The sequence below is a fragment of the Flaviflexus salsibiostraticola genome, assembly GCF_003952265.1.
Taxonomy (GTDB): domain Bacteria; phylum Actinomycetota; class Actinomycetes; order Actinomycetales; family Actinomycetaceae; genus Flaviflexus; species Flaviflexus salsibiostraticola.
In genome coordinates, this window is sequence record NZ_CP034438.1 from 2515047 (window position 1) to 2572717 (window position 57671).

General features: G+C 65.7%; 48 protein-coding genes, 1 tRNA gene and 1 riboswitch (2 of these 50 cut by a window edge). Of the genes, 32 read left to right on the forward strand and 17 right to left on the reverse strand.

Annotation, left to right across the window (positions count from 1 at the left end; all coding sequences use genetic code 11):
- Positions 1-523, reverse strand: partial view of an adenosine deaminase gene (locus EJO69_RS11760; RefSeq protein ID WP_126042055.1) — the 5' portion only. The gene continues 497 nt to the left of window position 1, outside the view; the window shows 523 of its 1020 coding nt (coding positions 1-523); its start codon is at positions 521-523; the stop codon falls past the left edge of the window.
- 69 nt (positions 524-592) lie between these two features.
- Between EJO69_RS11760 and EJO69_RS11765 the strand changes: the two genes are divergently transcribed.
- Entirely contained in the window at positions 593-1849 is a 1257-nt protein-coding gene (locus tag EJO69_RS11765; protein WP_126042058.1) for a phosphotransferase family protein, read from the forward strand.
- On the opposite strand, the gene EJO69_RS11770 is transcribed toward EJO69_RS11765, so the two are convergent.
- From EJO69_RS11770 to EJO69_RS11795, 6 genes are all read right to left on the reverse strand, one after another.
- Positions 1850-3970, reverse strand: a complete 2121-nt coding sequence (locus tag EJO69_RS11770; protein ID WP_164519962.1) for an acyltransferase family protein — start codon at positions 3968-3970, stop codon at positions 1850-1852.
- Positions 3971-4000: 30 nt separating this feature from the next.
- Positions 4001-4690 carry a response regulator transcription factor gene (locus EJO69_RS11775; RefSeq protein WP_126042062.1) on the reverse strand — a complete coding sequence of 230 codons (690 nt, stop codon included), beginning with the start codon at positions 4688-4690 and terminating at the stop codon, positions 4001-4003.
- The gene (locus EJO69_RS11780; RefSeq protein WP_126042064.1) at positions 4675-6081 is read right to left on the reverse strand and encodes a sensor histidine kinase; all 1407 of its coding nucleotides are present in this window, start codon (positions 6079-6081) and stop codon (positions 4675-4677) included. Before EJO69_RS11780 ends, EJO69_RS11775 begins: the two co-directional genes overlap by 16 nt.
- An 89-nt stretch (positions 6082-6170) precedes the next feature.
- Positions 6171-7130 (reverse strand): TIGR03885 family FMN-dependent LLM class oxidoreductase, encoded by a 960-nt coding sequence (locus EJO69_RS11785; protein WP_126042066.1) that lies wholly within the window; start codon positions 7128-7130, stop codon positions 6171-6173.
- Between the two features lie 17 nt (positions 7131-7147).
- Complete coding sequence (locus EJO69_RS11790) at positions 7148-8518, reverse strand: cytochrome P450 (protein WP_211331447.1); 1371 nt, start codon at positions 8516-8518, stop codon at positions 7148-7150.
- Between the two features lie 232 nt (positions 8519-8750).
- On the reverse strand, positions 8751-9971 hold the full coding sequence (locus EJO69_RS11795; protein WP_126042068.1) for a pyridoxal phosphate-dependent aminotransferase: 1221 nt from the start codon (positions 9969-9971) through the stop codon (positions 8751-8753).
- A gap of 214 nt (positions 9972-10185) precedes the next feature.
- Between EJO69_RS11795 and EJO69_RS11800 the strand changes: the two genes are divergently transcribed.
- From EJO69_RS11800 to EJO69_RS11825, 6 genes are all read left to right on the forward strand, one after another.
- Positions 10186-10261: transfer RNA gene (locus EJO69_RS11800), tRNA-Trp, on the forward strand.
- A 52-nt stretch (positions 10262-10313) separates the two neighbouring features.
- A complete protein-coding gene (secE, locus tag EJO69_RS11805; protein ID WP_245993668.1) occupies positions 10314-10565 on the forward strand; it encodes a preprotein translocase subunit SecE in 252 nt (83 codons plus the stop codon).
- 14 nt (positions 10566-10579) lie between these two features.
- On the forward strand, positions 10580-11407 hold the full coding sequence (nusG, locus tag EJO69_RS11810) for a transcription termination/antitermination protein NusG (protein ID WP_245993671.1): 828 nt from the start codon (positions 10580-10582) through the stop codon (positions 11405-11407).
- 63 nt (positions 11408-11470) lie between these two features.
- On the forward strand, positions 11471-11899 hold the full coding sequence (gene rplK / locus EJO69_RS11815) for a 50S ribosomal protein L11 (protein ID WP_126042070.1): 429 nt from the start codon (positions 11471-11473) through the stop codon (positions 11897-11899).
- Between the two features lie 91 nt (positions 11900-11990).
- Positions 11991-12698, forward strand: a complete 708-nt coding sequence (gene rplA / locus EJO69_RS11820) for a 50S ribosomal protein L1 (RefSeq protein WP_126042072.1) — start codon at positions 11991-11993, stop codon at positions 12696-12698.
- A gap of 53 nt (positions 12699-12751) precedes the next feature.
- Positions 12752-14068 carry a glycosyltransferase family 39 protein gene (locus EJO69_RS11825; RefSeq protein WP_126042074.1) on the forward strand — a complete coding sequence of 439 codons (1317 nt, stop codon included), beginning with the start codon at positions 12752-12754 and terminating at the stop codon, positions 14066-14068.
- A 39-nt stretch (positions 14069-14107) separates the two neighbouring features.
- On the opposite strand, the gene EJO69_RS11830 is transcribed toward EJO69_RS11825, so the two are convergent.
- From EJO69_RS11830 to EJO69_RS11850, 5 genes are read right to left on the reverse strand one after another with little or no spacing between them, the layout of a single operon-like run.
- Positions 14108-14857, reverse strand: coding sequence for an ABC transporter permease (locus EJO69_RS11830; protein ID WP_126042075.1), 750 nt, complete (start codon positions 14855-14857; stop codon positions 14108-14110).
- On the reverse strand, positions 14857-15768 hold the full coding sequence (locus EJO69_RS11835; protein WP_164519963.1) for an ABC transporter ATP-binding protein: 912 nt from the start codon (positions 15766-15768) through the stop codon (positions 14857-14859). The genes EJO69_RS11830 and EJO69_RS11835 overlap by 1 nt, the downstream gene beginning before the upstream one ends.
- Positions 15761-16054: a hypothetical protein gene (locus EJO69_RS11840; protein WP_126042079.1), complete on the reverse strand. Its 294-nt coding sequence runs from the start codon at positions 16052-16054 to the stop codon at positions 15761-15763. Before EJO69_RS11840 ends, EJO69_RS11835 begins: the two co-directional genes overlap by 8 nt.
- Positions 16047-16814, reverse strand: coding sequence for a DUF5808 domain-containing protein (locus EJO69_RS11845; protein ID WP_126042081.1), 768 nt, complete (start codon positions 16812-16814; stop codon positions 16047-16049). The genes EJO69_RS11840 and EJO69_RS11845 overlap by 8 nt, the downstream gene beginning before the upstream one ends.
- Positions 16811-17140: a PadR family transcriptional regulator gene (locus EJO69_RS11850; RefSeq protein ID WP_126042083.1), complete on the reverse strand. Its 330-nt coding sequence runs from the start codon at positions 17138-17140 to the stop codon at positions 16811-16813. Before EJO69_RS11850 ends, EJO69_RS11845 begins: the two co-directional genes overlap by 4 nt.
- A gap of 389 nt (positions 17141-17529) precedes the next feature.
- On the opposite strand from EJO69_RS11850, the gene rplJ reads away from it, so the two are divergent.
- The 4 genes from rplJ (at position 17530) to EJO69_RS11865 (ending at position 19630) form a co-directional block, all read left to right on the forward strand.
- On the forward strand, positions 17530-18051 hold the full coding sequence (gene rplJ, locus EJO69_RS11855; protein ID WP_126042085.1) for a 50S ribosomal protein L10: 522 nt from the start codon (positions 17530-17532) through the stop codon (positions 18049-18051).
- Between the two features lie 51 nt (positions 18052-18102).
- Positions 18103-18492 carry a 50S ribosomal protein L7/L12 gene (rplL, locus tag EJO69_RS11860; protein ID WP_126042087.1) on the forward strand — a complete coding sequence of 130 codons (390 nt, stop codon included), beginning with the start codon at positions 18103-18105 and terminating at the stop codon, positions 18490-18492.
- A gap of 468 nt (positions 18493-18960) precedes the next feature.
- Complete coding sequence (locus EJO69_RS12400) at positions 18961-19134, forward strand: hypothetical protein (RefSeq protein WP_164519964.1); 174 nt, start codon at positions 18961-18963, stop codon at positions 19132-19134.
- 70 nt (positions 19135-19204) lie between these two features.
- Positions 19205-19630, forward strand: coding sequence for a hypothetical protein (locus tag EJO69_RS11865; RefSeq protein ID WP_126042089.1), 426 nt, complete (start codon positions 19205-19207; stop codon positions 19628-19630).
- 244 nt (positions 19631-19874) lie between these two features.
- Here the strand turns inward: EJO69_RS11865 and EJO69_RS11870 are convergent, their stop codons facing one another.
- From EJO69_RS11870 to EJO69_RS11880, 3 genes are read right to left on the reverse strand one after another with little or no spacing between them, the layout of a single operon-like run.
- A complete protein-coding gene (locus tag EJO69_RS11870; RefSeq protein WP_126042091.1) occupies positions 19875-20363 on the reverse strand; it encodes a response regulator in 489 nt (162 codons plus the stop codon).
- Positions 20360-22237, reverse strand: coding sequence for an ATP-binding protein (locus EJO69_RS11875; protein ID WP_126042093.1), 1878 nt, complete (start codon positions 22235-22237; stop codon positions 20360-20362). Before EJO69_RS11875 ends, EJO69_RS11870 begins: the two co-directional genes overlap by 4 nt.
- A complete protein-coding gene (locus EJO69_RS11880) occupies positions 22234-23670 on the reverse strand; it encodes an SLC13 family permease (protein WP_126042095.1) in 1437 nt (478 codons plus the stop codon). Before EJO69_RS11880 ends, EJO69_RS11875 begins: the two co-directional genes overlap by 4 nt.
- Positions 23671-24235: 565 nt before the next feature.
- Between EJO69_RS11880 and rpoB the strand changes: the two genes are divergently transcribed.
- The 15 genes from rpoB (at position 24236) to EJO69_RS11955 (ending at position 46809) form a co-directional block, all read left to right on the forward strand.
- A complete protein-coding gene (rpoB, locus tag EJO69_RS11885; protein ID WP_126042096.1) occupies positions 24236-27685 on the forward strand; it encodes a DNA-directed RNA polymerase subunit beta in 3450 nt (1149 codons plus the stop codon).
- 75 nt (positions 27686-27760) lie between these two features.
- A complete protein-coding gene (locus EJO69_RS11890) occupies positions 27761-31651 on the forward strand; it encodes a DNA-directed RNA polymerase subunit beta' (protein WP_126042098.1) in 3891 nt (1296 codons plus the stop codon).
- Between the two features lie 244 nt (positions 31652-31895).
- Complete coding sequence (gene rpsL / locus EJO69_RS11895) at positions 31896-32270, forward strand: 30S ribosomal protein S12 (RefSeq protein ID WP_126042100.1); 375 nt, start codon at positions 31896-31898, stop codon at positions 32268-32270.
- A complete protein-coding gene (gene rpsG / locus EJO69_RS11900; RefSeq protein ID WP_126042102.1) occupies positions 32270-32740 on the forward strand; it encodes a 30S ribosomal protein S7 in 471 nt (156 codons plus the stop codon). The genes rpsL and rpsG overlap by 1 nt, the downstream gene beginning before the upstream one ends.
- Before the next feature lie 39 nt (positions 32741-32779).
- Complete coding sequence (gene fusA / locus EJO69_RS11905) at positions 32780-34900, forward strand: elongation factor G (RefSeq protein ID WP_126042103.1); 2121 nt, start codon at positions 32780-32782, stop codon at positions 34898-34900.
- Positions 34901-35009: 109 nt separating this feature from the next.
- Positions 35010-36203 (forward strand): elongation factor Tu, encoded by a 1194-nt coding sequence (gene tuf, locus EJO69_RS11910; RefSeq protein WP_126042105.1) that lies wholly within the window; start codon positions 35010-35012, stop codon positions 36201-36203.
- A gap of 193 nt (positions 36204-36396) precedes the next feature.
- Positions 36397-37038: an HAD family hydrolase gene (locus tag EJO69_RS11915; RefSeq protein ID WP_164519965.1), complete on the forward strand. Its 642-nt coding sequence runs from the start codon at positions 36397-36399 to the stop codon at positions 37036-37038.
- A gap of 373 nt (positions 37039-37411) precedes the next feature.
- The gene (locus tag EJO69_RS11920) at positions 37412-38662 is read left to right on the forward strand and encodes a serine hydrolase domain-containing protein (RefSeq protein WP_211331448.1); all 1251 of its coding nucleotides are present in this window, start codon (positions 37412-37414) and stop codon (positions 38660-38662) included.
- Positions 38663-39049: 387 nt separating this feature from the next.
- Positions 39050-39148, forward strand: a riboswitch (SAM riboswitch).
- A complete protein-coding gene (locus EJO69_RS11925) occupies positions 39142-40116 on the forward strand; it encodes a methionine ABC transporter ATP-binding protein (protein WP_126042109.1) in 975 nt (324 codons plus the stop codon). (Overlaps the previous riboswitch by 7 nt.)
- Positions 40113-40790, forward strand: coding sequence for a methionine ABC transporter permease (locus EJO69_RS11930; protein ID WP_126042111.1), 678 nt, complete (start codon positions 40113-40115; stop codon positions 40788-40790). Before EJO69_RS11925 ends, EJO69_RS11930 begins: the two co-directional genes overlap by 4 nt.
- Before the next feature lie 65 nt (positions 40791-40855).
- The gene (locus EJO69_RS11935; protein WP_126042113.1) at positions 40856-41686 is read left to right on the forward strand and encodes a MetQ/NlpA family ABC transporter substrate-binding protein; all 831 of its coding nucleotides are present in this window, start codon (positions 40856-40858) and stop codon (positions 41684-41686) included.
- A gap of 256 nt (positions 41687-41942) precedes the next feature.
- Positions 41943-42701, forward strand: a complete 759-nt coding sequence (locus EJO69_RS11940; RefSeq protein ID WP_126042115.1) for a DeoR/GlpR family DNA-binding transcription regulator — start codon at positions 41943-41945, stop codon at positions 42699-42701.
- A gap of 33 nt (positions 42702-42734) precedes the next feature.
- Complete coding sequence (locus EJO69_RS11945; RefSeq protein ID WP_126042117.1) at positions 42735-44150, forward strand: FGGY family carbohydrate kinase; 1416 nt, start codon at positions 42735-42737, stop codon at positions 44148-44150.
- Between the two features lie 21 nt (positions 44151-44171).
- Positions 44172-45557, forward strand: a complete 1386-nt coding sequence (locus tag EJO69_RS11950) for an NAD(P)/FAD-dependent oxidoreductase (RefSeq protein WP_126042119.1) — start codon at positions 44172-44174, stop codon at positions 45555-45557.
- A 1-nt stretch (position 45558) separates the two neighbouring features.
- On the forward strand, positions 45559-46809 hold the full coding sequence (locus EJO69_RS11955; protein WP_126042121.1) for an NAD(P)/FAD-dependent oxidoreductase: 1251 nt from the start codon (positions 45559-45561) through the stop codon (positions 46807-46809).
- A gap of 110 nt (positions 46810-46919) precedes the next feature.
- On the opposite strand, the gene EJO69_RS11960 is transcribed toward EJO69_RS11955, so the two are convergent.
- Positions 46920-48257 (reverse strand): family 4 glycosyl hydrolase, encoded by a 1338-nt coding sequence (locus EJO69_RS11960; RefSeq protein WP_126042123.1) that lies wholly within the window; start codon positions 48255-48257, stop codon positions 46920-46922.
- A complete protein-coding gene (locus tag EJO69_RS11965; protein WP_164519966.1) occupies positions 48254-48994 on the reverse strand; it encodes a DeoR/GlpR family DNA-binding transcription regulator in 741 nt (246 codons plus the stop codon). Before EJO69_RS11965 ends, EJO69_RS11960 begins: the two co-directional genes overlap by 4 nt.
- A 90-nt stretch (positions 48995-49084) precedes the next feature.
- Here EJO69_RS11965 and EJO69_RS11970 point away from each other — a divergent pair, with 90 nt between their 5' ends.
- The 6 genes from EJO69_RS11970 to EJO69_RS11995 all read left to right on the forward strand — a co-directional run.
- A complete protein-coding gene (locus EJO69_RS11970; RefSeq protein WP_126042127.1) occupies positions 49085-50077 on the forward strand; it encodes a carbohydrate kinase family protein in 993 nt (330 codons plus the stop codon).
- Positions 50078-50101: 24 nt separating this feature from the next.
- Positions 50102-51451 (forward strand): ABC transporter substrate-binding protein, encoded by a 1350-nt coding sequence (locus EJO69_RS11975; RefSeq protein ID WP_126042129.1) that lies wholly within the window; start codon positions 50102-50104, stop codon positions 51449-51451.
- Complete coding sequence (locus EJO69_RS11980; protein WP_126042130.1) at positions 51451-52389, forward strand: carbohydrate ABC transporter permease; 939 nt, start codon at positions 51451-51453, stop codon at positions 52387-52389. Before EJO69_RS11975 ends, EJO69_RS11980 begins: the two co-directional genes overlap by 1 nt.
- Positions 52386-53192, forward strand: coding sequence for a carbohydrate ABC transporter permease (locus tag EJO69_RS11985; protein WP_126042132.1), 807 nt, complete (start codon positions 52386-52388; stop codon positions 53190-53192). The genes EJO69_RS11980 and EJO69_RS11985 overlap by 4 nt, the downstream gene beginning before the upstream one ends.
- A 235-nt stretch (positions 53193-53427) precedes the next feature.
- Entirely contained in the window at positions 53428-57114 is a 3687-nt protein-coding gene (locus EJO69_RS11990; RefSeq protein ID WP_164519967.1) for a sugar-binding protein, read from the forward strand.
- A 424-nt stretch (positions 57115-57538) separates the two neighbouring features.
- A protein-coding gene (locus EJO69_RS11995; protein ID WP_126042136.1) for a sugar ABC transporter substrate-binding protein crosses the window boundary here: on the forward strand, positions 57539-57671 show its 5' portion. The gene runs 830 nt beyond the window's last position; the window shows 133 of its 963 coding nt (coding positions 1-133); its start codon is at positions 57539-57541; the stop codon falls past the right edge of the window.

The following is a 57671-nucleotide window of genomic DNA, read 5'->3' on the forward strand; positions in this document are numbered from 1 at the left end:
GTTCGTCGTTCGAGAGGCCGAAGCCGATGATGTCGCCGGGCTGGTCGCCCGCCATCGACACCGCGAGTCGGGCCAGCGTCCTCGCGTCGAGCGGGTGCTTCATGCGGGAGGCGGCGACGATGACGCCGACCTCGACACCGGTTGCCTTCGATGCCTCTCGGGCCTCGTCGACGACGATCTCGAGCGCCGGGGTCAGCCCGCCGACGTGCGGGGCATAGGAGGTGGGGTCGACCTGGATCTCGAGCCGGCGGGAGCCCTCCCGTGCGTCATCCTCCGCGGCCTCCCGGATGATCCGGCGCATCGCCGCCTCGCTGGACACGACCTTGCGGGCGGCGTCGTACGAGCGCTGGAAGCGGAACCAGCCGCGCTCGTTCGCGGGAACGGAGAGGGCGACATTGTCGACCAGATTCTGGGGTAGACGAATCCCCTGCTCCTCCGCCATCTCACGCAGAGTGGAAACTCGCATGGAGCCGGTAAAGTGGAGGTGCAGGTGCACTTTCGGCAGGTTATCCAGGTCGCGCACACTGCCAATCTGCCAAAGGTTTGCCCGCCGCGCAAACAGGGCGGCCGACAACGGAGGGATCAGAGCCGGATGAGCATGACGGACCAGGCGCTGCAGGAGACGCGCGAAGTCGAGCTGCTGACCGGACCCGACGCCGGGGATATGCTCGGTGCCGCCCTCGCGAGCAGCGGCACGGTGCGAACCTGGAAGGTCCATTCCGTCCATCACCGCCCGGGTGCCGGGGTCACTGTCGGCTACAGTGTCCGCCTCGACGGACCCGCCGGCGCCGCCGACCACTATGTCTGTGCCACGACGGGCAGAGTCTCCCAGGAGCCCTCCGACATCCTCGTCCGCGTCGACGGCCCGGACGGCATCGCCGTCCACGTGTGGCTGCACCCGAACGACCCGGAGCTGCCCGCCCTCAAGACCGCCTGCGAGTCGGGGGCGATGAGCAGATTCGTCGGCCAGCGGGTCAAGCTCGAGCTCCTCTCCTACCGGCCGACCCGGCGCGGGGTTCTCCGGGTGAGCTGCCGGGACGGGTCGCGGGCCTTCGCCAAGGTCGTGCGGCCGGCTCATGTCCGCTCCCTTGTCAGGCGGCACACGATGCTCGTCGACGCGGGTGTGCCGGCCCCGCGGGTCCTCAAGGACACCGAGGACGGCCTCGTCCTCATCAGCGCCGGTGAGGGCGAGCCGCTCGCCAACATGCTGTCGCGGGGCATGGGGGACAGGACGGACCAGGTCCTCGATAATCTCACCTCGCTGCTCGACATCCTCCCGGAGGCCGCCCTCACTCTCACCCGGCGGCCCGCCTGGTCAGAACGCGCCGATCACTACGCGAATGCGGCGACCACCGTCCTGCCCCAACACCGAGCCCGCCTCGAGCTCCTCGCCGACGGTGTCAAGCACCTCATGACGAACTCGGACCCCGGTCCCGTCGTCCCCACTCACGGGGATTTCTACGAGGCCAACATCCTCATGAACCCGGGCACGACAGAGGTCTCGGCCCTCATCGACGTCGATTCGCTCGGCCCCGGCCACCGGGTCGACGACCTCGGGTGCCTCCTCGGGCACGTCTCAGTTCTGCCCCACCTCGCCCCGCATTCGTACCCCCACGTGCCGGACGAGCTCGAGCGCTGGACGAAGCGGCTGGAGCGGGCCGTGGACCCGGTCGCGCTCATGGCGCGGTGCGCAGGCGTCACCCTGTCCCTTATCGCCGGCGCACGCCGCGAGGGGTCAGGGGAGTGGCTGAGCGACGCCGAGGGACGCCTCGCCGCGGCTGAGCTCTGGCTGGCCCGCGGCCACAGCCACCTGGCACGCAGAACGCGCGCGCAGGCAACGCGAAGCTGATCAGCGCCCCAGGCTTCCCCACGTCTCCGGTGTCAGGGAGCCGGCGGGGGCAGTGAACAGGTCCGGGGTGAGGCTGCGAAGCTCGGACTCGATGAAGGTCCGGGCCGAGGAGGCGAAGGTCGCCGTCAGGTGGTTATCGTCCCGCAGGACGCGAACGTTGCCGACCTGCGCATAGCACGACTCCTCATCGCACAGATACTTCGACGTGTCGAAGGCGCGCGCGGTCTCGGAGACTTGGGGGAGGCCCTCACGGTCAATCTCGGCGCTGTAGAAATCGCTGCGCGGCGCCTCGCAGCGCGTGTGGGCGGCCGAGTCATCTGCCAGACACGCAAGCCAGTCCTCGGTGCGGTGCGGGTTCTCGCGGAAGAGGAAGACGGGGATCCCGGCGTCGGTCACCCGGCGGACGGCGTCGACCATGCCGGGGGTGGCCGCCTCGGGCTCTCCCGCGAGCCGCGTCGTGCCCGTCGTGACGACGAGCGCGGGCCGGCGCCGCTCGATGACGTCCTGCATGTTCTCGTTCCACGCGACGCACGATTCATCGATCGGCAGCCCTGCGCTGTTCCTCACGCTGTCCGTCGTGAACAGGCACCCGGACTTCTCATACACCTCGAGATCCCAGCCGTACTCGACCGCCATCGCCGCCATCGGCTCGGCCCACTGGCCGGTGTGGGAGCCGCCGACCATGAGGACGAGTGAGCCCTCGTCGGCTTCTGGATGCTGGCAGGACGTCGTCTCGCTGCCGGAGTAGCGCTGGATGCAGGGCTCTGCCTTATTGAGCGTCGCGTACCATCCCGCGTCGGACCGGAGGATATCGCGGGACGGCACGGGGTCGAGCGCGGCGATCGTGACGGACTCAGGGGCCACCATCGCCCCCGCACCCGGGTAGTCCGTCTCGACCACCATGGCCTCAAACGCTGCCGTCTCCTGCTCGAACCGGTCTGCGGAGTGGGCGAGGGCGCCGGAGGCGGCGATGAAGGCGAGAACCGTCGTTGTCGCCCCCGTCGCGAGCGCACGCGCCGGGGTGGGGAAGGCAGGCCGCCAGTTCGCGGCACGGTCCTCGAAGAGGGACTTGCCGGCGACTCCTGCAGCGAGTGACAGGGCGAGGACGGCCGCGGCCGTCGCGGGGTCCGCCTGCTCCCGTCCGGTGATGATGAGGGCGAAGATGAGAATCGGCCAGTGCCAGAGGTAGAGGGAGTAGGAGATGTCACCGAGCCTCTGGAAGGGCCGGGCGGTGAGCAGCCGGTCCGCGCCCCATCGAACGTGTGTCTGGCCGGCGATGAGGAACAGACAGATGCCGGCGATCGGCCAGAGTGCTGCGGGCCCGGGGAAGAGGGCGGCTCCGTCGAGGACGAAGCCGCACGAGACGATGAGGGCGATGCCGATCCAGGACAGGATGCCGCGCGCGACGGGGCTGAGACGGATCCGGGCCACGACAAGGCCGAGCATGCCGGGCAGGGTGAGCTCCCACGCCCGCGTCAAGGTGGAGAAGTAGGCAGCCGCCTGATTGGTCGCCGTCTCCTCCATCGCCCACCAGAACGACGCCGCCGTCACGACCCCGAGTGCCATGAGGAGGGCCGTGCGCGGGGAGCGGTGCACTTTCGCCGCCGCCCAGGCGACCGCCATGACGAAGAACGTCATGACGACGTGGAACTGGCCCTGGATCGACGTCGACCAGATGTGCTGGAGCGGTGATGTGCCGGGCCCTGCCGCGTCGTAGGTGAGCTGGGAGGTGATGAGCTCCCAATTCTCGTAGAAGAGGATCGACGCCCTCATCTCTGCGAACAGCTGCGGCTGTTCGGAGAGGGGAACGACGATTGTGCCGGCCATCCCGACGGCCAGCAGCACCGGCAGGAGCGGGACGACGAGGCGACGGATGAGGCCCGAGAAGCGCGCCGCGAGATCGATGCGCCAGCCGCCCGTCGTGCGTCCCAGCAGGCTCGGCAGCGCGAGGAAGCCGGTGATGGCGAGGAAGACATCGATGCCGCCCGACACCCGCCCTGCGGCAAAGATGTGGAAGACGACGACGAGGAGGATCGCGAGGCCGCGGACACCGTGGAGCTCCGGACGAAAACGACGGCCGTCGCGCAGCGGGCGCAGCGGCGGAGGGGGGAGGGTGGGCACCCTCCCACTATAGCCAGACACCCGCTCTGGCTAGGCTTTTCGTCCGTCGCCGCGCGGCTCGCCGAAGCGATAGCCGAGATTGCGCAGAGTCGTGATCCAGCCGGGCCCGATCTTGCGCCGGAGGTAGCGGACATAGACGTCGACGACGTTCGAATTGGGGTCGAAATCATATCCCCAGACGCGGTCGAGCAGCTGCTCGCGGGAGAGCACCTGGTCCGCGTGGGTCATGAAGGCCTCGAGGAGCGAGAACTCCCGCGCCGACAGATCGATCTGCCTGCCTGCGAGGGTCACCTGGTGCTTGGGGAGGTCCATGATGAGGTCGCCGACCTGGAGGTGGGTGGTGACGGCTCCGGCGGGCGCCTCGGGGCGCAGGCGCAGCCGTACCCGTGCGAGGAGCTCCTCGAAGCGGAACGGCTTCGGCATGTAATCATCCGCCCCCGATTCGAGACCCTGGACCGTGTCGCCGACCGAGGAGCGGGCGGTGAGGATGATGACGGGAGTCGCCACGCCCTGGCCCCGCATCCGCTCCAGCACACCGAAGCCGTCGATATCGGGCAGGCCGATATCGAGGATGATGAGGTCATAGCCGCCCGTCAGCGCATGGGAGAGACCCTCCTCGCCCGTGGTGGCGATCGTGGGCACATGCCCGGCGGCCCGCAGGCCCTTGGCGACGAAGGAGGAGATGCCCGCCTCGTCCTCGATGATCAGTATGTTGGCCACTCGTCCTCCTCGTGGGGAATGATGATCGTGAACGTGGATCCGCGACCCGGCGCGGAGTCGACCTCGACGCGTCCGCCGTGCGCGGCGGCGATGGCGGTGACGATCGGAAGACCCAACCCGGAGCCCTCGACGGTGCTGTCGGCCCGGCCGAAGCGCTCGAAGATCTCCTCCTGCCGATCCTCCGGGATCCCCGGGCCCTCGTCGGTCACCCAGAGGCGCACGTCTCGGTCGACGGAGACCCCGAGGCGGATGAGCGAGCCGGCGGGCGAGAACTTCGCGGCGTTCGCCGCGAGCTGCAGCATCGCCTGCGTCATCCGCTGCTCGTCCATGTCGATGATCGCCTCGACGCGGGACTCGATCTGCCAGTCGTGATCGTCGATACCCCGCAGGAGCTCGAGGAGCCGGTCGATGAAGGGACCGGCGTCAACAGGATGGCGGGAGACGAAGTCGGGACGCTCGGCCTTGGCGAGGAGGACGAGATCATCGGCGAGCCTGTGCATCCGATCCAGCTCGTCGATGGCGAGCTCCCGCACGGCCGCAACATCATCCGGGTTGGTGACGTCCATGAGCTCGAGGTGGCCGCGGACGATCGTGATCGGGGTGCGGAGCTCGTGACCCGCGTCATCCAGCAGCGTGAGCTGGGAGGAGAAGGCGCCCTGAATCGTGTCGAGCATCGAGTTGAACGTATGCGCCATGTCGGCGAGATCATCCTTCGTGTCGATCTCGATGCGTGCGTCGAGGTCCGTCTCGCTGATCTGGGAGGCGGTCTGGCGCAGCCTCCTGATCGGCTTGAGCAGCTCGCCGGCGATGAGCCACGAGAAGACGACAAGGGCCGCGAGGCACACGGCCGAGGCGATGAGGTAGATCCGCATCGTATCCGCCAGTTCGGCGAGCTCCTCGTCGACGTCATAGGCGACGGCGTAGGCCCCGGAGCCGAGGTCCCCGAGGACGACGGGCATGAGCGCATATCGGTAGGTGGCCGAGGAGGTCTCGATCGTGTCGACCTCTCCCGTGTCGCCCGCGGCGATGATCTCGAGGCGTTCGCCGAGAGCGGTCATGAGCTCCTGGTCCGCCACCATGTCGAGCCCGCCCGGCTGGGTCCACGCGGGCCGTGTGCCCACGTAGCCGACCATGCCCTCAGAATCCTCGGGCACTCGATGGCTCAGTACGTCCTCGAGCAGATCGCCGAGGGTCGTGAACGTGCCCGATCGGTAGGATTCGACGGATTCCGCCGCAAACTCCTCCATGGCGATCGCCAGGCGACCGTCGATCCGGTCCTGAATATGGTTCCGCTGAACGGAGTAGAGCGCGATGCCGATAACGGTGAGGGTGAGCGCGGTGAGGAGAAGCACGGCGGCGACGATGCGCGTGCGGACTGACCATCGTGGCATGGGACCCTCCTCTTTCCTGCATTATGCAGGAGGAAGATGAAGCGCAGATGAGAAATCCGGCCGACGCAGTCGGCACCGCGGCTCGCAGCTCAGCGCCTCATCTCGGGAACCGCCGCCCCGAAGTCGGCGATGAACCTCTCCTGGTCGGGATGGACGCTGTGGAGGAAGATCCCGTCGAAGCCCAGCTCGGCATACTCCCGGATCCGAGCCACGTGGTCCTCGAGGCGGGGGGAGACATGGACGGGGCCGAGCATGTCCTGCGGCGCCACGAACTCGGCGGCCGCGTCGAAGTCCTCGGGCATGCGAAGGTCGGCGAGGACCCCGCTGGAGAAGATATTCGTCTTCCACGCGGTGTGGGCGGCGGCGAGCGCCTCCTCCTGTGTCGGCGCGTAGGAGAGCTGGACCTGGAGGTGGATCGGCTTCCCCTGACCACCGCCGGCCCGGAATGCATCAATGACGCCGCGCAGCTCGTCAATCGGGTGGGAGACGGTGATGAGGGCATCCGCCCATCCGCCCATCCACCCCGCCGTCTCGGGGGTGAGAGCAGCGCCGACGATGAGCGGAGGGGTCTGTGGGCGCGTGTAGAGCCGAGCCTGGTCGACGGTGATGGCGCCGCGATGGCTGACCGTCTCGCCACGCCACAGGGCCCGCATGACCTCGGCGGATTCCAGAAGGCGCTGGTTGCGCTCCGCCTTTGATGGCCAGCGTGCTCCCGTGATGTGCTCGTTGAGGAGCTCACCGGAGCCGAGGGCGACCCAGAAGCGGCCGGGGTACATCTCGCCGAGTGTCGCCGCCGCCTGGGCGATGATGGCGGGATGGTAGCGCTGCCCCGGCGCGCAGACCGTCCCCATCGGCAGCGACGTTGCCTGCAGGGCGGCGCCGAGCCACGACCAGGCGAAGCCCGACTGCCCCTGGGCATCGCTCCACGGGTGGAAGTGATCCGAGCACATCGCCGCATCGAACCCCGCGGCCTCTGCCTGTTGGACGAGGTCGATGAGGCGACTCGGCGCGAACTGTTCGTGGGAGGCGTGATAGCCGATCTGGGGCACGGGCGGTCCTTCGTGTCTCAATGGTCGGTCAGGGCGAAGCGGAGTGAGAACGGATCGAGGGTCCCGGGCAGGGGCTCCGAGGGGTCGAGCCGATCGTCGAGGAGGGTGGGGCGCCGCTCTGAGAAAATGCGGCTGATGACCGTGCTGGTCACGTGGAGGACAAGATTGCGCGCCGGGCACACCGCCGGCCCCGCGCTGAAGGGGACGAGAGGCCATTCCATCGCCGCCCGCTCGTCCTCCCACATCTCAGGCTCGAAACGATGCGCCGCGTCGAGATTCTCGTCGTCTCGATGAAAGAGCGGGGCGTAGATGAGGAGCGCGGTATCCTCCGGCACTGGGCCGCCCTCGAATCGCACGCGCCTCGTTGTCTCACGGAGGATGGCGGGCGTCGTCGGCCACAGCCGCAGGGACTCGAGCACGCACGCCCGCATGACGTGCAGGGGGTGCGGCTGTCTCAGGTCGAGGCCCTCGAGTGAGCGCAGGGCGTCACCTGCCTGGCGCTCGTGCGAGCCGAGCAGGGCGAGTGCTCGCCAGCTCGCCCACGACGCGGCATCGAACGCGAAGAGCCACTGCGGCACCTGATGCTCCGGGAAGGTCGTAGGGGTCTGTGGAGCCCGCGCCGCATACTCGGCGAGGGAACCGGGCTCTGGGTTCGACAGGTGGTGATCGATCCCTGCCAACATCCGCTCCCGCACCCGTCGGCGGGTGGGGTGAAGGAACGCCCAGTTCGCCGCCGAGCGAAGAGCCAGCATGTCGTCCGTCAGCTGCTCATCGTCCGCTGTCTGCTCGCCGAAGACGATCCGCCGCACCATCCTCATCCAGTGCCGCGAGTAGTCGGGCCACGTGAGGACGTCGCGGTCCGCCAGCAGACGGTCGACTTCGTCGTTGATCGCCCCGATCATCGCATCCGCCCCGCGGTGGATCGCATGGTCGGTGTCGAGCGCGGACTCGTTGAAGCGACGGCGCTCCGGCCGGTCCTCCGTCGAGGAGATGAGGACGCCGGCGGGCTCGAAATGGGCGAGCGCGGCCCTCTTCTCGCGTGTCGCGGTGTGGAACGGTTCGGGTGTCTCGTCGAGGATGCGCTGAACGTGGTCGGGCGAGAGGACGAGCACCATCCGCCTTCCCGGCATGCGCAGTCGCAGTGGCCCCGCACCATACTTCTGCCGCAGTTCTTGGAGGAGAGCGACTGCATGCCGATCAGCATCCACTCTCTCCATCAGCCGCGTCTGCGACGGACGCCGAACGATGACGCCGCGCTGGAGGAGCGGGATCCCCACCCTTCCTATGACGCGAGCCGTGTCGAGGACGGACGCCCGGGGCAGCGCGCGGACCGGGCTGGTCTGTTTCTGCTCGCGCACCATCGTCGCCTCCTCTGTGACCCTGCGCACACCACCCTAGAGACGTGGCGCGGCGAGCTTCAACTCCTGACCGCCCGCATGGAGAGGCTTCCCAGGGACGGTTCTCTGCAGATCCTGCACACCCAGCACATTCTGTGGGCTCTGCGGGCTCTGCGGGCTCTACGATCCGGGCGCCGGCAGATCGACCGCGTGCAGCTGACACGTGGGCAGACGTGAAGGAGGCGGGCAGCTCTCGCCGCCCGCCTCCAGCAGTGAACCCGAACTAGCCGTTCAGGAGCTTCTGGATCCTGCCGACACCCTCGACGATGTCCTCATCGGACATCGCGTAGGACAGGCGCAGGTAGCCGGAGGGGCCGAAGGCCTCACCGGGGACGACGGCGACCTCGGCCTCTTCGAGAATGATTGTCGCCAGCTCGGCGGACGTCGAGGCGACCCGGCCGTTGATCTCGCGGCCTAGGACGTTCTCCACCGAGGGGTAGACATAGAACGCGCCCTGCGGAGTGGGAACCTCGAAGCCGTCGATCTTGCGCAGCTCGTCGACGATGAGCCTGCGGCGGCGGTCGAACGCCTCCCGGAACTCGGCGACCGACGACTGGTCGCCGGTCAGCGCCTCGAGGGCAGCGGCCTGGCAGACGTTCGCGACGTTCGACGTCAGGTGCGACTGCATGTTGGTCGCCGCCTTGATGATGTCGGCGGGACCGTACATCCAGCCCACGCGCCAACCCGTCATGGCATACGTCTTGGCGACCCCGTTGAGGACGAGCGTCTGGTCGGCGAGGGCCGGGACCTCGGCGAGAATGTAGGCGTTCGGGACGCCATCGTAGGTGAGGTGCTCGTAGATCTCGTCGGTGATGATCCAGATCCCGTGCTCGAGGGCCCATTCGCCGATCGCCCGGGTCTGCTCCTTCGAGTAGACGGCTCCGGTCGGGTTGGACGGGGAGCAGAAGAGAAGAACCTTCGTGCGCTCCGTGCGCGCCGCCTCGAGCTGGTCGACGGTCACCTTGTATTCCTGGTCGGCACCGGCGAAAACCTCGACCGGAACGCCGCCCGAGAGCCGGATCGCCTCGGGGTAGGTCGTCCAGTACGGAGCGGGCAGGAGGACCTCGTCGCCGTCGTCGAGGAGGGCTGCGAAGGCCTGGTAGACGGCCTGCTTGCCGCCGTTGGTGACGAGGATATTGTTGGGGTCGACCTCGACGCCGGAATCCTGCTTCGTCTTCTCCGCGATCGCGGCGCGCAGCGCCGGCTGACCCTTGGCGGGGGAGTAGCGGTGGTTCTTCGGGTCGCGGGCGGCTGCGATGGCGGCCTCGACGATATGGTCGGGCGTGGGGAAGTCCGGCTCGCCGGCGCCGAAGCCGATGACGGGTCGGCCCTCCGCCTTGAGGGCCTTGGCCTTCGCGTCCACGGCGAGGGTTGCTGATTCCTGAAGTGCTCCCAGCCGCTTGGAGACGCGGCGTGCGGGTGTTGTAGTGCTCACGATGTTCATCTTTCCACGATGTTGCGGTCGGTCGGGCCGTGTTTCCTATTGTGGTCATCTGAAACGGTGGGGCGAGCGCTACGGCCAGGCGTGACTCCCGCCACGGTGGCACCCACCGGTTCGACTTACGCGATGATCGGTATTAATGTTAGTCGAGGCGTGAGAACGTTCACTGGCTATATGGTCCTCATATGGGCATAATAGACAAGGCTTTCTCAGTCGTAGGGCAGTGGCGCAATTGGTAGCGCATCGGTCTCCAAAACCGACGGTTGTGGGTTCGAGTCCCGCCTGCCCTGCCAGAGAAGGCGGTTCTTCGGAACCGCTTTCTTCATCTATCAGGAAGGACAGCGCGTGAGCGACGCACCAACCACAGCCGGAGACGGCTCGCGCACGCCCAAGGCCAAGAGCAACATGAGCCTGTGGGCGCGAATCAAGCTGTTCTTCCGCCAGATCATCGGCGAGCTCAGGAAAGTCGTTCGTCCCACCCGCAAGGAGCTGTGGAACCTGTTCGTCACGGTCCTCGTGTTCGTTGCGATCATCATGGCAATCGTCGCTCTGCTGGACATCATGTTCGGTGAGCTGGCCTTCTTGATCTTCGGCTAGGAAAGTAGGAAATCGTGTCGCAGGACGAGCCCACAGAGATGAACGAGGGTGCCGAGACCGAGCTGACGCCGGCCGAGCAGGAGACCCCGATCGTCGAGGACGCAGCGGCCGACCAGGACGCTCCGACCGACGAGACAGCGGCGGATGCCGACACTGCATCTGACGATGCAGTGGTCGACGAGGACGCCGCAGCCGATGAAGCGGTGGAGACGCCCGCCGAGGATCCGACCTCCCCCGCCGCCATCAAGAGGCGCCTCAAGGGCCTCCCCGGCCGCTGGTACGTGCTCCACACGTATGCCGGCTACGAGAAGCGCGTCAAGCAGAACCTCGAGATCCGCATGAAGTCGATGAACATGGAGGACTACATCTTCCAGGTGGAAGTTCCTATGGAAGAGGTCTTCGAGGTCAAGCGCGGCGAGCGAAAGCTCGTCAACCGCGTCCGCATGCCCGGCTACGCGCTGGTCCGCATGGAGATGGAGGACGAGGCCTGGCGAACGGTCCAGGAGACGCAGGGCGTCACCGGCTTCGTCGGCAATGGCCGCGACCCGGTTCCGCTCACGGAGCCCGACGTCATCAAGATGCTGACGCCTGTTGTTGAGCTCGAGGTCGCCAAGGAGCTCCGCGCACAGGGCAAGTCCCGTCCCGGATCCGAGCCGGCCGTCGTCACGGCCGAGTTTGAGGTCGGCGAGAACGTCATCCTCACCCTCGAGCCGTGGGTCGGCATGCCGGCCACCATCGACGCCGTCGATGCGGCGAACCAGCGCCTCACGGTGCTCATGACTCTTGTCGGCCAGGAGACCCCGGTCGACCTTTCCTTCAGCCAGGTCAAGAAGGCCGACTAGAAGGACACCAGGGCGGCATCCTCTGCCATTGGATGTCGCCAACTTCAAGAAATAAGGATCATCATGCCTCCCAAGAAGAAGGTTGCTGGCCTGATCAAGCTCCAGATTCAGGCTGGCGCTGCGACCCCGGCCCCGCCCATCGGCCCGGCCCTCGGTCAGCACGGCGTCAACATCATGGAGTTCTGCAAGGCCTACAACGCCGCGACAGAATCCCAGCGCGGGAATGTCATCCCCGTTGAGATCACCGTGTACGAGGATCGCTCGTTCACGTTCATCACGAAGACCCCGCCCGCAGCCGAGCTCATCAAGAAGGCCGCCGGTGTGTCGAAGGCTTCGGCCACCCCGCACACCGTCAAGGTCGGCAAGCTCACCCAGGATCAGGTCCGCGAGATCGCCCAGACCAAGATGCCTGACCTCAATGCCAACGACATCGAGGCCGCCGCGGCCATCATCGCCGGCACCGCCCGTTCGATGGGCATCACCGTCGAGTAACCTCGGCACCTCACCGTAAACGCCGCCCCGGCGGCATGTGGAAGGGCCTGCGCAGGTCCGTCAACCACAACTGCTAAGGAGAAAAGCAGAAATGGCAAAGCGCTCAAAGAACTACAGGAAGTCGGCGGAGAAGATCCACGCCGGCGAGATCTACTCCCCCCGCAAGGCGATGGAGCTGGCGAAGGAGACGTCGACCGTCAAGTTCGACGCCACCGTCGAGGTCATGTTCCGTCTCGGCGTCGACCCTCGCAAGGCCGACCAGATGGTCCGCGGCACGGTCAACCTGCCCCACGGCACCGGCAAGACTGCCCGCGTCATCGTCTTCGCGACGGGTGACCGCGCTCAGCAGGCGATCGACGCCGGCGCTGACGAGGTCGGCGGCGACGAGCTCATCGAGAAGGTCGCCGGCGGCTGGACCGACTTCGATGCGGCTGTCGCGACCCCGGACCTCATGGGCAAGGTCGGCCGTCTCGGCCGCGTCCTCGGCCCCCGTGGCCTCATGCCCAACCCGAAGACCGGCACGGTGACGATGGACGTCGCGAAGGCAGTGTCCGACATCAAGGGTGGCCGCATCGAGTTCCGTGTCGACAAGCACGGCAACCTCGGCTTCATCGTCGGCAAGACCTCGTTCTCGGTCGAGCAGCTCGTCGAGAACTACGCCGCGGCGCAGGAGGAGATCCTCCGCCTCAAGCCGTCCTCCTCGAAGGGCCGCTATATCTCGAAGGCCACGGTCTCGACCACGATGGGCCCGGGCATCCCGCTCGACGCCTCGAAGACTCGCGACCTGCTCGAGGACTGACCCTGTACAGCCCAACGGCCTCCGCCCCCGACCATCCGGTCGGGGGCGCCCGTTTGGACTGGGCAGTCGCGCTCATCCTCGCGCTCGCCTCGCTCGTCTGGTCGGCCATCGCCATCTCCTCCTCGCCCGGACTGAGCCGCTACGACGAGTGGACGTATATCGACTACGCGCAGCGCATCTCCCAGGGGGAGATCCCCGTCCAGGGCGATGAGCTGACGGAGTATGCCAGGCAGGCGTGGAGCTGCCGTGGCATGGAGGGGGACATTCGCGGCGTCACGCCGCCACCATGCGAGGAGGTCGGCGAACGGCCCGCGGGGGAGTGGCCCTTCGAGGGCGAGAACTACAACGCCTTCCATCCGCCCCTCTACTTCGCCTTCGCCGGACTCATCGGCCAGGCCTTCGACGGCGCGGGCGCCGACTTCACGGACGGGGCACGCACCGCCTCCGCCATCCTCGCCGCCGCGGGCGCCGCAGCCGTCTACCTCGCTGTGCGCCAGTGGGGAGTGGGGCGGAGGAATTCGGCCGGGGCCACGTTCGTGGCGACGAGCGCTCCAGCGCTCGCCCAATCGGCCGCGATCGTCCACAATGATGCCGCGAGCATGCTGGCGGGCGCTGCCGCCGTGTGGATCGGGGCGAGGATCTTCAGGCACGGCAATCACGGCTGGCTGCTGCCCCTCATCATCACGGCCCTCATCTCGTCGACGAGGACGATGTCGGTCGTCACGCTCCTTGCAGTCGGAGCCCTCTCTTTTGTCGTTGCCCTGCGCGGGGACGATCGCTGGAGGCGTGTAAAGCCCTCCCTCGCCATCGCCGCAGGCACCATGGTGCCGTACGTGCTGTGGACGGCGTTTCAGAACTCCCGGCGGCCGGACGACTATGTCCCCGCGATCACCGGGCTGTCGACGGAGCCGTTCGATGCGGGATCACTGCCGACCGTGGTCAACTCGATCGTCGGGGGCGGCGCGCCCTGGGGGCTGACCTCGCCGGCGGGCGACTGGTATCTCCACCCCGATCTCGACTCGGGCCTGCTGACAGGGTGGAGCTGGGTCCTCTACGCCGTGTTCCTCGTTCTGTTGCCTGTCGCCCTCTATGTCGCCATCAAGGGCAGGGCCGACATCCGACACCTCGCCATCCTTGTTCTCCTCCTGCCCGCCTTCACCGCCCTCATCGTCCAGGCGCGCGAGATTCTTTCGAATGACGCTCACTTCCGGGCGATCTCCGGCAGGTACTCCATCACCGCAGTGCCGATGTACGCGGCCTTCCTTGGCGTCCTGTCCGAGCGCCACGCCGGTGAATTGCTCCGGAATTGGCTGCTGCTCGGATTCGGCACTGCAGGGTTCACTGCACTTCTGCTGTCCCCCTTCGTCTAGTGTGCCTGCCGCGCACTCACGCGACAGGCACGCGAGACGTCAGCTGTGGGGGCTGCTCGCGAGCGGGAGCCGCTCGAAGGCGCGGACAGCCGCCAGGCCTATGAGAGCGATGAGAGGCGTCGCGGTCAGACCCGCCCAGACCCAGGTCTCGCCGCCCTCGAGCGAGAAGAGACCGGCTGGCGAGTAGTCCCGAACCCCGGGGACTGCGGAGAGCAGTGCGAGGGTGAAATAGACGCCGAGCCCAACGCCCGCGGCCCCAGCCATCGATCCCCGCAGCGCCGCACCCAGGGCGGCAGCGGCGATGAGAACCGCCATGAGGACGAGCCAGCGCAGTGCCATGGCGATCGGCTGGACAGTCTGTCCCTCTCCGAACAGGATCATTGTCATGACGGTGTTCCCGAGGACGCCGATCATGACCGCCGCCCCGGTGACGATCGCGTTCGCGACCGCCGGGGCGAGAAGCAGGGCGCTTCTCGGCACCGGGCGGGCGAGGAGCAGAGCGGCGCTGCCGCTCGACAGCGGCTGGGCGATCGAGTGGGCTGCCACCATGACGGTGAGCAGGGGGATGACCTGGGAGAGGTCGCTCGCCCACTGGGCGTTGGCATCCACCCACGTCGGATCGCCTCCGAGGATCTCGAGGCCGCCGCCCGCGAGAGAGATGATCTGGGGCATGAGCTTCGTCGTGACGGGGCCGATGAGGGCGAGGAAGAGGACGACACCTGCGATGACCGGGGCGCGCCAGGTGCGGAGCATGCCGCGCAGTTCGTGGCGGATGAGAATCCAGAGCATTATCGAGCGCCCCCTGTCAGGTCGAGGAAGATGTCGGCGAGGCCGCGGGGGTTGAGCGAGTGGAGGGCTGCCCCGGTTGCCGCGATGATCCCCGGGAGCTCACGCTGGGCGGTCTCGAGGTCGGTCACTCTCATGGTGAGAGTCTCGCGGGGTCCATTCCCCGCGCGGTCGATGCTGCGAATCCAGGCGGCGGCTCGCAGGTCGTCGACGAGCCGGTCGACGGGACCCGAGACGTCGAGCGAGAGCCCCTGGCCCTCTCGGATGAGGTCATCCATCGATGACTGGCGGACGAGGCGGCCCTCGTTGATGATGATCGCGGAATCGCAGACCCGCTCAGCCTCGTCCAGCGAATGGGTCGAGTAGAGCACGGTTGCTCGGCCGCGCAGAGAGCGGACAAGGTCATGGAAGAGCCGCTGCCCCGCCGGATCGAGGGCCGAGGTCGGCTCGTCGAGGATGAGGAGTCGGGGCGAGCCGACAAGGGCCTGCGCGAGTCCGAGTCGCTGCTTCATGCCCCGGGAGAACATGCGGACCGGCCGCCTATTGCCCTCGAGTCCCACGGCCCGGAGGAGAGGGCCAACGACGGATGTGCTGTCGATCCGTGAGAGCCGCAGCGCGAGCTCGAGCACCTCATCGGCCCTCATCCACCCGGGGAACGACGGCACGTCGGGCAGGTAGCCGATGTGGCGGCGGGCGGCGATGCTGCCCGCCGGGTCACCATAGATATCGGCAGTCCCCGCATCAGCCCCGATGAGGCCGAGGAGGATGCTGATGAGGGTGGTCTTGCCCGCCCCGTTGGGACCGACCAGGGCGCAGGCCACCCCATCATCCAGTGCCACGGTCAGATCGTCGAGCGCCCTCTTCTCGCCGTAGAGCTTCGTCAGCCCGGCCACGGCCAGCGCGCGCTCAACCATAGAGGGTGTCGATGATGCCGTCATCGCCGGACGTTGAGGTCTGCGGCCGGGGTGAGCCCTCTGCCATCCTCCGCTCTCGTCGGCGGAGGATGAAGAAGGTGAGCGGGCCGACGAACTGGACGAGGCAGAGCAGGAACCACACGACGCGGGGGAGTCCGCCCGGCAGGGGCTCAGCCTCCGTGCGAGAGACGGCGATGAGGCCCGCGATCATGAGGCTGAGCGACACCGTGGCGAGGATGCCGAGCGCAATGAGGGCGGGGGCGGGCAGTTCAGAGAGCTCAGCCACGTAGGCCCGCCTCCTTCCAGGCAGCCCTCAAACCCGCGCGAACGGGAATGAGGCCCGCGGCCAGACCCGCCGCCGCGGGGCCGATGAAGAGGGCTGTGACACCCGCGATCGGCTGAGGCCGGTCGCTGAGGCGCGTCGATCGCAGGGCGAGGATGGAGACTCCGGCGCCGAGGAATGCGAGCGACGAGGCGTAGACTCCCCGGGCGAGCTGGTCGCCGCGTTCAGTCGCGCGTGCCGCCCAGAGGGCCGCTCCGGCTGAGAATGCGACGCCCGGCGCAAGCGCGCCGAAGCGCCCCGAGAAGCGGTTGGGGCGGAACGCGAGGTCCCAGCCGCTCGGCAGGCGGCCGTCGGAGCATGCAGCAGCGGCGGCGCTCGCGGCAACTGCCAGCGCCGCACCCGCGAGGGGGAGCGCCTTCGTGACCCGCATGGCCTCGGCGGGAGCCGAGCTGAGGACGTCGGCATCGAGATCGTCCGGTCTCATCCAGCCGAGCCTGACGGCGATGGCGGCGAGATTGACGTCCCACCCCAGGCCGATGACCCGCCGGACAAAGATGCTCGGGTCCGCGGGGTCCCACACGCGCCCGTACGAGACGGGCTGGGCAGAATCGCTGTCGGAGACCATTGCCGCGTACTCGGCGGGATCCCCAAGGTCATCGGGATGAACGCCGCTGTCGAGAAGGTCGCGCAGGTCGGCGAGTGCCTGCGGGCTTCGGCCGCGCAGGTGGCTGCGCACCGCGCCGTAGAAGTCGTCGGATGTCATGCTGATGCCTCCATCAATTCGTCCATTGACGACACGAGGCTTCGCCACGTGTCGCGCTGGTCCGAGAGCTGTGCTGAGCCGGCGTGTGTCAGCCGGTAATACTTTCGGGGAGGCCCGCTGGGAGACTCCTCCCAGAACGTCTCGACGTAGCCGGCCGTGCCGAGCCTGGTGAGGAGCGGATAGACCGTTCCCGGACCTGCCTCGAGACCGTCGCGGCGCGCCAGATCATCAACCACCTCGCCGCCGTATTTCTCTCCGCGTCCGAGCAGTGCGAGGATCGCAAGCTCGAGGACGCCTCGTCGGAGCTGAGAAACCTTCTTGGCCATCAGTCCCCTCCTTCACCTAGTACCTCGTTACGCATAGTAGTAGGTGAGGCATATCCTGTCCAGAGGTCGAATGCATTCAGTTCGAGAGGGGCGCGAACCCGAGCGGGTGAGGAGGTCGGCGATGGGGCGTCGCATTGCGCCTGGTAGCCTCCGGAGCCCAGATTCCGGTTGGTGAGTTGTCCCGCACATTTCTCACCCACTGCTTGGCAGTACGTCTGCCATCTCGTAGTCTGGGGGATGCCGAAGACCGCCGGTCACCCGTGAGCCAGACGGGGTGAAATTCGATAAGAAGCCAGCGCAGGTGAGTATAGAGCTTTCATGCCCCGTGCCACCTGCACGGGGTTTTTGTTTTATTTCTGGCCAGGCGGCAAAAAGTGGAAGGAGGCCCTATGGCAAGGCCGAATAAGAGCGAAGCAATCGCTGAACTTGTGGACCTGTTCCGCGAGTCGAGCGGCGCTCTTCTGACCGAGTACCGCGGTCTCACCGTTGAGCAGCTGAAGGATCTTCGCCGCGCAATGGGTGACAACGCTGAGTACAAGGTTGCGAAGAACACTCTTGCGAAGATTGCCGCGAAGGAAGCCGGCGTGGAGGGTCTTGACGATGAACTCGTCGGCCCCACCGCTATCGCTTTCGTCAAGGGCGACGTTGCCACCGTGGCAAAGTCGCTCCGCGACTTCGCCAAGGGTAATGACAAGCTGGTCATCAAGTCCGGTGTCCTCGAAGGGGCTATCATCCCCGCCGATGACGTCGCGAAGCTTGCTGATCTCGAGTCGCGCGAAGTTCTGCTCGCCAAGGCGGCGGGTGCCCTCAAGGCATCCCTGTTCAAGGCTGCTTACGTTCTCCAGGCGCCGGTCACCAAGACCGTGCGCACCGTCGATGCCCTGCGCGAGAAGCAGGAAAACGCTGCCTGAGGGCGGCACTAGTAAATTCTGCTCGCGTAGCAGTAAGGAAGGATGCCAACCATGGCTAAGCTCACCCCCGAAGAGCTCATCGAAGCTTTCAAGGAGCTCACCCTCGTCGAGCTCAACGACTTCGTCAAGAAGTTCGAAGAGGAATTCGAAGTCACCGCAGCCGCTCCGGTTGCCGCTGTTGCAGCTGCTGGCGCCCCCGCCGGTGGCGAGGCCGCCGCTGAGGAGGAGAAGTCGGACTTCGACGTCGTCCTCGCCGCGATCGGTGACAAGAAGGTCCAGGTCATCAAGGAGGTCCGCGCCCTCACGTCGCTCGGACTGAAGGAAGCCAAGGACCTCGTCGATTCCGCTCCCAAGGCTGTCCTTGAGGGTGTCGACAAGGAGACCGCCGACAAGGCCAAGGAGGCCCTCGAGGCCGCCGGCGCCACCGTCGAGCTCAAGTGACTCCCCAGCTCTGAAGAGCTGATTGAGGGGATGGACTCCGGGTTTCCCGGGTCCGTCCCCTCTTTGGTTATCTGGCAGGTCAGTCTCAGCCCAGCTGCAGGGCTGGCACTTGTATCGCTGCGTGAATGAATTCTCAAGGAATGCGGCCAGCCACGGACGACAGCGCACCGACGACGGCACGTGTACCAGGCACCTCGTCCGACGAGAGAGTGGTCCAATGACTGCTCCAGAACGAAGCCCTCAAGGCCTTCGGAGATGGGATGGTCATTTTCGAATCAGATGTTGTTTTCGGAGGTTTCAATGGCACAACGTAGTGCTTTCTTCCATCTAGTTCTCTATTGTTGGGTTCAAGCGGTCGAAACTATCCAAGAATTGCTTCTCGTGCATGCGGGGGATTCGACTCAAGGCTCACGTCGTCCGGCAATGAAGCCGATACGCGGGTGGTAGCCAATAGGGGTGGGAGAGAACATGAAGGCTGGAGCTATTGCCGGGGCTGCTGTAGTGATCTTGTCGGTGCTGATCGTTGTCGCGCTTGTCGCGCTGGGCATCGCTCTCTTCCGGTATCTGAGAAGACGAGAGCTCCCTCGCTCCAAGATCGGCAAGCCACGGGAGTTCGACGCGGACGCCTCGGAACGAAATTAGGGTGGCGATCATTGAGCCATCTGTCGGGCCTCGCTGACCGGCACTACCCAATCGACCCAAGGTAGGTTTCATGAGCAGTACCCGCAGGATTCTCGTACTGGGCATCTGCTCGGCGGTCCTGGCAGGATGTGCCGACTCCCCGGAGGTCTTAACTGACCGAGATTGGCCGCTCACGTTTTCGGCGGACGATGTCGGGGAGCGGTTTACGCTCCAGGGCGCTGTGCTGTCCTATGAAGACGGCAGTGACGTCATAGACGTCTGCTATTCCGTGGAGGAGATTGATCTGGAGGCTGACGACCTGCTCACGAAGTGTGGACCTGTGGATCTTTACGTCCCTCTTCCTGCCGGATTCGACTTTGAGGCCGAAGGTTTCGAACGGAAAGAGCCTGAATCGGACATATTGCCGCACGGGTGGGATCGTGTGGCCGATGCGACGATCGAGATCACGAGCTCGGATGGAGAGATACCACTGGCCAGGATCATCGAGCTCAAGTAGTCGTCGAGATACGACTAGACCGAGGGAATGGCTTCAGCCGGCTCCCAGCCAGGCGTCACAGCGGCGCTCACATAGAGGAGCTCCCTCCGCCGCCAGCCAGACACGGTGGCCAGGAGCCTCCGGTGATCGATGCGCGCGCCTGCGAAACCGACGACCCTCATGATCTTTTGGTCAGGCTGCGCCCTCTGCACCATCGCACCGCAACCGTCTGAGACAGAGCCCGCACAGGAGATCCTTTCCCCCATCAGGCCAGATCGCCGCGATCACGGATGATCGTCATGGCACGCACACGGTCGAGGGCCTTCATGTAGGGAAGGGGATCGATTCCCTCGTTCTCGACGTAGTCGGTCATGCAGTCAGAGACGACCGACGTCAGCTCCTCGGCAGTCCACGGCTTCGCCAGGTAGTAATCGAGATCGGCTTCGTTGACGGCCCGGATCGTGTCGGCGAGATCGGCCTGCCCCGTGACGAGGACTTTCCGGGCCGCCCGGGTCCGCTCATCGCCCATCATCTCGACGAGGAACTCGACGCCCGTTGTGCCCGGCATGCGGTGGTCGCAGAGGGCGACCGCCAGTTCGTCGCCATCGCGGTCGATGTCATCGATGACGCCCCAGGCATCCTCCACGCTCTCGGCGACCTCGATGCGGAGGACACCGGTGAGGTCGATGAGGTCGCGTTCGAGTGCGTCGCGGACTTCCGGCTCATCGTCGAGGATGAGAAGTGCGAGTGTCATGGTCCCTCCAGAGGTAGATCGACCGTGGCGACCGTGCCGCCCGGGTGGGAGTCGAGGCGGATGGTGCCGCCGTGTCGTTCGACGATTGTCCTGCTGATCGTCAGGCCGAGCCCCATGCCGTACTGGACGCGGCCGGCCTTCGTTGTAAAGCGGGGTTCGAAGATGTGCTCAAGAGTACCGGGGTCGATCCCGGGGCCGTTGTCCGCGATCGACACCCTCACCCAGCCGGGCCGCGGTGAGCTGGTCTCGACCGTGAGAATGGGGTTCTCGGCACCGACCAAGGCGTCGGCCGCGTTGACGATGAGATTGGTCCACACCTGGGACAGCTGCGCGGGGTGGCAGACGATCGGCGGAAGGTCGCCGTACTCCCGCTCGACATCGATGCCGTGGAGGCGGTGGGAGAGGAGCCTGATCGTGTCCTCGATCGTGTCGCGGACCCGGATGTCGGCGAGCGGGTCACCGTCGGGACGGGCATAGGACCGGAGAGAGTCGACGAGTGAGTTGATCCGCGTCGAGGCGGACCGAAGATTGCGCAGGCCGGTGCCGATCGACGAGGCACGCTCGACCTCCTCGATGAGGCGGGAACGGCGACCGCTCGGCATCCGCCTCGGCAGGAGGGTCTCCAGCATCTCCGCCGTCACCCCCGCGAGGCTGAGCCGTTGCGCCAGCAGTGCGTCGCCTGTCAGGTCCGTCAGCAGTCGCCGCTCCTCGCGAACCTCGTGGGTCGAGAGCGGGGATGAATGGAGGGCCGCGTGGAGTGCGGTGCTCGCCGCCCGCATCTCATCTCCGTTCTCGAAGGCGAGCGAGATGTCCTCGACCAGATGATCGACGCTGCGCATGATCGCCGCGATCGGGTTGTTGAGCTCGTGGGCGACGCCCGAGGCGAGTTCGCCGAGCGTGGCGAAGCGCGCCCGGCCCATGAGCTCCGCGCGCGCCGCCTGCAGGTCGGCGTAGGTCTTCTGCAGCTCCTCCTGCTCGCGCCGGAGCTGGGCCATGAGCTCGATCTTCTCGACCTGGATATCCTCGGCGCGGCGCAGCCTGCGGTCGAGGGAGCGGATGAGGAGGACGGCGATGAGGAGGGCCGTCTCGGGCCGGGTGCGGATGACCCTGTTGAGCTGCTCGAACGTCAGCCGGATACCGGTCACCTCGGTCGTCGTCCTCGAGGTGAAAAAGGCCTCGCGCCGGTCTGTGAGGGAGAGCAGGCCGATGATGCGGCCAGTCGTCGCATGGTGCATAAGAATATCGCCGGCGTGGGATTCACGTTCGAGTGCGACTGCTCCCTTGAGGCTGAGCATCGCCTCCTCAACCGCCGTGCCCTCGATCGTGAGGCGGACGCCTGGCGGCACCGTCACCCGGGGCTGATACCCGAGGCAGTCATCGATCCCGGCAACGATCTGCGCCATCACCTCATCGTCCGACATTGGGGTGGAGAAGATGAAGGTCTCTTTGGTCGGGGCGTCCCGGGGGTAGCCGAGACCGCTGCTCTCCGCGAACCGGCGGACCTGGTCCGACATGTCCTGGAGGAAGAAGTCAGAGTTGAGGCTGTCGCTGTGGACGATGAGGTCGAGCTTGCCGCCGTCGGCGAGCCCTGCGACACCGTCGAGGACAGGATCGCTCGTGAGGATGATGATCCGGACCGTCGGGAAGCGATCGACGATGGGGAGGAGGACCGTGTCCGGATCGCCATCAGGGGAGGGGAAGGCCGCACACACGTAGACGAGGTGATCACCTTCGGGCATGCGGTCCAGCCACTGCCAGGCCTCGGTCGCTGTGCGCACGTGGACGGGCGTGCACCTGCGCTGGTCGGACTGGAGCCGCGAGGCCGCACGATGTGCAGCCTCGCTCTCCCCGATGATGAGCCCCCAGAGCGTCATACGAGCCCCATGAGCTCCCACAGCGGCGGCATCGCGAAGATGAGGAGAAGGGTTGCGCCCAGGCCGACGATGACGCCGACGATCGCCATGTTCTTGACGGAGATCTCCCCGGTCGAGTAGGCGATCGCATTCGGCGGAGTCGAGATCGGCAGTGACATGCCGAACGATGTCGCGACCGCGACGACGACGGCGAGGACGATGACGTTCGTGCTCTCGAGCGAGATAGCGAGAGAAACGGCCAGGGGAACGAGCAGGTTGGCGGCCGCCGAGTGGGAGATGACGTTGGCAAGGCCCAGGCCGATCATGCCGAAGACGAAGAGGAGGAGGGTGGGGGAGAAGGACTCCCACGGGATCGATTCGACCATCCACACGTCGAGGCCCGTCGCTCCGACGCCGGTGCCGAGCGCGATGCCGCCGGAGACGAGCCAGAGCACCGGCCAGTCGAGCCTCTTAATGTCAGAGCCCTCCATGACACGCAGCGCGAGCAGGGCGACGACAGGGAAGAAGCCGACGATGTTTGAGGAGACGCCATGGAGGGGCTCGGTCATCCACAGGAGGATCGTCAGCGCCGTGATGATGTAAAACAGCCGTGCGTTGCGCGAGCGGTCCCAATTCTTGCCGAGCTCAACCTCGATCTTCCCCTCCTTCGGCAGGAAGAGCGCGCTGAGGAGCAGCCACGAGGCGACGAGGACGACGAGCATGAGCGGGACGGCTATGATCATCCAGTCGACGAACGACACGTGGATGCCGCGCTCCTCGAGGGCGCCGAGCGCGATCGCGTTTGGGGGAGTGCCGACGGGCGTGCCGACCCCGCCGACGTTGGCGGCGAGCGGGATCGACAGGGCGAGACCCGCCTTCGACTTCGGGTCCTTGAGGCCGGCGATGATCGGCATGATGACGGCGAACATCGTCGCCGTCGTCGCAGTGTTCGACATGAACATCGACAGGAGGGCCGTGATGATCATGAGGCCGAGGATGGTGATCCTGATGGACCCGGCGAAGGGCTTGAGCATGACCGCGGCGATGTTGCGGTCGAGCCGGTACTTCTCGGCGCCCTCCGCGATCATGAATCCGCCGAGGAAGAGGATGATGACGGGGTTCGCCAGCGCGGCGAAATAGTCGGCGGCAGGCAGGGCCTCGACCGATCCGCCGGGGTCGATGATGGCGCCGCTCGACACCATGAGGACCTGGAGGAAGATGATGAGGACCGCCGTCGCGACGAGCGGGATCGCCTCCGTCACCCAGAAGAGGATCGCGAGGAGGAAGATCGCGAGCATCCGCTCGCCGGGCTCGTCGAGTCCGGGGATGTCGACCACGAGGGGAAAAGCGAATGCGAGGAGGCCGGCGACCAGTCCCGTGAGCTGGGTCCGGGAGAGGGAGGATCGTTTCCTGTGCCGTGTGCGGGCCGAGGCGTCAGTGACTGGCGTGCTCATAATGACCCCATCGTAGGTGTGACGCGCACTTCATTGTGGGACCTAAGACTGCGAACGTCGCGAGTCCTGGGCGGGCCGGGCGGGTGAGGTGCGGTCCCGGACATCGTTCACTCACCCCGGACACCGCGCACATCCACCGTCGCCGACGCAGAAGCGCCAGGGCCTGCTCGGTGGATCCCCGAGCGGCGCGCTGCCGGACCCGCTCGCCAGCAGGTGGGGCTGCCGGGGCGCGCCCGCTCGGCGCATCGTCTCTCAACGGGTGGTTCGCTGGAAAAAGCAGCGGATAACGTGTACCTTCCAGGTAGCGGCTTGGCAGGTCCACCCACACGGACCGGGTCGAGAAACGCGGTATGGAATAACGAGAGCGGGCCCGGTACCCTGCCTTCCCGTGACCCCTTGCACAGGCGCAGGGGCTGGACCGTCCTGGATCGACGGTGTACATTTATTATTTGCGCTCACTTGTGTGGGGTGACGTATATCTTCGGGAGCTCAGAGCGAAAGCGACGCCGATCCAGCCCTGCACGTGTGAGACACGCCTTACCATCTCCAGGGAAGGGATCCCCACTTGGCTGCTTCGCCTAATTCGACAGCATCCGCTTCGCGTAGCCGTAAGGCTCGCGTTTCTTTCGCCAAGATCAAGGAGCCTATGCAGGCGCCTGATCTGCTCGGTCTGCAGACCGATAGCTTCAACTGGCTGATCGGCTCCGACGAATGGCGCGCGAATGCTGATCCGTCCGAGAAGTCCGGTCTGGAAGAGGTCTTCGAAGAAGTCTCTCCGATCGTCAACTCGGCAAACACAATGACTCTGTCCTTCTACGAGCCCAAGCTCGAGCCGCCGAAGTACACGGTCGATATGTGCAAGGAGAAGGACCTCACCTACTCCGCACCGCTCTACGTCAAGGCGGATTTCCACTTCAAGGAGACGGGTGAGATCAAGTCTCAGACCACCTTCCTGGGTGACTTCCCGCTCATGACCCCCGGCGGTACCTTCATCATCAACGGCACTGAGCGCGTCGTCGTCTCGCAGCTCGTCCGTTCACCCGGCGTCTACTTCGAGAACGAGCGCGATAAGACGTCGGACAAGCTCATCTACACGGCGAAGTTCATCCCCTCCCGCGGAGCCTGGCTCGAGTTCGAGATCGACAAGCGCGACGCCGTCGGCGTCCGCGTCGACCGCAAGCGCAAGCAGTCCGTCACCCACTTCCTCAAGGCCTGGGGAATGACCGACGAGGAGATCCGCGAGGAGTTCGCGGACTACCCGATCCTCATCGACACCCTTGAGAAGGACACGGTCCAGACCAAGGAAGAGGCTCTCACGGATGTCTACCGCAAGCTGCGTCCGGGTGAGCCCCCGACCGCACGCGCCGGTGAGAACCTGCTGACCAACCTCTACCTGTCGGACAAGCGCTACGACCTCGCGAAGGTCGGCCGCTACAAGATCAATAAGAAGCTCGGTCTGGACGTCGAGAACCGGAGCCGTCAGCTCACGCTCGAGGACATCGTCGGAGCGATCCACTACATCCTCGCACTCCACGCCGACCGCGCCGAGGCGAACTGCGGCGGCCCTCACGAGGTCGCGATCGAATTCGACGATATCGACCACTTCGGCAACCGTCGCATCCGCGCCGTGGGTGAGCTCATCCAGAACCAGGTCCGCACCGGCCTGTCCCGCCTCGACCGCATGGTCCGCGAGAGGATGACGACGCAGGAGGCCGCGGCGATCACGCCGTCCTCGCTCATCAACATCCGTCCGATTGTGGCCGCGATCAAGGAGTTCTTCGGAACGTCCCAGCTGTCGCAGTTCATGGACCAGAACAACCCGCTGTCGGGTCTCACCCACAAGCGCCGCCTGTCCGCGCTCGGCCCGGGCGGTCTCGCCCGTGACCGCGCCGGCATGGAGGTCCGTGACGTCCACTCCTCGCACTACGGCCGCATGTGCCCGATCGAGACCCCGGAAGGCCCGAACATCGGCCTCATCGGCTCGCTCGCGACCTTCGCCCGTGTCAACTCCTTCGGGTTCCTCGAGACCCCGTACCGGAAGGTTGTCGGCGGTGTCGTCACCGACGAGATCGTCTACCTGACCGCCGACGATGAGGATCGCGCCCGCATCGCGCAGGCGACCGATCGTCTCAACGACGACGGCACGTTCATGGACGACGAGGCGCTCTGTCGTGAGGCCGGCGGCGAGCCCGCCCTCCTCGCGATCGAGGATATCGACTACATGGATGTCTCGGCCCGCCAGATGGTGTCTGTCGGCACGGCCATGATCCCGTTCCTCGAGCACGACGATGCTCACCGCGCGCTCATGGGCGCGAACATGCAGCGTCAGGCCGTCCCGCTCCTCCGCACCGAGGCCCCGCTCGTGGGCACCGGCATGGAGGCCCGCGCCGCGGCCGACGCCGGTGAGGTCCTCGTGTCCGACGTGGCCGGTGTCGTCGTCGAGGCGTCTGCGGACCTCGTCCGTATCGCCACCGATGATGGCGACTACCGTTCCTACCGCATCACGAAGTTCGAGCGCTCGAACCAGGGCAACTGCTACAACCAGAAGGTTGTCGTCTCCGAGGATGACCGCGTCGAGGTCGGCACGATCCTCGCCGATGGTCCTGCCACCGAGAGCGGCGAGCTCGCGCTCGGCCGCAACCTGCTCGTCGCCTTCATGTCCTGGGAGGGCTTCAACTTCGAGGACGCGATCATCCTGTCTCAGCGCGTCGTCACCGACGATGTCCTCACCTCGATCCACATCGAGGAGCACGAGGTCGATGCTCGCGATACGAAGCTCGGCCCCGAGGAGATCACCCGCGACATCCCGAACGTGTCCGAAGAGGTTCTCGGCAACCTGGACGAGCGCGGCATCATCCGCATCGGCGCCGAGGTCAATGCCGGTGACATCCTCGTCGGCAAGATCACCCCGAAGGGTGAGACCGAGCTGACGAGCGAGGAGCGCCTCCTGCGCGCCATCTTCGGAGAGAAGGCGAAGGAGGTCCGCGACACGTCGCTGCGCGTCCCGCACGGCGAGTCCGGCATCGTCATCGGCGTCCGCGAGTTCTCGGCCGAGAACGATGACGAGCTGGCGGCCGATGTCCGTCAGACCGTCCGCGTCTACGTCGCGACCCGACGCAAGATCACGATCGGCGACAAGATGGCCGGCCGTCACGGCAACAAGGGCGTCATCTCCCGCATCCTGCCCGTCGAGGACATGCCGTTCCTGCCGGACGGCACCCCGGTCGACATCATCCTCAACCCGCTCGGCGTCCCCGGCCGTATGAACCTCGGCCAGGTCTTCGAGCTCCACCTGGGGTGGATCGCCGCGAATGGCTGGGATGCGACCCAGGCCCGCGAGGACGGCGAGGAGTGGGCGCTGCGCCTGCCCGAGAGCGCCATCACCGGTGCCCCGGGACGGACGGTTGCCACCCCGGTCTTCGACGGCGTCGAACCGGACGAGATCGAGGGCCTGCTCGGCTCGACCCTGCCCAACCGCGATGGCATGAGCATGGTCGGCAGCGAGGGCAAGGCGAAGCTGTTCGACGGCCGTTCCGGCGAGCCGTTCCCCGACGAGATCTCGGTCGGCTACATGTACATGCTCAAGCTGCACCACCTCGTCGATGACAAGATCCACGCTCGTTCGACGGGTCCGTACTCGATGGTCACCCAGCAGCCGCTCGGCGGTAAGGCCCAGTTCGGCGGCCAGCGTCTGGGCGAGATGGAGGTGTGGGCGCTCGAGGCATACGGTGCCGCGCACACCCTCCAGGAGATGCTCACCATCAAGTCGGATGACACCGTCGGCCGCGTCAAGGTGTATGAGGCGATCGTCAAGGGCGACAACATCCCCGAGCCGGGGATCCCCGAGTCGTTCCGCGTCCTCATCCAGGAGATGCGCTCACTCTGCCTCAACGTCGAAGCGCTCGACGCCAGCGGCAACACGATTAACCTGCAGGATACCGAAGACGACTTCAGGCCCCGGGAGAAGCCTCAGCTCTCCACCGGTCTTGAAGACTTCGGTGCAATGGAATTCTGATCTCGGAGCAGAGGCTGGGCTGTGCGCCCACCCAGCCCTCTCCGCGGCAGGGTGCAGAAGGAAGAAGTAGGAATCTTGCTCGACGTCAATCTGTTTGATGAACTCCATATCTCGCTGGCGACCGCACAGGATGTGCACTCGTGGTCGCACGGCGAGGTCAAGAAGCCTGAAACAATCAACTACCGCACGCTGAAGGCCGAGAAGGACGGTCTCTTCTGCGAGCGCATCTTCGGCCCCACGCGGGACTGGGAGTGCGCGTGCGGCAAGTACAAGCGTCCCCGCTACAAGGGAATCGAATGCGAGCGCTGCGGTGTGGAGGTCACCCGCGCGAAGGTCCGCCGTGAGCGGATGGGCCACATCGAGCTCGCGGCTCCCGTCACCCACATCTGGTACTTCAAGGGCGTCCCCTCGCGCCTGGGCTACCTGCTCGACATTGCACCGAAGGACCTCGAGAAGGTCATCTACTTCGCCGCCTACATGGTGACGGATGTCGATGAGGAGGGCCGTTCGGAGGCCATGCCCGAGCTGCGCGGCGAGGTGGATCTCGAGCTCAAGGAGATCGAGAACCAGCTCAACGTCGACATCGAGAATGTTGCCCAGCAGACCGAGCGTGAGCTCGAGGAGGCCGAGGCATCCGGTGCGACCGCCAAGGAGCGGAAGGCCATCCAGGAGGCGGGCGAGAAGGAGCAGGCCCGCATCCGCAAGTCCGCCGAGGTCGAGCGCGATCACCTCGAAGAGGTGTGGGATCGCTTCATGAAGCTCAAGGTCGGCGACCTTGAGGGCGATGAGGATGTGTACCGCGAGATGTACGGCCGCTGGGGCATGTACTTCGAGGCGTCGCGCGGCGCCGAGGCCATCCAGGCCCGCCTGCGCAGCTTCGATCTCGATGCCGAGGCCGAGATCCTCCAGGAGACGATCAAGACCGGCACCGCACAGCGCAAGACCCGCGCCCTCAAGAGGCTCAGGGTCGTCAACGCGTTCCGCACCACCGGCACGAAGCCGGAGTCGATGGTCCTCGACGTTCTCCCGGTCATCCCGCCGGACCTGCGTCCGATGGTCCAGCTCGATGGGGGCCGTTTCGCGACCTCGGATCTCAACGATCTGTACCGCCGCGTCATTAACCGCAACAACCGCCTCAAGCGCATGATCGACCTCGATGCGCCCGAGATCATGGTGAACAACGAGAAGCGCATGCTGCAGGAGGCCGTCGACGCACTGTTCGACAACGGCCGCCGCGGTCGTCCCGTCCAGGGCGCCGGCAACCGTCCGCTCAAGTCGCTGTCCGACATGCTCAAGGGCAAGCAGGGCCGCTTCCGTCAGAACCTCCTCGGCAAGCGCGTCGACTACTCGGGCCGTTCGGTCATCGTCGTCGGCCCGACGCTCAAGCTGCACCAGTGCGGCCTGCCGAAGGCGATGGCGCTCGAGCTGTTCAAGCCGTTCGTCCAGAAGCGTCTCGTCGACCAGCAGGTCGCGAAGAACATCAAGGCGGCCAAGCGACTCATCGAGCGTCAGCGCTCCGAGGTGTGGGACATCCTCGAAGAGGTCATCACCGACCACCCGGTCCTCCTCAACCGCGCACCCACGCTGCACCGCCTCGGTATTCAGGCGTTCGAGCCGCAGCTCGTCGAGGGTAAGGCCATCCAGCTGCACCCGCTCGTCTGTGCGGCGTTCAACGCCGACTTCGACGGCGACCAGATGGCTGTCCACCTGCCGCTGTCCGCAGAGGCGCAGGCCGAGGCCCGCATTCTCATGCTGTCGGCCAACAACATCCTCAAGCCGTCGGACGGTCGCCCGGTCACCATGCCCTCGCAGGACATGATCATCGGCATCTTCCACCTGACGAGCGAGAACGAGGTCACGGGCGAGGATCGCCGCAGGTTCTCCTCGGTCGGCGAGGCGATCATGTCGTTCGACACCGGCGAGATCGGTCTCAATGACACGGTCCTCATCCGCTTCCCGAAGCTCGTGCCCCCGCGCGGCTGGGTCGCCCCCGAGGGCTGGTCGGATGAGGATCCGATCATCCTCGAGACGACGCTCGGACGGGCGCTCTTCAACGACGCGCTGCCGGTCCAGTTCCCCTACGTCAACGAGACGGTTGACAAGAAGCGCCTCGGTGCCATTGTCAACGAGCTCGCTGAGCGCTACCCGAAGGTCGACGTCGGCGCCTCGCTCGACGCGCTGAAGGAGACCGGCTTCTACTGGGCGGGCCGCTCCGGCGTCTCGATCTCCCTCGCAGATATCCAGGTTCCCGAGTCGAAGGCCGGGATCCTCGAAGAGGCGGAGGAGCAGGCGGCGAAGATCGAGGAGCTGTTCGAGAACGGCATGATCGAGGACGCCGACCGGCGCCGCGACCTCTCGGACCTGTGGACCGAGGTGACCGAGCACGTCGCACAGGAGATGAGGAACAACTTCACCGACGACAACTCGGTCAACCGGATGGTCACCTCGGGCGCCCGCGGCAACTGGACTCAGGTCCGTCAGCTCGCCGGCATGCGAGGCCTGGTCGCCAACCCGAAGGGCGAGATCATCTCCCGCCCGATCAAGTCGAACTATTTCGAGGGCCTGTCCGTCCTCGAGTACTTCTCGGCCACCCACGGCGCCCGTAAGGGAACCGCCGATACGGCACTGCGCACCGCCGACTCGGGCTACCTCACCCGTCGCCTGGTCGACGTCGCGCAGGATGTCATCATCCGCGAGCACGACTGCGGTGTGGCAAAGGGCCTGACGAACCGCATTGCCTACGTCGACGAGACCGGCGTGCGCCGCCTCGACCCGGCGGTGCCGACCTCGGTCTACGCACGGACACTCGCGGCCGATGTGACGGATGCGGATGGCAGCGTCATCGTTGCAGCCGGCACCGACCTCGGCGATGTCGAGATCGAGCGGCTGTTCCAGGCCGGCCTCGATGAGGTCATGGTCCGTTCGGTCCTCACGTGCAACTCCCGCTCCGGCGCCTGCGCCATGTGCTACGGACGTTCGCTCGCGACCGGCCTGCTTGTCGACATTGGCGAGGCGATCGGCATCGTCTCCGCCCAGTCGATCGGCGAGCCCGGCACGCAGCTGACGATGCGGACGTTCCACACGGGCGGTGTGGCGTCGGCAGACGACATCACGCAGGGTCTTCCCCGTGTCCAGGAGCTGTTCGAGGCCCGCACACCGAAGGGTGAGGCCCCGATCACGGAAGCCGCAGGCATCGTCTCGGTCGAGGACGGCGAACGTTCGCGTCAGCTCGTCATCAAGCGCGACGACGGCGGCGACGACCTGTCCTACCAGGTGTCCCGCTCGGTCAAGCTCCTCGTCGAGGACGGCCAGCACGTTGCGGTGGGCGAGCAGCTGACGGAGGGTTCGGTGGACCCGAAGAAGGTCCTCCGCATCTCGACCCGTCGCCGCGCGCAGCTCTACCTCGTCGAGCAGGTCCAGGCCGTGTACCGCTCGCAGGGCGTCGAGATCCACGACAAGCACATCGAGGTCATCGTCCGCCAGATGCTGCGCCGCGTGACGGTCATCGAGTCCGGCGACACGAGCCTGCTGCCGGGTGAGCTGGCCGACGTCAAGGACTACGAGTCCGCGAACCGCGAGGCGGTGGCCCGCGGCGGCAAGCCGGCAACGGCCCGCCCCGAGCTCATGGGCATCACGAAGGCGTCGCTCGCGACCGACTCGTGGCTGTCCGCCGCCTCCTTCCAGGAGACGACGAAGGTCCTCACCGAGGCCGCACTCAACGCGAAGCGCGACCCGCTGAACGGCCTCAAGGAGAACGTCATCCTCGGCAAGCTCATCCCGGCCGGCACCGGCCTGGAGAAGCTGCGCACCGCCGCCGCGGAGCCGACGACCGAGGCGCGCCTCGAGTTCGAGAAGATGACGGGCTTCATCCGCCAGGATCTCGATCCGTACGACGGGCTCGACTTCGGGTCCGGCCTCTACGGGACCGGCTACTCGGGCTACGGCCCGGCGTTCACCGGGAACTGATCGTGTCAGCGTAGAGCTGACCCATGATTGGCCTGTGTCGAGCACCACCGCTCGATGCAGGCCAATCCTTTGACCTTGGCTGAGCCATCCGGCTAATCTGATATACGGCGTTCGTTCTGACGAACGTTCCTCGCGCGCGGGAGTTGCACCCGCAGACGAGGAGACGGCTCGGCGTTGCTGCGATAGACCGGATCGTCACAGGACAGGTCAGTCCTTTATCCACAATTACTGAGCAGGAGATAGAGTGCCCACTATTCAGCAGCTGGTCCGCAAGGGCCGGTCAACGAAGCCAGGCGCCTCCAAGACGCCGGCCCTCCAGGGTAGCCCGCAGCGTCGTGGGGTGTGCACCCGCGTTTACACAACTACCCCCAAGAAGCCGAACTCGGCGCTCCGTAAGGTCGCCCGCGTGCGCCTGTCGACGGGCATCGAGGTCACCGCTTACATCCCCGGCGAGGGCCACAACCTCCAGGAGCACTCGATCGTGCTCGTTCGCGGCGGTCGTGTGAAGGACCTCCCGGGTGTTCGCTACAAGATCGTCCGCGGCTCGCTCGACACCCAGGGTGTCAAGAGCCGCCAGCAGGCTCGCTCTCGCTACGGCGCCAAGAAGGAGAAGAAGTAATGCCTCGTAAAGGCCCCGCTCCGAAGCGCCCGATCGTCGCCGATCCCGTCTACGGCCAGGAAGTCGTCACCCAGCTCGTGAACCGTGTTCTGCGCGACGGCAAGAAGTCCGTCGCCCAGGCCATCGTCTACGGCGCCCTCGCGGGTGTCGGCGAGAAGTCCGGCCAGGATCCCGTCGAGGTTCTCAAGCGCGCGATGGACAACATCAAGCCGTCCCTCGAGGTCCGCTCCCGCCGTGTCGGCGGTGCCACCTACCAGGTGCCCGTCGAGGTCAAGCCCGGACGCTCCACCACGCTGGCTCTCCGCTGGCTCGTCGATTACTCGAGGCAGCGTCGTGAGAACACGATGACGGATCGCCTCATGAACGAGATTCTCGACGCCTCGAACGGTCTTGGCGCCGCAGTCAAGCGCCGCGAAGACACGCACCGCATGGCCGAGGCCAACAAGGCCTTCGCCCACTACCGCTGGTAAGCGGCCGTCCGACCACCTCGAACCGAAGAGAGCTGAACAGTGGCACAGGAAGTGCTTTCCGACCTTACGAAGGTCCGCAATATCGGCATCATGGCGCACATCGATGCCGGCAAGACGACAACGACCGAGCGAATTCTTTTCTACACCGGCATCAACTACAAAATGGGCGAGACCCATGATGGCGCGTCGACCACCGACTGGATGGAAGACGAGAAGAACCGCGGCATCACCATCACGTCGGCCGCGGTGACCGCGTTCTGGAAGAACAACCAGATCAACGTCATCGACACCCCCGGCCACGTCGACTTCACGGTCGAGGTCGAGCGCTCGCTGCGTGTCCTCGACGGCGCTGTCGCCGTCTTCGACGGCAAGGAGGGCGTTGAGCCCCAGTCGGAGACAGTGTGGCGTCAGGCGGACAAGTACAACGTGCCCCGCATCTGCTTCGTCAACAAGATGGACAAGCTCGGCGCCAGCTTCGAGTTCACGGTCGGCACGATCCGCGACCGCCTCAAGGCGACCCCGCTCGTCGTGACCCTCCCCATCGGCGCCGAGAGCGAGCTCTCCGGTGTCGTCGACATCGTCCGCGAGGTTGCCTACCGCTTCCCGTCCGAGGACGAGAACGGTGAGAAGACCTACGGCACGCTCGTCGTCGAGGAGGAGATCCCCGCCGACATGCTCGACGCAGTCGAGGCCGCTCGCGCCGAGCTGCTCGAGTCCGTCGCCGAGACCGACGAGGACCTGCTCGATAAGTACCTCGGCGGTGAGGAGCTCACGATCGAGGAGATCAAGGGCGCCATCCGCAGGCTGACGATCGCAGGCGAGGCCTACCCGGTCTTCTGCGGCTCCGCCTACAAGAACATCGGTGTTCAGCCGATGCTCGACGGTGTCATCGATTACCTCCCGTCGCCGCTCGACGTGCCCGCCATTGAGGGCCACGCCGTCAACGACGAGGATGAGGTCGTCACCCGCAAGGCGTCCGAGGACGAGCCGTTCGCGGCCCTCGCGTTCAAGGTCGCCGTCCACCCGTTCTTCGGCAAGCTCACGTACATTCGCGTGTACTCGGGCAGGCTTGAGGCCGGTTCGCAGATCCAGAACTCCACGAAGGGCCAGAAGGAGCGGATCTCCCGCATCTTCCAGATGCACTCGAACAAGGAGAACCCGGTCGATGTCGCCCACGCGGGCCACATCTACGCCGTCATCGGTCTCAAGAACACGACGACGGGTGACACGCTCTGCGATTCGCAGAAGCCGGTCATCCTCGAATCGATGACCTTCCCGGAGCCCGTCATCCACGTCGCCATCGAGCCCAAGTCGAAGGGTGACCAGGAGAAGCTCGGCACCGCGATCCAGCGTCTCGCCGAAGAGGATCCGACCTTCTCGGTCCGCCTCGACGATGAGACCGGTCAGACCGTCATCGGCGGTATGGGCGAGCTTCACCTCGACATCCTTGTCACGCGCATGAAGCGCGAGTTCAAGGTTGACGCGAACGTCGGCGCACCCCAGGTCGCCTACCGCGAGACCATCCGTCGCAAGGTCGACAAGGTCGACTACACGCACAAGAAGCAGACGGGCGGCTCCGGTCAGTTCGCCAAGGTCCAGGTCGCCTTCGAGCCGCTCCCGCAGGTCGAAGACGGTCCGATGTACCAGTTCGTGGACGCCGTCACCGGCGGCCGCGTGCCCCGCGAGTACATCCCCTCGGTTGACCAGGGCATCCAGGCTGCGATGGAGAACGGTATCCTTGCCGGCTACCCGATGGTGGGCGTCAAGGCCACCCTCCTCGACGGCGCGTACCACGATGTCGACTCCTCTGAGATGGCGTTCAAGATCGCCGGCCAGGGCGTGTTCCGTGAGGGCATCAAGCAGGCCGATCCGGTCCTGCTCGAGCCGATCATGGACGTCGAGGTCCGCACCCCCGAAGAGTACATGGGCGATGTCATCGGCGATCTCAACTCTCGCCGCGGCATGATCCAGTCCATGGAAGACGCGACCGGCATCAAGATCGTGCGCGCCCAAGTTCCGCTGTCTGAAATGTTCGGCTACGTCGGTGACCTGCGCTCGAAGACGCAGGGACGCGCGGTGTACACCATGCAGTTCTCGACGTACGCGGAGGTTCCGAGGAACGTCTCCGAGGAAATCATCAAGAAGACCCGGGGCGAGTGAGCCTAGGTCGTTTGTAAGTAAAATAACCGACAGTAGATCGCTTCGCCCCTAGGATGCTCCTGTATCCTATGAAACGCAGTGAAACTACCCGAGTCCCCCAGGAGGACAAGTGGCCAAGGCCAAGTACGACAAGTCCAAGCCGCATATGAACATCGGCACGATCGGTCACGTCGACCACGGTAAGACGACGACGACCGCTGCCATCTCCAAGGTTCTTGCGGACAAGTACCCGGACCTGAACGAGTTCACCCCGTTCGACCAGGTCGACAACGCTCCCGAGGAGCGTCAGCGCGGCATCACGATCAACGTTTCGCACGTCGAGTACCAGACCGAGAAGCGTCACTACGCGCACGTTGACGCCCCCGGTCACGCCGACTACATCAAGAACATGATCACCGGCGCAGCCCAGATGGACGGCGCGATCCTCGTTGTCGCAGCCACCGACGGCCCGATGGCCCAGACGCGCGAGCACGTTCTTCTCGCCCGCCAGGTCGGCGTTCCGCAGCTCATCGTTGCGCTGAACAAGTCCGACATGGTCGACGACGAGGAGATCCTCGAGCTCGTCGAGATGGAGGTCCGTGACCTTCTCTCCTCGCAGGGCTTCGACGGCGACGACGCTCCCGTCATGCAGATCTCCGCTCTCAAGGCCCTCGAGGGCGACGAGAAGTGGGTCAAGGCCATGGAAGATCTCATGGAGCAGGTCGACAACTACTTCGTCGACCCCGTCCGCGAGCTCGACAAGCCCTTCCTCATGCCGATTGAGGACGTCTTCACGATCACTGGTCGCGGCACCGTCGTCACCGGTCGTGTCGAGCGTGGCCAGCTCCAGATCAACTCCGATGTCGAGATCCTCGGCATCAAGGAGAAGCCGATGACGACCACCGTCACCGGTATCGAGATGTTCCACAAGCAGATGGATCACGCCGACGCCGGCGAGAACTGTGGTCTCCTCATCCGCGGCATCAAGCGCGAAGAGGTTGAGCGCGGCCAGGTCGTCTGCAAGCCGGGCACCATCACCCCGCACACCAAGTTCGAGGCGCAGACCTACGTGCTCAAGAAGGAGGAGGGCGGCCGTCACAACCCGTTCTTCTCCAACTACCGCCCGCAGTTCTACTTCCGCACCACGGACGTCACCGGCGTCATCACGCTGCCCGAGGGCACCGAGATGGTCATGCCCGGCGATAACACTGAGATGACCGTTGAGCTCATCCAGCCCATCGCCATGGAGGAGGGCCTCGGCTTCGCTATCCGCGAGGGCGGCCACACCGTTGGTTCAGGCAAGGTCACCAAGATCCTCGCCTGATGATCGGTTAGATCTCTCTCGTATGCCCCGGCTTCGGTCGGGGCATACGTGTCTCTCGGGCGGAGGCACTCGTCGCGGTCGTGGTCGCGGCCATGGTCTCTGGCCTGACAGACCCGTGTGTGGGCAGCGGTTGCCTCTGAGGATTGGTGACGGTTGGCGAATGGGGGAGAGGGCCTCGAGTACCCTGGACCGTATGAACCTCCGTGACGTCTTCCGCGCCTGCGGACTCGAATCAGAACCCGCCGCCATCCTCTGGGACATGGATGGAACCATCACCGATACCGAATCCCAATGGGTCGCCCTGTCGAAGAAGGTCGTCGAACGCCGGGGCGGTCGATGGTCGGGGGAGGACGAGGCTGCCCTTCACGGGTCGTCGACTCAGGCGCACGCCGAGTATCTGCACCGCATCCTCCAGCGGGATGGAGGCGATGCGGCGGAGCCGATGGTCCTCTTCCAGGAGGTCGCCGATCTTATGGCGGAGCACGTCTATCCTGACCCGGACCTCATGCCGGGAGCCGTTGACCTTCTCGATGCGTTCCACGGAGCGGGGATCCCGCAGGCCCTCGTGACCGCGACACCCATCCACCTCGTCGGTCCCGCCATCGACAGCCTGCCGAAGGCCTACTTCTCGGCACAGGTGACGGGCGACGAACCACTCCCCGGCAAGCCGGACCCGGCACCCTACGCGACTGCCATGGACCGACTCGGGGTCGAACCAGCCGACTGCCTCGCCTTCGAGGACTCCATCCCCGGGGCCACATCCGCACGCGGTGCCGGTGCGACCGTGGTGAACGTGATGAAGTTGGAGCTCAGGGTCCTCGCGGCTCTGCTCTGACCCTCGGCAGCCGATCTATCCGACACCCTCGGCGGCATAGACTTCCCTGCTCCGCGCAGCCGCGGTCGCCCAAGGGCGCGTCGGCGGCCGGCTCCTTCGCGCACCAGTGGGGCCACGACGTTCGGGATGGTCATGGGTCCTCGGCCGAGGCCGCATGAGGAGCCGGTGCCATCTGCTCTGTTGGTCAGATACTCGTCAGGCTGAGAACCTTCGCGGCATCCCCGCCTTCACTGCGAAAGCCGCCGATTGCACCCACTTTTCCTGAACCGTTGACCCTGGCTCACGTGGTCGCATACTGTCAGAAAAGGCCCGCCTATGGGATGTGCCACGGGCCAGAGGATCAGCACACTGACGTGCTGAGAATGGAGACAACGTGAACAACATCGTGACTGTAGACCCCGAGAGCGTGGGGATGTCCAGTGAGTACCTGGCCAACATCGACAGGTTGGTCGAAGGACACATGGACGAAGACGCCTACCAGGGCATGGTCGTCCTGGTGGCCCGCCACGGGAAGGTGTGCTACTTCAAAGCCTTCGGCAAGGCAGACGACGACGTGCCGATGCAGACGGACAGCATCTTCCGGCTCGCGTCGATGTCCAAGGTTCCCACCGCGGTTGCCGTCATGCAGCTGTGGGATCAGGGTCTGATCTCGCTCTCCGACCCGATCTCGAAGTTCATTCCGGCCTTCGCCGATGTCAAAGTCGCGGAGCTCAACAACTGGGGTGAGGTCAAGCTCGTCACCCCCAAGCGTGAGATCACCATCCACCACCTCCTGTCGATGACCGCCGGTATGACGAACTCGTGGTGGTACGACCTGTTCACGCCACAGAACTACCGTGTCGTGCCGAAGCTCTACGCCGAGGCCGGGCTCATGGACGATCTGAACGCCCCGCCGATCACGCTCGAGAGCAACATCGACATCCTGGCGAAGATGCCCCTCATGTCCCACCCAGGGGAGGCCTTCGACTACTCGAACAACAGCGTCGACACTCTCTGTCGCCTGGTCGAGATCGTGTCGGGCATGGATTACGACACCTATCTTCGGAAGAACATCTTCGAACCGCTCGGCATGAACGAGACGTGGTTCTTCCCTCCGAAGGATCAGTGGGACCGCATTGCCGCCGTCTACTGGGCCGGCCGCGACGAGAAGCAGGTGGGGACTGCCCCGCTCGGCATGGGCAATCTCGGCCCGGATTACACGTTCAGCGAGCACCGGACCTACTTCAGCGGCGCCGGCGGGCTCCACGGAACCGCGTCGGACTACTTCAGGTTCGCTCAGATGCTCCTCAACAAGGGTGAGCTGGATGGTGTCCGCATCGTCAGCCGCGCAGCGGTGGAGCAGATGACGTCGAACCAGATCGGCGACCTCACGAACTGGCAGCTGACCCAGAACAAGTGGGGCTACCAGGTCGACCTCCAGGAGGGCGTCAACGCACCTCCCGGATCGATCCACTACCTCGGTGGAAAGGGCGCCTACAGCTGGCAGGGCTTCTTCAGCACGAAGTTCGTCAACAACCCTGAGCGGGACACGGTCATCCTCACCATGTCGACGCCGGGCTTCGACGGGGCGCTGCCGCAGAACCTCCGCATCATCGCCGCAGCCAATGCGGCCGTAATCGACTAACAAGCCTGCTTCGGTACGCCGAGGACGACCTCAGCGGTCCACGGGCAGGAGATGCCGCGAAGCGGCCGGTGTGGGATGTCGTGTTGAACGATGTCCACGCCGGCCGCTTTGAGTCTGATGGGGTTGCGGCTCAGCTCCGAGATGCGCTCGGGCGAATTGGAACGTGCTGGACCATATTGTCATCCGTCAACGGTCGGGCTCTGAGACCCTCTGCATTCTTCTGTCCGGCGTGATGATCTGGCTCACCGGTCTCGCCATGGCCCGGGCCGTCCCATAGACTGAGCGCTCCGGCGGGAGAGCTTTCGCTGGCAGGCTCTGGCTCGTCGAGGTCAATACCGCTATGTGAGACATGCGGTCGCGTCTCGGCACGGAGCGTGTCTAATTAGATGACCATCAAGAGCAGCTGAGAGACCTGGCTCGCAGAAGCTGCAGCAACCGAGAGCGTTCGGTGCTACCGCCAGGACCGATGGAGGAGATCGATGATTACGCTGGACGGAGTCCGCAAGGTATACCCGGGGCCTGTTGTTGCCCTCGACGGTATCGATCTCTCGATCCCCGCCGGAGAGATCCACGGCATCGTCGGCCAGTCGGGTGCCGGCAAATCCACCCTCATCCGCTGCCTCACCGCGCTGGAGAAACCGTCCGAAGGTCACATCTGGGTCGACGGACAGGACCTGTCCGCGCTCGGCCCGAAGGAGCTGCGGATCGCGCGCCGCTCGATCGGCATGGTGTTCCAGGGCGGCAACCTTCTCGATGCCCGCACGGCGGGCCAGAACATCGCCTACCCGCTCAAGGTGGCGGGCCTCGACCGTGGCCACAGGCGCGAGCGGGTCCAGGAGCTCCTCGACCTCGTCGGCCTCGGGGACCGCGGCAATTCATATCCGTCTCAGCTCTCGGGCGGACAGCGACAGCGCATCGCCATCGCGCGAGCTCTTGCGGCGCGCCCGGCTGTACTGCTGTGCGACGAGCCGACCTCGGCGCTCGACACGCAGACCACCGACCAGATCCTCACCCTCATCAAGGACGTCCGCGACCAGACCGGCGTCACGGTCGTCATCATCACGCACGAGATGTCGGTCGTCCGGGATACCTGTGACAGCGTCACCCTCCTCGAGAAGGGCCGCGTCGTCCAGTCCGGCAACGTCGGCGAGATCGTCGCCGACACGGCGTCGCGCCTCGGTCGTGCGATCGTGCCGCCGCCGCGGGTCGATGACCCGCCGGAGGGCAAGGTGCTTATCGACGTCGCGTTCACATCCCGGCCGGGCGAGCCGTCGAGCTCGCATGTCCTCGGCGTCATCGCCGAGCTCGGCGGGGATGTCACGGCCGGCACGTTCGAGACCCACGGGGCGAACCAGGTCGCCCGGCTCGTCATCGCGACCGACCCGACGAGGGCTGCCCAGACGGTGGCGACCCTGAGGGCGCAGGGCATCGACGCAGAGGAGCGTGCGGCATGAGGACAGAGATGCTGTGGTTCGATCAGCCCGTCATTCAGAACTCCCTGTGGAGTGCGACGGTCGAGACCCTCCTCATGGTCGGCTGGTCGACACTCGCGACCGTGCTTCTCGGGCTTCCGCTCGGCATTCTCCTCGTGACGAGCGCGAAGACCGGCATTCGCCCCGCCCCGGTTCTCAACCAGATCCTCTCGGCCGTCGTCAACATCGGCCGGTCGATCCCCTTCATCATTCTTCTCATCATCCTGCTGCCCGTCACCGACTGGGTCATGCAGACGAACATCGGCTGGCGGGGAATGGTGTTCCCCCTCGCGGTCGGGTCGATCCCATTCTTCGCGCGCCTCGTCGAGACGAACCTCCTCGCTGTCGATACCGGGAAGATCGAGGCCGCGCAGATGATGGGGGCGACGCGCACCCGGATCATGGGCGACGTCATTCTCCGCGAAGCCATGCCCGGCATCATCCAGTCGATCACCGTTCTCGTCATCACGATCATCGGCTTCTCGGCGATGGGCGGCACGGTCGGCGGCGGCGGACTCGGTGCGCTCGCCTACAACTACGGCTACCAGCGGTACTTCCTCGACGTCCTCATCATCACGATCGTCGTCATCATCGTCATCGTTCAGATCGTCCAGACGCTCGGCGACATGCTCAGCCGGTACGTGGACCACCGCTGAGTCGCCGCGTACCGGGAAGCAAGAACTCACACATCCTGTCACCACCCACAAAAGGAACAAGAACTATGCGCCGTACATTCATTGCGCTCGCAGCCGCTGCTGCACTCACTCTGACCGCCTGCTCCTCCGATGCGGAGACCGCCGAGGAGACGACCGCCGCCGAGGGCGAGACCGTCACGCTGACCGTGGGCGCCTCGCCGGTGCCGCACGCCGACATCCTCGCCTTCATCGACGAGAATCTCGCCGCCGAGGCCGGGATCGATCTCGAGATCGTCGAGTACTCCGACTACGTCCTGCCCAACCGCAACCTCGACTCGGGCGAGCTGGATGCGAACTTCTTCCAGCACGTGCCGTACTTCGATGTTCAGGTCGAGGAGAACGGCTTCGAGTTCGAGCACGGCGAGGGCATCCACATCGAGCCCTACGCCGTCTACTCCGACTCGCTCGAGTCCCTCGATGAGCTCGAGGACGGCGCGAAGGTCTCTCTCGTCAACGACCCGTCGAACCAGGCCCGCGCACTGTGGCTGCTCGAGGACAACGGCCTCATCACCGTCGACAGCTCGGTTGAGAACCCGACGATCTACGACATCACCGACAACCCGAAGAACCTCGAGTTCGTCGAGGTCGAGGCCCCGAACCTGCCCCGCACCCTCGACCAGGTCGCAATCTCCATCATCAACGGCAACTTCGCACTCGAGGGTGGGCTCGTCCCGTCTGAGGACGCGATCGCCATCGAGTCCGGCGAGGACAACCCCTACGCCAACATCCTCGCGTGGCGCACCGACTCGGACAAGGCTGATGCGATCCAGACGCTCGAGGAGCTCCTGCACTCGCAGGAGGTCGCCGACTTCATCACCGACACCTACCCGAACGGTGAGGTCGTCCCCGCCTTCTAAGGGGTGACGCATGATGGGGCGACCGGCACTGCCGGTCGCCCCATCGTCGTATGCAGAGTGGGCGGCGTCGTGCGCGAAGGCAGTGTGGTGAGCGGGACACGGATAGTGAGGTGGCCGCGGGTTCTCGGGCGCCCACGGAGGCTCGCGAGAAACCGACCGACGGCGGCAGGACATACGTGCGTGCAGAGTTTGTGTGGAATATTGCCCGGTTCTGTGGGTTGGGCTAGGGTGCAGGTGTCGGATTCAAGGAGGAATCGTGCTTGCTCAGGAACGCAGAAGCCTCATTCTCGAGGACCTGCGCGCCCGCGGCGGGGTCGAGACCGAGGACATCGCCCAGCGATACAGCGTCTCCGTCGAAACCGCTCGGCGTGATCTCCTCGAACTCGAGAGACGCTCTCTTCTCAAGCGGGTGTACGGGGGAGCGGTCGGCGTCCCGACATCGACCGAGCCGCCTCACTCGGAGCGGGAGAGCGTTGCCGCTGCCCATAAGCAGCGGATCGCGGAGCGCGTCGTGGCCTTGATTCCGTCGGATGCGACGGTGTTCCTCGACCTCGGCACAACGGTCGAGGCCCTGGCACGGGCGATCCAACCCACCTTCTCCGGAACCATCGTCACGGCCTCGCTGCGGGCGGTGGCGACGCTGGCGCACCTGCCGAACGCGGAAATCATCGTCTCGGGAGGCCGGCTCCGCAAGTCGGAGCTGTCCCTCTCGGGGAGCATGGCGACGTCGTTCCTCGACTCGCTCTTCCCCGACATCGCCATCATCTCGATCGGGGCGATCGACGCCGACGCGGGCGTGACCGACTATGACTTCGACGAGATGCACGTCAAGAGGGCCGTCCTCGCCAACTCGGCGATGTCGATCGTCGTCGCCGATTCGACGAAGGTCGGCGGCATCGCACCCTACCGCCTGTGCGGCGTCGAGACGCCGTCCTACATCGCAATCGACAGCGGCCTGTCCGCTGACCACACCACCACACTCACGGAGAGGGGAGCACACCTGCTCCTCGCCTGACCAGGTCAACGAAGACCGAAAGGGAGATCATCCATGGCCATCCTCGCACTCGATCAGGGAACCTCGGGCTCAAAGGCGATCGTCGTCGACGACGACGGCATCCACGCCATCGTCGAGAAGCCGGTCACGCTCAACCATCTGTCCCCGGACGCCATCGAACAGGATCCTGAGGAGCTCTACAGCTCGATCGTCGACGCCGGTCGCGAGGCGATCGCCCAGGCTGGCAGGCCGATCGACGGAGTCGCCCTCGCCAACGTCGGGGAGACCGTCCTCGCGTGGGACCCGACGACCGGAGAACCGCTCACCCCCTGCATCAACTGGATGGACAAGCGCTCGCAGGGCATCGTCGACCGCCTCGCAGACAAGAAGGAGCGCATCCACGAGCTGACCGCGCTCGTCCTCGACACGTACTTCGCCGCACCGAAGCTCGCCTGGGTCCGTGAGAACCTCACGCGGGAGGGCGTCGTGACGATGACGGATGCCTGGCTCGCGTTCCGGCTGACGGGGGAGTTCGTCTCCGACACCTCGACCGCCTCCCGCTCGCTCCTCCTCGACATCGACTCAGTGACGTGGAGCGACGAGCTCCTCGAGATCTTCGGACTGCAGGATGAGCCGCTGCCGCGGCTCGTCGCCTCCGATGAGATCGTCGGGACGACGGGCGTCTTCGGTGGGGAGATCCCGGTCGGTGGGCTCATGGTCGATCAGCAGGCCGCGCTCCTCGCCGAGAGCTGCCTCGACCGGGGCGACAGCAAGTGCACCTATGGGTCCGGCGCCTTCCTCTTCGTCAATACCGGCGATGAGGCACATCGCTTCGATACCGGGCTGACGACATCGGTCGCGTGGACGGTGCGCGGTAAGACCTCCTACTGCGTCGATGGGCAGGTGTACACGGCCGCGACCGCGGTGCGCTGGATGAGGGACATGGGGATCATCGCTGATGCAACGGAGCTTGACGAGATCGCCGCGGACGACTCGGATGGGGTTATCTGCGGGCCGTCGTTCGCCGGGCTCGCCGCCCCGTGGTGGCGTTCGGACGCCGGGGCCTTCCTCACCGGCATGCGGCTCTCGACGGGCAGACCAGAGGTCACTCGCGCCGTTCTCGAGGGGATCTCCGCCCAGGTGGCCGAGCTCGCCGCCCTCATTGCCGAGGACGGCAGCGCCCCCATCGCCCGGCTCAAGGTCGACGGCGGGCTGACGAAGTCGAAGGTCCTCATGCAGATCCAATCCGATCTGCTGCAGGTGCCGATCGACACCTACCCGTCCGCCCATGCGACGGCACTCGGCGTGGCCGCCGCCATGCGGCTCGCGCTCGACCCGGACATGCCGGTCGAGGACGCTCCGTACTCGTGGGAGGCCGAGGCATCATACGAGCCCTCGATTCCCGCTGAGCAGGCACTCGACTTCCGCAGGCGCTGGCGGGCCGCCGTCGAGGCGAACCTCGAATTCTAGAAGAGACAGGACAAGGCTGACATGAAGGCCATACCACCCTATGACGTTGCGGTGATCGGAGCCGGAGTCATCGGCTCCGCCATCGCCCGCGACCTCGCCGGCACCTCGGCCAGCGTCGCCCTCCTCGACGTCCGCGAGGACGTCTGCGAGGGGACGTCGAAGGCGAACACGGCGATCCTCCACACCGGGTTCGATGCAACTCCGGGGACCCTTGAGGCCGAACTCGTCCGGGAGGGATACCACCTGACCCAGGAGTACTGCGAGGCCACCGGCGTCGCGCTCAAGCGCTGCGGGGCCGTGCTCGTCGCGTGGGATGAGGAGGAGCAGGCGACACTCCCCTCTCTCCAGGAGAAGGCAGAGAAGAACGGCTACACGAAGACCGAGATCATCGATGCCGGCAGTGTCTACGGCCTGCTCCCGCACCTTGGCGCCGGAGTCCGGGGCGGGCTGACGGTGCCCGATGAGTCGATCATCGACGCATGGTCGCTCCCGCTCGCCTTCGCCACCGAAGCGGTGACGAGGGGCGCGACGCTGCTCCTCGACCACGAGGTCACCCACGTAGCCGTCGGCGAGGAGACGACCGTGCTCGGCACGAATCACGGTGACGTCGAGGCTCGGTGGGTCATCAACGCCGCGGGTCTCGGCGGCGACATCCTCGATCAGAGATTCGGATACGACCGCATCCGCATCCACCCCCGAAAGGGCGAGCTCTTTGTCTATGACAAGCTGTCCGCCGAGCTCGTCGACAGGATCGTCCTGGCCGTGCCGTCAAAGAAGGGCAAGGGCGTGCTCGTCAGCCCGACGGCGTTCGGCAACGTCATGCTCGGCCCGACGGCCGACGACGGTGAGGACAGGCTCGATACGTCGACCACCGAATCGGGCTTCGAGTTCCTCCTCGAGAAGGGCGCCCACATCTTCCCCCAGCTGTTGGACGAGGAGGTGACGAGTTCGTACGCGGGCCTGCGAGCGGCGCACAACCTCTCCGACTATCTCATCGAGGTCGACGAGGGCCAGCGCTATCTCATCGCCGCGGGCATCCGCTCCACCGGGCTCACGTCCGCCATGGCGGTGAGCAGGCACGTCATGGGCATGCTGGCCGACCACATGAACCTCACGGAGAGGGATGACCTTCCGGAGCCGCCGACCATGCCGCCCCTCGGGGAGCACCAGATGCGGCCGTTCGCGGATCGGGAGCTCCTCGAGTCCGACCCCGCCTACGGGGAGATCGTCTGCTTCTGTGAGCGCGTCACCCGCGGCGAGATCCGCGATGCGATGAACTCGACGATCCCGCCCACGACGATCAACGGGCTGAGGAGGCGGACGCGGGCGATGAACGGCAGATGCCAGGGATTCTTCTGCGGCGCCGAGGTCAGCGCCCAGTTCAACGCCTCAGCGAAGGGGAATTGACATGTCCTACACGACGACCCTCACCCCCTCCGTGCTCATCGTCGGCGCAGGACCTGCCGGGCTCACCGCGGCGGCCGAGCTGGCCAGGTCGACAGATGTCCTCGTTGTCGATCGGGAGAAGACCGCCGGCGGCATCCCCCGCCACTCCGATCACCCGGGCTATGGCATGAGAGACAGGAAGTCTTTCATGACCGGACCGGCGTACGCCCGCAGGCTCGTCGCCGAGGCGGAGAAGGCCGGGGCGCAGATCATGACACGCACCCAGGTGACCGGCTATGCGGACGATGGTGGGCTCGAGGCGACCAGCCCCGAGGGCAGGATTCTCATCCGGCCCCGGGCGACGATCCTCGCGACGGGCGCACGAGAACGCCCGCGCATGGCCCGCCGGATCCCCGGTGACCGTCCGGCGGGGGTCCTGACGACCGGCCAGCTGCAGAATATGGTCCATCTCCATGGGGAAAGGTTGAGCGGCCGAGCCGTCATCATCGGTGGCGAGCTCGTCTCGTGGTCGGCCGCACTCACGCTCAAGGAGGCCGGCGCCAAGCCGGTCGCCCTCGTCACCGAACATCCCACGAGCGAGTCGTACCGGGTGTTCCGCGGGCCGGGCAGGCTCCTCTTCGGCACGAGGGTCGTCACACGTTCGAAGGTCGTCCGGGTCATCGGCAGGGGCCGGGTGACCGGAGTCGAGATCGAGGATCTGGACAGCGGACGCCGCTCCGTCATCGACGCCGACTGGGTCGTCTTCACAGGCGACTGGGTGCCCGATCACGAGCTGGCAAGGATGGCGGGTCTGGATATGGATCCGGCCGCGAAGTCTCCAAGGGTCGACGCCGGCCTGCGCACGTCGAAGGACGGAGTGTTCGCCATCGGCAACCTTCTCCACCCGGTCGAGACGGCCGATGTCGCCGCGCTCGATGGGAAGCACGTGGCCGCCCAGGTCCTCGCCCACCTCGGGGGAGGGCGGGCACCCACGGCGGGAGTGGCTCTTGTCGTCGAGAGCCCGCTTCGGTGGGTGAGCCCGAACATCATCCGGCCCGGTGATGTCGGTCCCGCGAGGAACAGGCTCCTGTTCTGGGTCGACCGCTACGTCGCACGGCCCGCCGTCGAGGCGCGTCAGGGCGGGGTCATCGGCTCAGTCAGGCTCGCCTGGCCCGCCGCGCCCGGCAGGGTCTTCCGCGTTCCGGCGAGCATTCTCGACCGTGTCGACTACTCGGCCGGTCCCGTCACTCTCTCCATCGTCAACGCCGAGTGATGGCCTGAGTCTGGGCCGACGAGCTGCAGCGCCCGTCGACACGCGTGTCGACCGCTCGTGTGGGATCGAATGAGGGAGGGCCGGAGACACTGTCTCCGGCCCTCCCTCGTCTAGGCGTTGAACGTTCTCTCGATGTCGGGGTTCTTGTCGATGTAGGCAGTAAGAACATCCTTGGCGATGCCGATCGAGTCGACGAGCGGATGGGAGGCGATGGCCCGCCACGCGAGGGTCCTATCGCCGGAGAGCGAGGCGTCGATGACGAGCTCTTCGCAGGCCTTGACCTGGGTGACCAGTCCGAGCTCGGGCCCGGTGAGCGGCGCCTGGTTGAGGGGGTGGATGCCGGAGGAGTCGACCGTGCACGGCACCTCGATGACGGCGTCCTCGCGGAGCTGCGGGATGAGGAGCGAGGGCGCGTCGCTGTTCGCGACGCCGAGGATCATCCGTGCCGGGACACCGGTGGCGAGGGCGGTCATGAGCTCGAGAGCGACATGCTCGTAGCCGCCGCCCATGTCCTCCTCGCGCCGGACCTCCCCCTCGTCGCGCGATTCCGCCATGTAGGTGGCCTCGCGCTCGTCGTGCGTACGCGTCCACAGCTCCCCGGCGAGGTGGGGGTCCGCTGCGGCCGCACTGTAGAAGGCGCCCTGCTGCTGCTGGAGGAACTCCCCGCGGGTCTGGCCGACCGAGATCTTCTCGACCGACTCTCGGTTGAAATAGTAGTAGTACAGATACTCGTTGGGGATCATGCCGATGGCCCGGACCCAGTCGAGGCCGACGGTCCGCGCCTCCTCGAGGCGGTCGAGACGATCGTCGTCGGCAATGATCCCGGGAAGAAGATCGACGCCCTCATGGCTGAGCGACCGGAGCCAGCCGAGGTGGTTGAGCCCGATGTAGTCGTAGTCGATGTCGCTCTCGGCGTGGCCGGCGATGCCGGAGGCGCGACGGACGAGACCGATTGGAGTGTCGCAGATGCCGACGACACGGGGGTGAACCGTCCGCATCGCCTGCGTGATGATGCCGGCGGGGTTGGTGAAGTTGATGACCCACGCCTCCGGGGCGTGGGTCCGCACCGTCCGTGCGAGCCTCATCGCCTCGGGGATCGTGCGGAACGCATAAGCGTATCCGCCGGGGCCGACGGTCTCCTGCCCGAGGAGCCCGCGAGCGAGAGCCTCCCGCTCGTCGATGACGCGGCCGCTCGTGCCGCCGATCCGCATGGCGGAGAAGATGAAGTCGGATCCGCGCACCGCATCGACCATGTCCGTCGTCGTCGTGATGGCGGGGAGGTTCCTATAGCCGAGCTGATCGACGACGTCCTTCATGACCGCCAGGCGCTCGGGGGAGAGGTCGTAGAGGCACACCTCGGTGAGGTGAAGCGGCAGCTCCGGGTTGGCGAGCACGCTGAGAATCTGGGGGACGCGGAACCCGCCGCCGCCGACGATGAGAAGTTTCATGGATGGATCACCTGTACGCCTGAAGAACGGATGGAGTCGATGAGGGGGCCGGTCGCGGTTGTGATGACGCCATCGAAATCCGTGACCGGACAGATCTGAAGAATACCGGAACCGGGGAACTTATCCGGGCTCGCGACAAGGTAGGCCGTCGTCGAGTTCTCGAGGATCGAATGCTTGATCGGCACCTCCGTGCCGGTCGAGTCCATGACGATGAGATCGTCGCGCACGCCAGACGTTCCGAGGAAGGCGATGTCGGCGCGCAGCTGGGCAAGCGCCTGTGCCGTGAGGGAGCCGACCATCGACAGGTAGGAGGCTCGAACGACACCGCCGAGGACGACGAGCTCGGTCGCGGGGGAGTCGCGGAGGATGTCGACGACGGCGAGGGAGGCCGTGAGAACGGTGATCCGCCGGCCGTGAAGGGCCTCGGCGACGGCTGCTGTCGTCGTGCCGATGTCAATGAGGACGATATCCCCATCCTTGACGAGGGCAGCGGCCCGCTGTCCGATCGCAAGCTTGTCGGCCGCGGCTTTCGTGACGATCTGGGCGAAGGTGCGTGTATCTGCATCGATCGTTCCACCCCGCACCCGCTGGAGCATACCCTGGCCATCGAGGAAGTCGAGGTCGCGCCGGATGGTCGATTTCGACACGTGGTAGCGCTCCGACAGGGACACGACATCGAGTCCCCCGGATTGGCGCACCTCCTCGAGAATGCGCCTCCTGCGTTCGGCGGGGAGCATACCGATGAGCATAGTGAAAGGTGCAAACGCGCACAAGCGCGCATGATGTATCACTTGCGCTCATGACGCCGATCCATTTAGGCTTCGACCATGGGTCACGTCACACACCGTCGTGGAAAGCCGACCGTCTATGTTGCCGGCTCGCTGTTCCTCGACATTGTCATGTGCGGACTGGAGCATGCACCGCGCGCCGGCGAGGAGCAGTGGGTGGGCGGCAGCGGCGTCATGCCGGGCGGCGTGGCCAACCAGGCGGTCGCATGCGCGCGCCTCGGACTCAACTCAGCCCTCATCACCTACCTCGGCCTCGACCGGCCGGGTTCCTGGGTGCGGGAGATGCTGTCCGACGAGAACGTCGACATCTCCTTCGCGGAGGACACGGACCGGCAGAACATCACGGTCTCCCTCGTCCTCGAGGGTGACCGGGCCTTCACCACCCACGGCAATGAGGATGTCCCGCTGCCGCCGGCGGACCTGGCTCCCCCGACGATCTTCATCGCCTCCCTTCCCTATCTCCTGCGGGCGGAGGAGCAGATCGCGGCATGGCGCGCGGCGGGAACGATCGTCATCGCCGACACGGGCTGGGATGCGACGGGCGAATGGCCCCACGAGCATCTTGAGGCATTGAAGTCGGCCGATGTGTTCGTTCCCAACTGTGCCGAGGCCCAGCACTACACCCGGACTCTGACGATCGAGGACGCCGTGGTCGCACTCTCCGCCTACGTCCCCACGGTCGTTGTGACATGCGGGGCGCAGGGCGTTCACGTCGCACGGCGCGATGGCGATAGCATTGCCGACATGGTGTTTCCAGCGGTCGAGGTCGACGCCATCGACACGACGGGTGCGGGCGATGCGTTCAGCGCGGGCCTTGCGGCCGGCCTGTCGGTCGGTGCGCCGCTGACAGATGCCGTCCACCTCGGCCAGTGCGCCGCAGCGTGGACCGTGTGCAGGATCGGCGGATCCTCCGCCGCGCCGACCCTTGCCGAGCTCGTCGATTGGGTGGAGTCCGATGAGGACCTGCATGTGCAGGTGGGAGAGTCCGTCCGCAGGATCCAAGCAGAACTAGACAATGTCACGGCGCAATGATGCGTACAACGGAAGGAAGTACCGATGAGAACGAGCGCGAAGTTCGTGGGACTCGGGGCGGCGGCGCTCCTGGTCCTCACGGCATGCAATCCCTCTGCCGAGGAGGACGAGGCGACCACAGGAGGCGGTGAGGACACCGCGGCCGAGGTCTCGACCGACATCTCCGAGGCGCCCGAGCAGACTCTGGTCGTCTGGGATCAGGAGATCCGCGGCGGCCAGAACGAGCAGATGGAGCGCCTCAACGAGGCGTTCATGGACAAGTACCCGAACATCACAATCGAGCGTAATTCGCAGTCCTTCGAGGACCTGCAGACGACCCTCCGTCTCGCCCTCTCGGGTGCCGACGCGCCGGACGTCGTCCAGGCGAACAACGCTCGGGCGATGATGGGACAGTTCGTCTCCTCCGGCCAGATCCAGTGCCTCGATGACTACGCAGAGGCGTACGGCTGGGAGGATCGCTTCGGCGACATCCTCGACTACTCCTCCTACTCGGATGACGCGACGACGTTCGGTGAGGGCTGTGTGTACGGCCTGCCCCAGGTCGGCGAGGTCGTCGGGATCTACTACTCGGAGTCGAAGCTCGAGGAGCTCGGGCTCGAGTACCCGCAGAACTGGACAGAGCTCGAGGAGCAGCTGCCACGGATCGTCGAGGCGGGTGAGGTTCCGCTCGTGCTCGGCAATATCGACAAGTGGCCCGCCATCCACGTGTTTGGTGCGATCCAGGGCCAGCATGTCGATGCCGAGGAGATCCGCACGCTCGGCTTCGGCAACCCCGGCGGCTCGTGGGAGACCGATGGCAACGAGGCCGCCGCGGCACAGCTGCAGGACTGGGTGACAGAGGGCTACTTCAACGACGGCGTCAACGGTGCCGACTACGACCAGGTGTGGCAGGACTTCGCCAACGGTGAGGGCGTTTACCTCATCGCGGGCTCGTGGCTCGCGGCCGACCTCAACGACGCGATGGGCGACGACGTCCACTTCGCGCTCCCGCCGAGCGACGGCCCCACGACGACGGGTGGCACCGGCCTTCCGTTCTCCGTGACATCCGCCGCCGAGGATGTCGATGTCGCAGCGGCCTACATCGACTTCATCACCTCCGATGAGGCGATGGAGATCCTCGCCGAGACAGGCAACGTGCCGGTCCTCAACGCGGCTGACTTCGCGGGCGACGCCGACCAGGTCGTCGGTGACGTCATGACCGCATTCGACGAGCTCATCGCCTCCGGCAACATCGTCCCCTACCTCGACTGGGCGACGGCGACGATGGACCAGGTGCTCGGCGACGCACTGCAGAACCTTATCGCGGGCAACTCGACTCCCGAGGAGTTCACACAGACCGTCGAATCGGCCTACGCCGAGGCGACGAACGAATAATGGTCGCTGTTCCCGAGGTCTCCGGCGCCGCTGATGTCAGCGGCGCCGGTCCTCGGCGCAGGCAGCGGACGAAGCGTCGCACGAGAATTGTCACGACGATCGCGCTGCTCGCCCTGCCGACGATCGTCTACAGCGCCTTCATCATCTACCCGGTCATCCGGGTCATCGGCCTCTCCCTGTGGCACTGGGATGGTCTGGGTCCAGCGACGTGGGCTGGCTTCGATAACTACGCTGCGATCTGGGAGGACGATCGGCTGAGGGCCGCATTCCTCCACGGTCTCGTCCTCATCTTCTTCTTCGCGGTCGTCCCCATCCTCATCGGCCTCCCGCTCGCCTCGATGCTCATCCGCTCGAAGGTGCCCGGGTTAGGCTTCTTCCGCACCGTCGTGTTCCTCCCGCAGGTCATCGCCATGGTTGTCCTCGCGGTCGCGTGGCGCAACATCTATGCACTCGACGGTCCGATCAACACCGTCCTCGGCTGGTTCGGGATGAGGATGAGCGAACCCTTCCTCGGCAGCTTCACGTGGGCGCTGCCGGCGGTTGGCTTCATCGGCACATGGGTGTCGACGGGCCTTGTCACGGTCCTCCTCATGTCCGGCATCGCCCGCGTCTCTGAGTCTTACTATGAGGCCGCGACGATCGACGGAGTCGGCCCGCTCGGCAAGTTCTGGTACATCACCCTGCCGGCAGTACGGGCGGAGATCCTCGTCTCGATCACACTGACGACCATCAACGCACTCAAGACCTTCGACCTTGTCTACATGACGACGTCCGGCGGTCCGGGGACGTCGACGACCGTCCCGGCCTACGAGGTCTACTACCAGGCGTTCCGCGCCGGCAGCGTGGGAACGGCATCGGCGCTCGCGGTCGTCCTCACGCTCCTCATCTTCGGCATCAATGTCGTCGTCAACGTCCTCGGCGAAAGGGAGCGGCGATGATGACTCGCAACGAGCGGCTCGTCTCGTTCCTCGTCCTCGCGATCTTTGCGATCGGCTCGCTGTACCCGATCGTCTCGGTCTTCATCCGGTCGCTCGATTCGACGATCGCCACGGACGATTCCTGGGGCCACTTCGAGAACTACGCGACCGCATGGGACGACGGGAACTTCTCGCACTACATGAGGAACTCCGTCCTCATCGCCCTGCTCGTCGTCTCGACGGCGCTCGTGCTGTCCGTCATGACCGGCTACGTCCTCGGCGTCATCCGCCCCAAGGGCGGCAACATCATCTTCTTCACCTTCCTCGCCGGCATGATGGTGCCCTCGGAAGCCCTCGTCATACCGCTGTTCTTCGATCTGCGCGATCTCGGCCTGACGGACACGATATGGGCGGTGGCGTTCCCTCAGATCGCCCAATCCCTGGCCTTCGGCACGTTCTGGATGAGGGCGTACTTCCGGAACGTCAATCCCTCCGTCATCGATGCCGCTCGGATCGACGGCGCGAGCGAATGGCAGGTGCTGTGGCGGGTCCTCATCCCGATGGGCCGCCCCGCCATCACCACCCAGCTCATGATCACTTTCATGTGGACGTGGAACGACTTCCTCATCCCGCTCGTCATGTCGCCCACCGGGAAGTTCCGAACGGCGCCGATGAGCCTTGCGTTCTTCGAGACCGCACACACCTCGTCGGCGGTGCTCATGGCGGCAGCCGCGGTCCTTGTGGCGGCACCGATGGTCATCCTCTACGTCTTCCTCCAGAAATACTTCATCGCAGGCATGACTGAAGGCGCGGTCAAGGAGTAGGCGGCATGGCGCCATCTGGATCGTCGGGATGCTGATCCTGCGAACCGGCTGCGCCACCTGGTTGCCACCGTGCCTGAAAGTGGATCCTTGTGGAGTTTGTTGCGTCCGCCGTGACCGAATTGTCCCAGTTTCTTCCATGTGTGAGCACATCCCCTTACGCTTGGACTGCACCGATGTGTTCTACGGCATAGAAGTCGAATCCAAACTAGTGGTGTGGCCGCTTCGAGGAGGAAGCATGAAGCGAAAACTGGGACTGGCGATGGTGGCCATCGCAGGCCTTCTGGCTCCCACGGTCGCGAGCGCGGACGATGGGGCCAGTGCCGACGAGAGACTGACCATCCAGGAGGGGACCCGCTCATCCGGGCAGCCGGCATCGAAGCTCGATGTCCTGGGAGTGTGGTCCCATCCTGACGATGACGCTGGGATCATCGCTCCGTGTGGAGTATGGGGCCAAGAGGCCGACATTGACTGCGGCATCATGTTGACGACGAGGGGCGAGGGCGGATCCAACTCCGTTGGGCCTGAAGCGGGACCTGACCTCGGGCTTCGCCGTGAGAACGAAGATCGCGCCTCGCACGTCCGTGCCGGCACGGTCGACATGTACTACCTCGACCGGGTCGACTTCTTCTACAACACGTCGTCGCCGCTCACAGAGCAGGCGTGGGACGGGGACGAAGTGCTGCGACGCGCCACGCGCGTGATCCGCGAGACGCAACCAGAGATTCTCGTGTCCTGGACTGCCGCTCCGTCGGGCCACGGCAACCATCAGTATGCGTCGCGGCTGGCGTTCGATGCGGCCGAGGCGGCCGCTGACCCCGCCATGTTCCCCGAGCAGCTGACGGGAACCGACGCCACAGAGACATGGCAGGTGAAGAAGATCGCCCAGCAGCAGTGGCGCGCACCCGCGGGCACGGGCATCACGACCGACGCTCAGCACTGCCTCGCGAACTACGAGCCCGCCAACCCGAATGGTTACACCACCCATGGCACCTGGACCGGCTACGAGTCCCCGTACGAGTGGGTTGAGGGCAACACCGCGGGGGTAGAAGCGGGCACGAAGAAGACGTGGGCACAGGTTGGCCGAGAGGATGGCCAGCTCCATGCCACGCAGGCGAGGACGATGGTGAAGAACCAGGTCGATCCAGGCTGTGTCACGTACGTGATTCCGAAGTCGTGGGTTCCGATGCAGGAGCTCGGCACTGAGTCGGCAGGCAACGACCTCGCCCTCCATTACGGCTCCTCCCTGCAGGATCCAGGCGGTCTGCCTCTCGGCACGATCTACGCCACGGATGCTCCGGAGTACTTTGTTGCCCCAGGAGAGACACGCACGATTACCCTCACCATCGCAGCCGGCACCGAGTCGACCCCGGCGGGCACCGCCTCGGTCGAGGTTCCTGCGGGATGGTCCGTTGACGGGACTCAGAGCATTCCCGCTCTCAGTCCGGGTCAGGATGTGTCTGTCGATTTCGCGGTGACCGCGCCGACCGACGCCGACCTGGGCGCCGTGCGCTTCCCCGTCCGCTTCGTCTCCGGCGACATCACGGCCTACAACGAGGCTCACCTCAAGGTGACGGCACCCGTTGATGGTCGGTTCGCCCGCTGGGGCAACTTCCTCGACTACGAGGAGTGGCTCGAGGGCTCTCGCGACTGGGCCGATGGCCTCTCGCCCGCCATCGATCAGATCGGTGCCGGCGAGACCAGGACCATCGACGTTGACGTGACCAACCGGACGACCGAGCCGGTGTCCGGCCAGGTCGATTTCGACGCCCCCGAGGGCTTCGAGCTCGCCGAGGACTCCGTGGCTTTCAATGCCATTCCCGCGGGGGAGACCGAGACCGTCAGCGTCCTGCTCACGCACACTGATCCGAATGCCCTGGGTGGCACCATCGAGACCGTCACGGCCACGACCACGTCCGGATCCTCCGTCTCGACGGAGGATCTCAACCTCTACGTCGTCCCCACCGTTGTCATCCCCGAACTCGACTCCGCTCCGGCGATCGACGCGGCGGGCGACGAATACACGACCGCCATCGACATCTCGCGCCTCTGGGAGGGTCCCGAGTGCGAGAACGATGTCGACTGCGGAGGTGACTCGACGGCCAAGTTGGGCTGGCATGATGACGCCCTCTACATGTGGATCGACGTTGTCGATGACACCGCCTCGGGTGCAGTGACGCCTGACCGCTGCTTCGGTCACTGGCTCGTCGATTCGGTCGAGGTCCTGCTGGACCCCAGCGGATCGTCGCTCGACACGTCGACGACCTTCAAGCTCGGCGTCTTCCCCTTCACAGATGACCCGGACGACTTCGGCGGCACCGGCGTCAACGGGCCGTGCTGGACGAGGGACGCCGACAACCACCAGGGATTCTCATCTGGTCCCCTCTCCATCGGCAACGCCGAGGGTGTCGAGGTGGCCGTCGACGTCGAGCGCGGCGAGAACAACACCTACGTGGAAGGCCGCTACCAGATCGAGGTCAAGATCCCGATGGATGTCCTCCCTGCCGCCACCGGCCCGACCTCGGCCGCGCCGACGGGCGATGCGGCGACGAACGAGGCCGATCCGGACTACATGGGGATGAACATCACCCCGTACGACACGGACCGCCAGGACTTCGTGGGCCAGACCAGGCTCGCGTGGTCCCCGTTCGGCTCGCAGCAGTCAGAGCCGTACCGCTGGGGTCACGCGTACCTCGACGGCTACGCACCCCCTGAGGGCCGTTCGCCTGAGTCCGATGATCCGGTCATCCCGAACACGGCACTCCAGGGTGCTGAGTCCCCGCAGACCGTCTACCAGTCCGCCACGTATGGCGACACGATTGCGGGCCTGCAGCCCAATGCGACTGTGGAGGCTACCCCGTCATTCTCCGGCGACAGCCTCGATATCGCCCTTGAGAACGCAGGCGACGGCACTGTCCGCGCCTTCCTCTGGCAGGGTGATCCTCGGTACGTGCCGGTGTGGACGAGCTCGTGTGAATACTCTGAGTTCGGCAGCGATGCGTGTTCAGATGCAGATGGTCAGGCGCGGGCCTGGGCGCCGGACATGAACGGCAGGCTGCTCGCCACGGGCGAGGCGGTAGGCGCCGACTCGCTCAGTCTCGACCTGTCCGGCGTTGCCGTGGACACCGATGAGGAGGTCTACCTCCTCGTCTCGTACGCCGGTGTCGGTGACGTTGAAGCGTGGTCGTTCCCGATCACTGCCGCAGCGGAACCCGTCGACCCGGTTGCGCCGGCCACCGGCAACCTCTTCTTCATCTCCAACACCTGGGACTCGACGGTCGCCGATGTGACCGTCGCCTTCGGTCGCAGGGGCGATGAGGTGCTCGTGGGTGACTGGAATGGCGATGGGATCGACACGCTCGGTGTCCGTCGCGGCAACACCTTCTACCTCGACAACGCGATCAAGTCCGGCAATGCCGACATCTCCTTCAACTACGGCAGGGCTGGCGACGACGTCCTCATCGGTGATTGGGATGGCGATGGGGAGGATACGGTGGCCGTTCGTCGCGGCAACACCCACTTCGTCAACAACTCCTTCGTGGGCGGCCGCGCCGACATTGAGTTCGGCTATGGACGCGTGGCTGACGAGGCGTACGCCGGCGATTTCAACGGAGACGGGTACGACACCTTCGCGGTCCGTCGCGGAACAGAGTTCTTCGTCTCGAACGAGCTTCGTGGGGGAATCGCCGACGACGTCTTCAGGTACGGAAGGTCGGGCGATGAGGTCCTCATCGGTGACTTCGACGGGGATGAGGTCGACACGTTCGCGGTCCGTCGCGGAAACGTCTTCTTCGTCAAGAATTCGCTCGCGGGCGGCCCCGCCGATATCACCATCGCCTACGGGCGTGCGGGGGACGCCGCCTACGTCGGAGACTGGGACGGTGATGGCATCGACACTCCTGTCGTCAACCGCTACGTCCGGTAGGCTCCCTTCCCTATAGTCAACCTGGTGCTCCCCTGAACGGCTCAGTCCGTTCGGGGGAGCATCACGTCGTCCACGCAGGGGGCTGATGATCGCTGCGGTCGGTACCTGGGCCGAGCTTCGGGAGGGAAGGCCGGTTTCTAGAAGTGGCTGTCGGCCGTCAGCGACGGCCCGCGACCGAGGTCCCCTATGCCAGCCTTCTCGACTCATCTCGACTGACAAAGTTGCATTTGTCATGCATATTTCCTGCAATGATCCCGTTGCGCCGACTCGTCTGGGGGGCTACGTGCGATCAGAAACGTTGATATGGCGCGCTTTATTGTGCCATCTCATTTGCTTTTCTTAATTTGGTCTGATTGGGGGCAGGGGTTACAATTAGTCGTGCTCGCCGGACTCATGGGCGGCGACCGACAATAGGGAGAGTTACATGAAGAGAAGGCTTTTCGCCGCCCTCGGTGCGGCAGCCCTGGCGCTGTCCGCATGCAGCATGGGAGCCAGCGAGGATGCGTCCACGACCGGCGCCGACGATGACTCGATAAAGGTCGGCGTGCTCCTCAAGA

Excerpts from the sequence above, each read along its gene's own strand:
- rpsG (WP_126042102.1), top strand. The coding sequence starts at position 32,270 with ATGCCTCGTAAAGGCCCCGCTCCGAAGCGCCCGATCGTCGCCGATCCC.
- EJO69_RS11850 (WP_126042083.1), bottom strand. The coding sequence starts at position 17,140 with ATGGCCAAGAAGGTTTCTCAGCTCCGACGAGGCGTCCTCGAGCTTGCG.
- EJO69_RS11830 (WP_126042075.1), bottom strand. The coding sequence starts at position 14,857 with ATGCTCTGGATTCTCATCCGCCACGAACTGCGCGGCATGCTCCGCACC.
- EJO69_RS11845 (WP_126042081.1), bottom strand. The coding sequence starts at position 16,814 with ATGACATCCGACGACTTCTACGGCGCGGTGCGCAGCCACCTGCGCGGC.
- EJO69_RS11925 (WP_126042109.1), top strand. The coding sequence starts at position 39,142 with ATGATTACGCTGGACGGAGTCCGCAAGGTATACCCGGGGCCTGTTGTT.
- EJO69_RS11990 (WP_164519967.1), top strand. The coding sequence starts at position 53,428 with ATGAAGCGAAAACTGGGACTGGCGATGGTGGCCATCGCAGGCCTTCTG.
- rplK (WP_126042070.1), top strand. The coding sequence starts at position 11,471 with ATGCCTCCCAAGAAGAAGGTTGCTGGCCTGATCAAGCTCCAGATTCAG.
- EJO69_RS11865 (WP_126042089.1), top strand. The coding sequence starts at position 19,205 with ATGAGCAGTACCCGCAGGATTCTCGTACTGGGCATCTGCTCGGCGGTC.
- EJO69_RS11765 (WP_126042058.1), top strand. The coding sequence starts at position 593 with ATGAGCATGACGGACCAGGCGCTGCAGGAGACGCGCGAAGTCGAGCTG.
- rplJ (WP_126042085.1), top strand. The coding sequence starts at position 17,530 with ATGGCAAGGCCGAATAAGAGCGAAGCAATCGCTGAACTTGTGGACCTG.
- EJO69_RS12400 (WP_164519964.1), top strand. The coding sequence starts at position 18,961 with ATGAAGGCTGGAGCTATTGCCGGGGCTGCTGTAGTGATCTTGTCGGTG.
- EJO69_RS11935 (WP_126042113.1), top strand. The coding sequence starts at position 40,856 with ATGCGCCGTACATTCATTGCGCTCGCAGCCGCTGCTGCACTCACTCTG.
- EJO69_RS11875 (WP_126042093.1), bottom strand. The coding sequence starts at position 22,237 with ATGACGCTCTGGGGGCTCATCATCGGGGAGAGCGAGGCTGCACATCGT.
- EJO69_RS11955 (WP_126042121.1), top strand. The coding sequence starts at position 45,559 with ATGTCCTACACGACGACCCTCACCCCCTCCGTGCTCATCGTCGGCGCA.
- EJO69_RS11880 (WP_126042095.1), bottom strand. The coding sequence starts at position 23,670 with ATGAGCACGCCAGTCACTGACGCCTCGGCCCGCACACGGCACAGGAAA.
- EJO69_RS11960 (WP_126042123.1), bottom strand. The coding sequence starts at position 48,257 with ATGAAACTTCTCATCGTCGGCGGCGGCGGGTTCCGCGTCCCCCAGATT.
- EJO69_RS11985 (WP_126042132.1), top strand. The coding sequence starts at position 52,386 with ATGATGACTCGCAACGAGCGGCTCGTCTCGTTCCTCGTCCTCGCGATC.
- EJO69_RS11915 (WP_164519965.1), top strand. The coding sequence starts at position 36,397 with ATGAACCTCCGTGACGTCTTCCGCGCCTGCGGACTCGAATCAGAACCC.
- EJO69_RS11945 (WP_126042117.1), top strand. The coding sequence starts at position 42,735 with ATGGCCATCCTCGCACTCGATCAGGGAACCTCGGGCTCAAAGGCGATC.
- EJO69_RS11930 (WP_126042111.1), top strand. The coding sequence starts at position 40,113 with ATGAGGACAGAGATGCTGTGGTTCGATCAGCCCGTCATTCAGAACTCC.
- EJO69_RS11780 (WP_126042064.1), bottom strand. The coding sequence starts at position 6,081 with ATGCCACGATGGTCAGTCCGCACGCGCATCGTCGCCGCCGTGCTTCTC.
- EJO69_RS11965 (WP_164519966.1), bottom strand. The coding sequence starts at position 48,994 with ATGCTCCCCGCCGAACGCAGGAGGCGCATTCTCGAGGAGGTGCGCCAA.
- EJO69_RS11970 (WP_126042127.1), top strand. The coding sequence starts at position 49,085 with ATGGGTCACGTCACACACCGTCGTGGAAAGCCGACCGTCTATGTTGCC.
- rplL (WP_126042087.1), top strand. The coding sequence starts at position 18,103 with ATGGCTAAGCTCACCCCCGAAGAGCTCATCGAAGCTTTCAAGGAGCTC.
- EJO69_RS11975 (WP_126042129.1), top strand. The coding sequence starts at position 50,102 with ATGAGAACGAGCGCGAAGTTCGTGGGACTCGGGGCGGCGGCGCTCCTG.
- EJO69_RS11795 (WP_126042068.1), bottom strand. The coding sequence starts at position 9,971 with ATGAACATCGTGAGCACTACAACACCCGCACGCCGCGTCTCCAAGCGG.
- EJO69_RS11835 (WP_164519963.1), bottom strand. The coding sequence starts at position 15,768 with ATGGTTGAGCGCGCGCTGGCCGTGGCCGGGCTGACGAAGCTCTACGGC.
- EJO69_RS11950 (WP_126042119.1), top strand. The coding sequence starts at position 44,172 with ATGAAGGCCATACCACCCTATGACGTTGCGGTGATCGGAGCCGGAGTC.
- EJO69_RS11870 (WP_126042091.1), bottom strand. The coding sequence starts at position 20,363 with ATGACACTCGCACTTCTCATCCTCGACGATGAGCCGGAAGTCCGCGAC.
- rplA (WP_126042072.1), top strand. The coding sequence starts at position 11,991 with ATGGCAAAGCGCTCAAAGAACTACAGGAAGTCGGCGGAGAAGATCCAC.
- EJO69_RS11980 (WP_126042130.1), top strand. The coding sequence starts at position 51,451 with ATGGTCGCTGTTCCCGAGGTCTCCGGCGCCGCTGATGTCAGCGGCGCC.